We start from the raw sequence: 40,707 nt of genomic DNA on the forward strand, positions 1-40,707 counted from the left end.
CTTCAAACCCTGGGCAATGTGCTGGTGTTGGCCCTGCTGGTGGTTCCGGCGGCGAGCGCCCGCCTACTCTGCTCTACTCTGGGGCGCATGATGGTCTTTGCACCGGCCTTCGGGGCGGTGACATCCACGGTGGGGCTTTACCTTTCCTGGGCCTTTAACCTGCCCACCGGCGGCGTCATCGTGCTGACCATGATTGCCGGGTTCCTGCTCTGCTGGGCGGCCCGCGGGCGGTTCCCCCTGAAAAGTGCAACTTCCCGTTAAAAAGTGACAGGCATGTGCACTTTTCCGGGGGCATCTTTTGCAGGAGAGTTCGCCCTCTGCATAGCGAGTATGGTAAGTACTAGCCCCAAGCAGGAACCTGTTTAATCTTCACCTAGCTGAGCGTCGAGACGTTCGCGATCTCTCTGACGTTGATGAGCAGAAATTTTGTTTGCTAGGACTAAAGACACCACTATTCCAATAACGCCTCCAACTAGTAGCCCGCGAGAAAAGTCATGGTCCACGACGTCTAAGGTATTCCAGTAAATACCACCCACGACCATGACCGATACGATAACTGTCAGAAGCTTCCATAAAGAGTGCTGTGTCGGACGGGGGGATGGCACACGTTTACGCAACCATGAATCTCTCACCGCCATAGCGAAAATTAGTACCCCCATGGGCATTACTGCCCACATCGAATACATCTCAGGCAATACCCAAGCTAGGACAGCAGACGCTATAAACATCAGGTTCATAGTCCAGACGTAAGAAATCGCAGTTGCCCTGTACAACACCTCACGTTCATATTCATCATCCACTGACTCGTCGTAGTCGTTCAAAATTTTTTCGTTAAAACTCATGAATCCTCCATTTCAGGGTCAAAGACCTCTTCTACTGTCCTCCCCAAAACCCGGCAAATTGCCAAGGCAAGATGCACCGATGGGGAGTAGTTACCCTTCTCAATATTTGCGATTGTTTGCCTTGAAACACCGACACGGGTCGCAAGGTCCCCCTGCGAGATTTCTTGCCATCGCCTAAATTTCCGAACCATATTGGTTGCGGCTTCTGTTGTCATATGTGAACTCCAACGTGTCAACCTCCATTAAGTGTAAACTATTTTTTACATTAAGGAATGAAAAATTATCATTCGGCAAAGAAAATTTCACTTCTGCTTGTAGACATCGCTCATAACTTAATTGCTGACAAGGTACGCCTGCTCTGCCTAGGATGAAGTTGAGAAGTAAGTACACATTGGGAGAGAACATGATTTTCATTGTTGTGAAGTACCAGGTTAAGGACGGCGACCGCGAGGGCTTTTTGGCCGCTACCCGCGAGTTCACCGAGGCTACCCGCGCTGAGCCGGGCAATAAGTGGTTTGAGTGGTCGCTGAGCGTTGAGGACCCCAACGAGGTTGTTCTGGTTGAGGCTTTTGAGGACGACGCCGCGGCAGATCACGTGGAGTCAGACCACTTTGCCAAGGGGCTGGAGGCCATGAAGCCTTGGCTGACCGAAACTCCCAAGATTATTTCTCGCACGATCGACGGCAATGACTGGGATGAAATGGGAGAGCTGAAAATTTCGTAGCTTGCTCCGCACCCGGACGCCGGTGGGCAGTTCACTGCCTACTGGCGTCCTTGTTTTTGCCCCTGGTGTGTAGCCGGGGTAGGGTTATCTCTTGACCGATTGACTAGAATGGGTGTGGAGGTCGCCGTGGGGCGTCCTGATTTTTACTGCCTACGACCGGGGAGCCACATGACTTTGCCGAATGCCGCCCAGGCCCACCACGATGAGCATCTTGATGCTGACCATACGTCGGTTTCGCTTGCTGTTTCTACCGTGATTTTGGCTCTGCGGCGCAAGGAGGGCGAGTCTCATCATTCGCTGTGGCTGCCTCTGGTGCGCCGTCTGCGTGAACCCTATAAGGGTCAGTGGGCCCTGCCGGGTGGCCCCTTGCAGCCCGATATGTCTCTTGAAGAAGCGGCTGGTTACACCCTTCAGCGGGCGACCGGCCTGGTGCCGGGTTATCTTGAGCAGCTCTATGCTTTTGGCGACGTGCACCGCACTCCGGACTACAAGATTATGCGCGAGGGCGGTTCCTTGCCGGTTCCTGCTGAGGAAGATCGGCATGAGCGTGTGGTGTCGGTGATTTACTGGGCGTCTATCCCTCAGACCGAGGTCAACCGCACCCGGGTTCACGAGAATATCCGTTGGTTCCCCATCGACGAGCTGCCCATCCTGGCTTTCGACCATAACGAGATTGTTGAGTACGCCCTCTACCGCCTGCAGAATAAGGTGGAGTACTCCCGTATTGCCCATTCTTTCTTGGGCGAGGAGTTTACTCTGGCTCAGCTGCGTGAGGTTTATGAGGCGATTTTGGGTCGTGCTCTTGACCCTGCAAATTTCCGCCGCCAGATTGCGGCCTCTAAGTCTATTATTGATACGGGTAAGCGTGTTGAGGGTACCCGCCACCGCCCGCCGCGTCTTTACCGTTACAATCACTCGCGTGCCTTCGCGGATCAGGGCCCTCTGGGCATGTACCGTGAGGCCGCCTATAACGCCGAACAGGGGAAGTAAATTTATGAAGCGCCTAGTGCCCTTAGCAGTAGTCACCATTCTTGCTCTCAGCGCATGTGGCACCTCTGTAGAGACAGCCCCTGAAGCTGCACCCACTATCACTTATACCGATGGGATGACAGCTACGGTAGTGACAGTTGAATCAGCTAATACATTTACCGCGAGTATCGATGGAGTGGAAAAAGAAGTTCGTCTTCTTAATGTCGCAGCCCCTACTAGCAGTGGGATTGCTCTCTCAAGTACCTGTTTAGTGGATGAGTCCAAAGCTCTGCTTGCCGAGAAACTGCCTGAGGGTAGCCAGGTAACTCTAAATTTTGATGAGTCTCAGCGCGGGGCAACCGGCTACGTTGAGGCCGCCGTGTATGCAGGAGATGCCTTTATCAATCGTGATATGGCGCGGGCTGGCATGGTTGCTACCACCTTTACTAGCAATGCAGATGAGTTCTACGGAGAGATTTCTCAGGCTCAGCAGGATGCCGCCAATGAGGGTCTTGGTCTTTATTCCAAGGACATCGAATGTACCATTCCTGCTCAAATCCAGGCACAAAAGATAGCTGTAGAGGACGCTAAAAGCTGGGAAGTAGACACATCAGCCGAAGCTCCACTAGAGCAAAAGCAACGTGAAAACGAACGCCAGGCTATCTACCGTGACGCCTCTGCGGTGTACAAGGACTTAGAAGAACAGACTAAAGCTCCCGCTCAGTGGGTAGGGTCAATCGTGACCCTAGACGCCGTTACAGCACAGCTAAATGAACTCCGCTCACTTCTGGGCGATGACTTCTACCCTGAGAACGGCACCAGCGTGAACCAGCAGAAGAAGGCTGAGGCTGAGGCCACCCCGGTGCGCCCGGGTTCCTAAAAGGGCTGAGCTCAGCGGACGCCGCCCCTCGTTCCCCTGCCTCTGGGCAGGCGGGTGAGGGGCGGCGTCCTTTTAATCCACTGTGGTAGATGGGCTAGGGGGCTGAGGTAAGAGCTCTCTGTGGGGTTTGCGGGGTCTTCAGGGTGGGGTGTATCGCCCGGGTGGGTGGTATCTGGGTTAACGGAGGTAGGTTCGGGGGCAGGGGGCTGTTCTGGGGCTGGAACTTCTTCCGGAGCCGGAGCTTGATCTGAGGCAGGAGGTGCGTCAGGAGCCGGCAACTGGGCGACCTCACCTGTGGGGTGGTTCTTGCCGTCCTTCTCTGCTTTTTCGTTTTCTAGTCTTTCTCGTTCAGCTTCTTCGGCTAGGTTGTAGACGATGCGTTTGCTGTCGCGAGCCCGCAGGAAGGTGTCACGCAGGGTTTTGACGGATTGGGTTTGGGCAATGGCTGAGAGCAGGGGCAGGTCGCTGGCAGTTTCGTACTCTTCGAGGCGGCGGGTGAGAGAATCTGCGGCTTCTAGGGGCTCTTTGAGACCTATTCCTTGGGCGTTATTTACACTGGTGAGAGTAGAATTTAACTGGGACGGGAGTGCGCACTCAACGCTTCGACTGTAGATACCTGCCTGTTGCTGATCAGCCTCGTCTTGGGCTGCGCTGATAGTTTCATAGAGGGTGGAGCTACCCTCGGTAACGGCTACGCCGAAGCCTGCTCTGGCCATCTCAGCGTTAAGTAGTCGCCCATCGGGCAGGGTGACTCCCGCCGTAACCTTAACGGTGGGGCTGGCGGAGGGCTCTGGCTGGCTGGTTTCCCCCGCCCCTAGGGCCTCATCGTAAGTAAGGGTGACGGGTGAGCCGACAGGTAGAAGCTTGGTCAGGTACTCGGTGGCCTCTGTGGACAGGCAGCGCATATCCTCATTATCGTGCTTGGCCTGCGGGGTAACCAGGTTCAGCAGGTTAACGGTGATAGTAGTGCCGTCCCTTTCCAGGCTGAGGGTGTCGGCATCGATGACGTGTACAACACAAGCTACGGAGGTGCTGTCTGTAGCGCTGGGGGTGGCGGTGCTGGCAGGTTCAGCAGCATTGCCAAAGAGGCCGCAAGCGGTGAGAGTGAACATGCCGACCGTGAGAGTGGCGGGTGCAAAAATGCGAGCAGGGCGCATGGATCTACTCCTTTGTGTTGCTCACCATACTAGGTGTCCCAGTGGCTGACTTGCCAGTATTACAGCCCCAGGTTGTGCCCTTAAAAGCCGGGTGCCGGCGTCCGCTCTGCTGAGAAGGACGCCGGCACCCGGCTTTTCACCTGCACACGGGGTGCGAGGGTTTTAGGCCTCGGGAATGATGAGACCCTTGGTCTGGGAGACAGCGCGGTCAAAGCGGGCTGCGACGTCTTCCCAGTTGACGATGTTCCAGAAGGCCTTGACGTAGTCAGCCTTGACGTTCTGGTAGTCCAGGTAGAAGGCGTGCTCCCACATATCCAGCTGCAGCACGGGGATCAGGGCGACGGAGATGTTGCCCTGCTGGTCGTAGAGCTGCTCGATGACGAGGCGCTTACCGACGGTGTCCCAAGCCAGGATGGCCCAGCCGGAGCCCTGGATGGTGAGGGCTACGTTTTCGAAGTGGGCGCGGAAGCCGTCAAAGGAGCCGAAGTCGTTGTCGATTGCTGCTGCCAGCTCGCCGACGGGCTTGTCGCCACCCTCGGGTGAGAGGTTCTTCCAGAAGATGGAGTGGTTGGTGTGGCCGCCCAGGTTGAAGGCTAGGTCCTTGGAGAGCTTGCCGATGTTGGCGAAGTCGCCCTTTTCGCGGGCTTCTTCCATCTTTTCCAGGGCGGTGTTGGCGCCGCCAACGTAGGTGGCGTGGTGCTTGGAGTGGTGCAGCTCCATGATGCGGGCTGAAATGTGGGGCTCGAGGGCTGCGTAGTCGTAGTCGAGTTCAGGCAGAACGTACTTTTCTGACATGGTCATTCCTTTCGTTGAAGGCCCTTCTTTGGGTCTTTCTGGGTTTAACTCTACACACTGGGGAGCACGGGGTCACGAGAGGTTACTTGATAAGTCCCCTTGTTTAGCCCTGGGCAAAACGGCTGAAAGGGGGCAGGCGGACGCCCGGGGTAGGTTCTCCACAGTTTTCCACTTAAGAGCGGGGAAAGTTATCCACAGGTGGGGATAAAACTGGGGATATTCGAATTACACGGCTGGGAGTTTCGAAGATGTTCGAGAAAATAGTGCAGAGGATAGGGCAAGCAGGGGCGTAGCCTTTCGAAAATACACCGGTGTTGTTCGAAAATCACACCGGTGTCACTTATCCACGGGTGTGGATAAGCACTGTGGAAAACATACTTTTTAGGCACTTCAACTCGGTGATGAGCGCACTTTTGAGCGTTTTTACCCACAGGGCTGGCGGTTTTTCCACCTTTTAAGTGGATATTGTTCACAGACTTATCCACAGGTGGGGATAAAAGGTGCCCCGGCCGCCTAAACAGGCTGACCGGGGCACCTTTTTATAGATAATCCAGATTTAAAGCTGTGGATAAGAACTGTGCATAGACATAGCGGGAACCACCACCAGAGGTTTAAATCGCCTAGTCGAGAGAGGCTACATTCGAGACGTTAATGACCGTGCTGGGCTTGTCCCCCAGGACTGATTCACCGATTTTGGCGAGGGACTTCACCTGGCGGGCATTAAGCTGATCAAAGATAATGCGGCGAACAGCCTCGACGTGGCCGGGGGCAGCCTCCTGCACCTTAGCCAGACCACCGGGCAGCAGGTGGCAGATGGAGACACGGCGGTCTTTTTCCCAGGTGCTGCGCTCAACAAAGTTATCTTTCTCCAGGCGGGTTACCACCCGTGACAGTCGAGGCAGCAGGGTGTTGGTCTGCCGAGCCAGGTCGGTCATGGTGAGTTTGTGCTGGGGAGATTCTGAGAGCATAGCGAGCACCATGTACTCAACGAAGCTGAGGCCCGAATCCTTCTGCAACTGGCTTTCAAGTTGGCCGGGCAGGTTAAACATGATGGAGGAGATAAAGAGCCAGCCTTCGCGCTCTTCTTCGTTCAGCCATCGGGTGCTCTGGTTAGCAGCTGCAGGGGTTTCTTCGCTCATGGTTCCTCTGGTCGGTACTGTAGGCAAAAGTGGGGTTGTCTATACCTAGTCTAAGTTTCATTCAAAACAGTTTCTGCTCCTGGTGCACCCGTGTTGATGCCTTTTGCAAAAAATATCGGTTATTTAGGGCTAGTTTTTCCTTCCGCTCTTCAGCAAGGTCCCCTCAAGCCAGCCCCTTGCTAGTATGACTCGCGCCCAAAACCTACACCCACTCCCTTAATTCCTCACCAGGCCTTCATTTGATAAGCTAGATTACTAAGGTGTGCCGGGAAGACTGGTCGGCCCGCCCAACTCACCACCGCTCTACCGAAGATAGATGCCCCGGCGCCGCAACCGTCCGCCCCAACATCGCTTCAGGAGACTCCTGTGAGTAGGCGGTTTATCGTTACCCATCGACCCCAAAGAGCGTTTATGTCATCTGAAAATACCGTCCTGTCGCGCGGCTCCTATAAGGAATCCCAGCGCATTTCAGAGATCCTATCCAAGGAATCCACCGGCGGCATCATCCTGCTGGTTGCTACCGTCCTCGCCCTCATTTTTGCTAACTCAGCCGCCGCCGAGCACTACTTCGGCCTGCGCGATACCTACCTGGGCGCTGATTTCTGGGGCCTACACCTTAAACTTTCTATCGGTCACTGGGCTGCCGACGGTCTGCTGGCGGTTTTCTTCTTCCTGGTCGGCCTTGAACTCAAAAAGGAATTTGTCGAGGGCGACTTGCGCAACCCCGGCAAGGCCCTCGTTCCTATCGTGGCAGCAGCCGGTGGTGTTGCCCTGCCCGCCATCATCTACGTACTGGTTAACCTCAACAGCAGTTCTGAGGCGCTGGGGGGCTGGGCTATTCCCGCAGCAACCGACATCGCTTTCGCGGTGGCCGTCCTCGCTGTTATCGGCTCCCACCTACCGTCAGCCCTGCGCACCTTCCTGCTGACCCTGGCTGTGGTCGATGACCTGATCGCCATCACCATCATCGCCCTCTTCTACACCTCAGACCTGAAGATCGGTTTCCTTGCCCTCTCGATCATTCCCATTGCCCTCTACGCCCTGGTAGCGCGCAAGGGCGAGAAGCTCTTCCACCTCTCCCCCGCCGCGTCCTGGTTCATCCTGCTGCCCATCGGTTTTGTGGTCTGGGTACTCTTCCTCAATTCCGGTATTCACGCCACCATCGCGGGCGTCATTCTGGCCTTCATGATTCCCGTGCGCAAGAACAAGCGCACCGAAGCAGCGGACGCCCACCACGGCCTGGCCGAGGTCATGGAGCACCGCGTGCGCCCCTTCTCCGCAGGTTTCTGCGTCCCCGTCTTCGCCTTCTTCTCAGCGGGCGTCGCTATCGGCGGCTTCCAGGGCTTCATTGACGCGGTCACCGAGCCTATTGCTTACGGCATCATTCTGGCCCTGATTTTCGGCAAGATGATTGGTATTACTGCTTCCACCTGGCTGGTCACCCGCCTGCGCCGCGCCAACCTGGACCCCGATATCGCCTGGATTGACGTGATTGGTGTGGCCACCCTGGCCGGTATCGGCTTCACCGTCTCCCTGCTGATTGCCGAGCTCTCCTTCGGTCTGGGCTCCGACTACAACGACGCCGCTAAGGTCGCGATTCTGACCGCCTCGGTCACCGCCGCCCTGCTCGGTGCCATCATCCTGTCGATCCGCAACAAGCACTACAAGCAGGTTGCGCTCAAGGAGACTGTGGATGAAAACCAGGACGGCATCCCCGACGTCTTCACCGACAACACGGACGCACCCCGCCCCGGCGCCTAACGTCCACTTCCCCGCTACCTCAAGGGGACCTTATTTCCTCAAAGGGACCGCATAGTATGCGGCCCCTTTTGGGTTGTGCGGTCCCCTTGTGTGCGGGGCAGGTGCGCGGAGGCTTTTCAAACGGGGCGGACGCCGGGGTGCAGTTCTGCATCTCAGATTCCGGCATTAGCTGGGCTAAAGGAGCATAATGGAACCTGAAGCAAGCGAAGATACACCTGACCTAAGGAGAGGCATGACTGAAGCGCCTCACAAGGACCCGCTCTTTTCCCGCGGATCGTACGCCGAGACCAGCCGCGTCTCAGAGATTATGCGCAAGGAATCGGTGGGTGGTTTTATTCTGCTCGCCGCCACCGTGCTCGCCGTTATTCTGGCTAACTCCCAGGCAGCACATTTCTACGAGAGTGTGCGCGATACCGAGCTGGGCTTGAGCATTCCAGGCTTCAGCCACCTGATGATGAACGTGCACCTGTGGGCCGCTGACGGCCTGCTCACGGTCTTCTTCTTCCTCACCGGCCTAGAACTCAAAAAAGAGTTCGTGGTGGGCGACCTGCGCGACCCGGGTAAAGCCGTCGTCCCCATCGCGGCGGCCTTCGGCGGCGCCATGACGCCGGCTATCATCTATTTCGCCATCAACCACGGCAATGAGACCGCTGTGCACGGCTGGGCTATTCCCGCTGCCACCGATATCGCTTTCGCGGTGGCCGTCCTGGCCGGTGCGGGCACCTTCCTACCCGCGGCCCTGCGCACCTTCCTACTGACCCTGGCTGTGGTCGATGACCTGATTGCCATCGTCATTATCGCCCTCTTCTACACCAGCAACTTCCACGCCTGGTACCTGATTATCTCTATCATTCCCATCGGGCTATATTTCTGGCTGACCCACAAGCATGAGAAGTTCTTCCACGAGAAAAAGTGGGCGGCCTGGGTCATCTTGCTACCCCTGGGGCTCATCACCTGGGCTCTCTTCCTAGAGTCAGGCATTCACGCCACCATTGCAGGCGTCATTCTGGGCTTCTGCGTCCCCGTCCGCATGACCGCCCAGGCCAAGCAAGCCGATGCTCACGCCTCCCTGGCCGAGACCCTGGAGCACCGCCTGCGTCCGCTCTCCACCGGCATCTGCGTACCCCTCTTCGCCTTCTTCTCCGCCGGTGTAGCAGTCGGTGGCTGGGACGGCCTGCGCACCGCCCTTACCGACTCCGTTGCTATCGGCATCATGGTTGGCCTGGTACTGGGCAAGACCGTCGGCATTACCGGTACCACCTGGCTCATCACCCGATTCCGCGGCGTGAACCTAGACTCCGATATCAAGTGGATTGATGTGATCGGCCTAGCCGTCACCGGCGGTATCGGCTTCACCGTTTCTATGCTGGTCGCCGAGCTCTCCTTCGAGTCAGGCTCCCTGCACACCGAGGACGCCAAGATCGGCATTATGATCGGCTCGGTTATCGCAGCGGTCTTAGGCGCAACGATTCTGTCGATTCGCAACAAGCACTACAAGCAGATTGCACTCAAGGAAAGCATCGACGAGAACGAGGACGGCATCCCCGACGTCTTCACCGACAACACGGACGCGCCCCGCCCCGGCGCCTAGCGTCCGTCCGCCCTATCTCGCAGGGTAGGTACCATCTAACTCAGAAAAACCCACCAACCAGCTGGGTTTTTCCGAGTCAGATGGTACCTATCCGTTTAAAGCGGTGCACGAAACGGCAACATCACAGTGGGCATGTTTTGCACAAACGCAACCGAGCTGTGAGAATTACCCCTAGTGTTCACCGCCCTAGCGCCGGTGATTCTCCGCCCTTGCTGCCCACTGTGCCGCAGCTAAGGCGCCCCACCACGTGCCACCGCGCCCACCTATACCCCGGGCCGACCCGGCCTCTTACCGATTTGGAGTACACATGGATACTCTGCTCAACGCAGTGCACTGGATTAACGAATCCACCGCTGGAGCAACCGAGGTTATTACCGGCATCTCAGATAACCTCTGGGCCAACTTCCTCATGTACGCCCTGGTGGCCGTAGGCCTGGGCATCACCATCGCAACGCGAGGCGTTCAGTTCCGCCTCATCGGCGAAATGTTCCGCACCCTCAAGGACCCCGCCGGCACCGAGTACAACGGCAAGAAGAGCATCTCAGCCTTCCGCGCCTTCACCGTCTCTGCTGCCTCCCGTGTGGGCGTGGGCAACATCGTCGGTGTTGCCATGGCTATCACCATGGGCGGCCCCGGCGCTGTCTTCTGGATGTGGGTTATCGCCTCCGTCGGCGCCGCGTCTGCCTTCGCAGAGTCCCTGCTGGGCCAGCTCTACAAGCGCAAGGGCGAGGACTCCTACATCGGCGGCCCCGCCTACTACATGTCACGCGGTCTTAACGCCCGCTGGCTGGGCCTCATCTTCGTTGCCTTCATCGTCATCACCTACGCCTTCGTCTTCGTCGCCGTGCAGACCAACGCTATCGTTGGCGCAACCGCCACCTCATTCGGCATTGACGCCTCAGACCCCAGCGCTATGGGCTTCCGCATTGCCATTGGCGTGGTGATTGCAGTTATCTCGGCATTCATCATTTTCGGCGGTATCCGTACCATCTCATCGGTCACCGAGATCATGGTGCCCTTCATGGCTGTGCTCTACCTGATTCTGGGTCTGATTATCGTCGTCATGAACCTGGGTGCCGTCCCCGGCGTCCTGGCAGATATCTTCGCAGGTGCTTTCGGCCTGAAGGAATTTGTCACCGGCGCCCTGATCGGCGTCATCACCCAGGGTATGCGCCGTGGCCTACTCTCCAACGAGGCCGGTATGGGTACCGCCCCCAACGCCGGTGCAACCGCGTCCGTCTCCCACCCCGCCAAGCAGGGCTTCGTGCAGGCCCTGGGTGTCTACTTCGACACCATGCTGGTCTGCTCCGTCACCGCCTTTATCGTGCTGGTAGCCGGCGACATCCCCTACGGCGACAAGAACTCCGCAGGCACCCTCACCCAGGTTGCGCTCTCTAGCCAGCTGGGCCCCTGGGCGGTTCACTTCCTGACCGTAGCGATTGCCCTCTTCGCCTTCTCATCCATCATCGGTAACTACTACTACGGTGAGTCCAACATCCGCTTCGTCACCGAGAAGCACCTGCCTATGAACATCTTCCGCGTCATCGTGATTCTGTTCGTGTTCTTTGGTGCTATTGCCTCCATCGACCTGCTGTGGAACCTGGCTGACCTGCTCAACGGCGGCATGGTCATCGTCAACCTGACCGCGGTCTGCCTGCTGATGCCTAAGGTCATGAAGGTGCTCCGCAACTACGAGGCCCAGCGCAAGGCTGGCCTCGAGCCGATTTTCCAGGCATCTGATCTGCCCGAGATTAAGAACCTGGACGCCTGGGACGGCACCGACGAGCTCACCCAGCGCGAATACTGGGAGAATTTCGACCGCGAGCAGGCTGAAAAGCGCGCCGCCCGCGGCAAGTAGGCTCAAGCCCCCGGGTAGTTAACCCGCAAGGACGCCGCCGCCCACCACCCTGCCCCTTGGCAGGGATGGTGCGCGGCGGCGTCCTGGTTTTAAAACCCTATACTGAAAGCTGTTCTTAACCGCCACCGGGGTAGGCTTCTTACGCCCACCCCACCGCAGAGGATGATCTTTAGCGACAATGACCAACGACTTCCGCCACAAAGGCCTCGCCGCAGGGCGCCTGGGGCTAGCTTCTTCAACCGTCATTGGGGTAGCGTCAACCGCCCCCATGTACTCACTGGCTGCCTCTATTGGCTTCATCGTGATAGCCGTGGGCTATCAAGCCCCGATAGCCCTGATTTTGGGTTTTATCCCTATGCTCCTGACGGCGCTCTCCTATAAGGAGCTGAACGAGGCGGTGCCGGATTCAGGTACGGTCTTCACCTGGGGCGCTAAGGCTTTTGGGCCGAAGACCGGCTGGATTTCTGGCTGGGGCGTTATCGTGGCGGGCGTGATTGCTATGGCTAATCAGACCCAGATTGCGGCGATCTATTTTTGGCTGCTGCTGGGGCAGGACGATCTGGCCCACAACAAGCACGTCATTGTGGCAACCGGTGTTCTGGTGATTGCCCTGACCACCTGGATTTCCTACCGCAATATTGAGGCCGGCTCACTGACCCAGTGGCTGCTGGTTGGTATTCAGTATGTGGCGATTGTGCTGCTGGCACTGGGTGTTTTTAACTCCCTGGCATCGGGTGCGGTAGCGGGCTTTGAGTTTGAAGCTAACTGGTTTAACCCCTTTGAGGCTAGTTTTGACGGCATGATTCAGGCCGTGCTGATTGCTATCTTCATCTACTGGGGCTGGGACACCTGCCTGGCTATCGCCGAAGAAACCAAGGACCCTCACCGCACTCCCGGCCGCGCGGCCGTCCTCTCCAGCTCTATTCTGGTGGTCACCTACGTTTTCGTGACCGTGGTGGCCCTGATGTACGCGGGGGCAGGTTCAGGTGGCATTGGTCTGGCTAACCCCGATAATTCGGACGACGTCTTCACCCCCTTTAAGGACGCCGCCCTGGGCTCCTGGGGTTGGGTTATTATTCTGGCGGTGGCTGTTTCTGCCCTGGCGACCTGCCAGACCACGATTCTGCCCTCTTCCCGCGGTATTTTCGCCATGGCGGTTTACCGGTCAGTTCCGGCTAAGTTCGGCGATGTACACCCCAAGTTCAAGACCCCCAAGACTTCCACTGTTTATATGGGTGTTTGCTCGGCTCTCTTCTACGCGGGAATGACCTACATCAGCGAGAACATGCTGGCCGATACGATTGAGGCTGCCAGCGTGGCTGTGGCCCTGTACTATGCGGTGACGTCGTTTGCCTGTATCAAGTACTACCGGGGCGATATTTTCACCAGCGCCCGCAACGTGGTCTTCCGTTTAATCATTCCAGCAACCGGTGGCGTGATGATGACCGCGATTCTGGTGATTTCTCTGGTCAATATGGCTGACCCTGAGTACGGCTATACCCAGATGCTGGGGACCAGCGGTGTCTTTGTCACTGCGGTAGCTTCTTTTGTGATTGGTTTTGGCCTGATGGCCCTGTTGATGGGCCGGGATGAGTTCAAGCCCTTCTTCCGGGGCGAGACTCTGAATATGGACACCCGGGTCAAGGTACCCGAGTCCGCTGACCTGGACGAGGTGAAATAGAGCGACTGTACCACCATGCCCTCTCTAGCACCGGTCAAGCGTGTGACAGAGAGGGCAACACGCCCTGAAGGTCTAGAAATTTTTTACAGATAGATAAAATTTGCACTATTTAGGGGTGGTTTTGTTTCACCTTGCCAAACCCAAAACAGGGGGCAAGGCCCCTCACCTGCCTGGTTTTTATCCCCTTTTATGCCTACAGAATCTCAGGTTTTGCAGAGGTTGGGATGTCATACTTGGTGTAGTAGGTCTGGAAGAGTTTGGGCTGACAGACCTGCGATTCAGAGTATGAGTGTGTTTCAAATTTATCGTCTCTGATAGCTGCCCGCAGGGGTGTGGGCAGTAAACCGAAGTGGAGGCGGGCCCCCTGGGAAGGGCTCGCCTCCACTTCTCTTTATCCTCTTTCTTTGACTCGAAGTACAGTAGATACGAAACACCCGCCCCGGCAAGGAGAGTCAGTGGCTATTGACCCGCAGCATACCCAGATTAAAGAGACCGCTTTTGCGTTGGCCCGCAAGTTTGGCTGGGCCCTGGAATACAACGGCGGCCTGGAGCTAGACGGCGAGTTCCTTGACGATGCTGACCTGTCGGTAGAGCGCTCCGAGGACGGCGTGCAGGTGGAGTATGTGCTCAATATCAGCTATGCCGATTCGACCGCCTACGGGTACACCCTCACACGCGAGGCGGCGAGCGCCCCGGCGTCCGCCTTTGGGGTGGGCGCTTTTGGTCAGGACGCAGGCAGCCAGGCACCCGCACCCAGCAGCTTTGGTGCGGGGGCGGGTTTTGGCCTGGGGTCTTTTGCTACAGAGGGTCTACCGGGTGAGAATGCGGTGACGTTGGCTGAGAAGTATTACATCACCACTTTGGCTGAGCTGATTGAGGCGGTGGAGGAGAAGCTGACCACTCTGGCTCTCTAAAAAGGTTTTTACGCCTTGCGCGTGCCTTCTGCTATGCACCAACACCCAAAAGGTAAGGTTACTTAAAATTCCTTTAATCTCAGGAAGGTTGCCATGGCTGACTTTACCTACACCGCCGCTTACCCCTACGACGAAGACACCGTGCGCACCTGGTTTGTGCGCCCCGGCGCCCTGACTCGGGCAACCCCTCACTGGGCTGGCTCCGTCACCGAAGAGGGCAAACCGAACGAGCCTGGAAGTACCGCTCGCACCAGGGTGGCACTGCCGCTAACCTCGGGTCTGCTGACCCTCCCCTGGGCGGCCCGCCATACCCGGGCGTCCGCCGATTCCTTTACCGACGAAATGGTCCGCGGCCCCTTTTCTTCCTGGGAGCACACCCACGATTTTCTGTCGACGCCGGGCGATACGGTGGTGCGCGACAGCATTACCTTCACAGCTCTTCCCACGCCGCCCACACCCGCGGAAAAGGTAGGAGCTGCAGCTGAACGGCTTGCCCGGGCAGCGGCTCAAAAGCAGCTAGAGAAAGTCTTTGCCGCCCGCGAGCGCCGAATCGGTGCTGATCTTGATTTTCAGCAGCGTTATGAAAGTGACCCTCTGACGATAGTGGTTGCGGGCGCATCGGGCATGGTCGGCCGTCAGGTGGTTGCCCTGCTGACCGGTGGTGGGCATACGGTGCGCACGCTGGTGCGTCACGCCCCTGAGGCGGAGCATGAGTTCCGCTGGGACCCTTCTGCCGGTGAGATTGATACTGCCGCTTTTGAGGGTGCGGACGCCGTCATCCACCTGGGCGGGGCCAGCATCAACCAGCGGTTTACCGAGGAGAATAAGAAGAAGATTCTTACCTCCCGTGTTGAGTCCACGACCCTGCTGGCAACTACCCTGGCCGACCTGGTGCGACAGAGGGGTGCGGACGCCGCCCCGCACGTTTTTGTCTGCGCTTCTGCAGTGGGTTTTTACGGCCCTGACCGGGACCAAGAGATACTCACCGAGGACCAGGACGCTGGGAGCGGCTTCCTGGCGCAGGTATGCCAGGCGTGGGAGGCTGCCTGCCAACCTGCTCGTGAGGCTGGACTTCGAGTAGTTAACGTGCGCACCGGCCTGGTGCAGTCTGCCCTGGGTGGTATGTTGCGCCTGCAGCTTCCGGCTTTCTTGAGCGGGACCGGGGGTTGGATTGGTTCGGGTGAGCAGGTGCAGAGCTGGATCAGCCTGGACGATATTGCCGGTATCTATGTGCATGCGGTGCTGACCGAGAAGCTGGAGGGGCCGGTGAACGCGGTGGCTCCCACGCCGGTACCGGCGAAGGCCCTGGCCAAGACGGTGGGTAGGGTGCTGCGCCGCCCCGTCCTGCTCCCTATTCCGCCTGCTGTGCCTGCTCTGGCCCTGGGGCAGGAGGGAGTGAAGGAATTAGCGCTGGCGAGCCAGCGGGCCAGTGCCGATAAGCTCTTGGCTAGTGGCTACGTTTTCTTTGAGCCGGAATTGGAGCGGGCTCTGGCTCACGAGCTCACCCGGTAGAGCTCTTTGTTTACCGAAATGTCACTGTAAACACCGGCAAGACGGCGCGGAGCGGGCTATTCTGTTGAATGACACACATCATCATTCTCACCGAAAGATAAGCATGTCTTCTTCTCTCTCCCGCCGCCTTGCTGGCCTGGCAGCCAGCGGTGCGACCGTTGTTGCCCTGGTTGTTGCCCCCGTTCCGGGTGCAGGTGCAGCCGACACCACTACCCTGACCCTGCTGAATATCAACGACTTCCACGGTCGTATTTCTACCAGCATTGCTATGGGTCTGGCCAATACCATCCAGACCGAACGTGCCGCTGCCACCGACGGCTCCCTGCTGCTCTCTGCTGGCGATAACGTAGGTGCCTCCCTCTACGTTTCCAGCGTGCAGAAGGATCAGCCCACTCTGGACTACCTGAACGCCCTGGGCCTCTCTGCCAGCGCTGTAGGTAACCACGAGTTCGATGCCGGCATGGACGACCTGGTTAACCGCATCATCCCCGCGTCCTCTTTCACTTACCTGGGCGCCAACGTCCTGAACGCTGACGGCACCCCTGCCCTGAAGCCCTACTACACCACCGAGGTCAACGGCACCACCGTGGCCGTCATTGGTGCTGTCACCACCGAAACCCCGCAGCTGACCGACCCCTCAGCGCTGGCGTCCGTACAGTTCACCGACCCCATCGAGGCCGTGAACAAGTACGCCGCCCAGCTCTCTGACGGCGATGCAAGCAACGGCGAAGCCGACGTGATTATCGCTGAGTACCACGAGGGTGTAGACACCTCAGCTCCCGAAGCTGACGCGATGATCAACCAGACCAGCGCCGCCATAGACGCCATTTTCACCGGCCACACCCACGCCGAGTACGTCATTGACGGCGCCGTTCCCGGCCAGGCAGGCAAGACCCGCCCCGTTATTCAGACCGGCAACTACGGCGATAACCTGGGCAAGGTTGTGCTGACCCTGGATGCCGAGAAGAACGTCACCGCCTACTCCTCTGAGCTGGTCAAGCGCATGAGCGCCCCCACCGCCGAGCAGATCGCAGCTGATCCCGTCCTGGCTAACGTGAACACCATCATCACTAATGCCAACGCCTACGCCACCGAGCAGGGCTCTGTGGTAGCTGGCCAGGTCAGCGCCCCTATCACCACCGGTTTTGACTCCGCCAAAGACACCCAGGGTGGCTTTGACATGCGCAACTACGAGTCCACCATGGGTCACCTGGTAGCGGATATGTACCTGGCTGCCGCTAACTCCACCGGCCGCACCCCCGCCGATATCGGCATCGTCAACCCCGGCGGCCTGCGCGATGAGCTGCCCGGCGGCCTGCGCACCTCACTGGGGCTGGCCGTGAACAAGAACGTGCGCGTCATGGACGTCGTCAACGTGACCCCCTTCGCCAACAACCTCTGGACCACCGAGCTCACCGGCGCCCAGCTCAAGACCGTGCTTGAAGAGCAGTGGCAGCAGAACTCGGCAGGAGAGATAGCAACCCGCCCCTACCTGCAGCTGGGTTTCTCCTCAAACGTCACCTACACCTACACCGGCTCCCCCGACGCTGAGGGCTACGCAAGCCGCGGCTCCAACGTGCTCGATGTGTACGTCAACGGCACAAAGGTTGAGGACGCCGACACCTACACCGTCGCTATCCCCAGCTTCCTGCTGGGCGGCGGCGACAACTTCGGCACCCTCTCCCAGGGCGCTAACGCCAAGGACACCGCCCTGGTAGATTCGGACGCCTTCGTTGAATACTTCAAGAACGCTGGCACCGTTGACCCCAACTTCGCCAAGCAGGCTGTGCGCGTTGCTGATCTGGCTGAGAGCTACGACGTCAACGGCACCCTGGCCTTCTCCCTGTCTGACCTGAACGTCCGTAGCTACGGCGTACCCGCCCTGACCGAGCTGAAGGTGACCGTGGGTGGCATTGAGGTTGGCACCGTTGCTGTTGCTGAGGACGGCACCGCGACAGTTTCCCTGGATCTGGCAGGTAAGGGCATCACCAACGGCACCCACGAGGTTGTTCTGACTGATGCGACCGGCGTTGCTGGCACCACCGTCCGCCTCTCAGCCAACTTCACCGGTGCGGTTGCTGAACCCACCCCTGCCCCCTCTGAGGAACCCACTGCGGCACCTTCTGAGGAACCGACTGTAGCTCCCTCCGAGCAGCCCACCGCCGCTCCTAGCTCCGACAGCACCGTCGTAGCGCCTGCGCCTTCAGCTACCGCTTTTGAGTACGAGAACTGCGCCGCTGTGTGGGACGCTTTGGGCCGCCCCATCAAGTCCGACGAGGCTGGCTTCCACAAGGGCCTGGATGCCGATAAGGACGGCGTAGGGTGCGAGCAGGACCCCAACTACACCAACAAGGCTGAGGACGGCAGCGCCATCAAGTCCTCTACCTCTTCTTCGGGTAGCAGCTCCTCCGGCAACCTGGCTAACACCGGTTTCACCGCCTCTATGATTGCTGGCGCGGGCGCCCTGGCCCTGTTTGCCGGTGGCGCTGCCCTGGTAGCTAACCGCCGCCGCAAGGCCTAAGAGTTGGCTTTCATAGGCTAGATACCGCGTTTGCGCTAAAAATCTAGTCTGCCCCCGCAAAGGGACCAGATTACTCCGCATTGTATGTGTTGTGTACAAGGACTATCGGAGCGATCTGGTCCCTTCTCTTTCTTCTGCCCACTACCATGGACACTATGCCCCTCGATTACCTTTCCACCCCCGCTCTATCGCCTACACGCACACTTGCCGCAGGCGTCCTTACCGCCGAGCAAACGGGAACCCAGCTCAGCCTCTTCGGCTGGTTCTTCTACCCCCTGCTCTTTCTTGCCATGGGCCTGGCCATCTTCTGCGTGCTCACCGTGCACCGCCAGCCCCACCTGAGTGAAATCCAGAAGCTCAAGTGGCTGCTCTTCACCCTTTTTATCCCTATCGTTGGCCCCCTAGCCTACTGGCTGCGCATGCGCTCTGACCGGCGCGAACTGGCTGAAACCACCAGCTCTCACTCTGAGAGCGAACCGGCCGCGCAGTAGGTAGCGCAGCCTGCAGGCAGGCGTAAAGTGAGAGGTGACAAGACCACTTCACTCAAGGAGACCCCCGTGCCTATCACCGTCAAGGCCCTGCAAAAATTTGGCCCCGACCAGCCCTTCAAAGTCACCGAAATCGAGCGTCGCGACCCCCGCGAGGACGATGTCGTCATCAAGATTGAGGCAGCCGGTATCTGCCACTCCGACATTCACACCATCCACAATGAGTGGGGCCAAGCCCACTTCCCCCTGGCCGTAGGCCACGAGATCGCGGGTACTGTTGAGGCTGTTGGCTCTGCCGTCACCAAGTTCAAGGTGGGCGACCGCGTGGGCGTTGGCTGCCTGGTCAACTCCTGTGGCGAGTGCGAGCAGTGCGTTGCCGGCTTCGAGAATAACTGCCTGAACGGCTCTGTGGGCACCTACAATTCCAAGGACGTGGACGGCACCATCACCCAGGGCGGCTACGCCCAGAAGGTCACCGTCAATGAGCGCTTCGTTCTGCGCATTCCCGACGCCCTGGATTTCGACGTGGCAGCGCCCCTGCTCTGCGCCGGCATCACCACCTACTCACCCCTGGCCCGCTGGGGCGTTAAGCCCGGCATGAAGGTAGCCGTGATGGGCCTGGGCGGCCTGGGGCACATGGGCGTGCAGATTGCTGCCGCTATGGGCGCCGAGGTCACCGTGCTCTCCCGCAGCCTCAAGAAGGCGGACGCCGCAGCCAAGCTGGGTGCCGCTCGCACCCTGGCTACCACCGACGAGGGGTTCTTCACCGAGCACCGCGGTGAGTTCGACCTGATTCTCAACACCATCTCTGCCCCCATCGACCTGGATTCTTACCTGGGCCTGCTTAAGCCCCGCGGTATCCTCTCGGTGGTAGGCCTACCCCCGGAGGCCCTCGAGATTCACATGAACCGCCTGATTGGGGGCGGCAAGGTGCTCACCGGCAACAACATCGGTGGCATTCCCGAAACCCAGGAAATGCTGGACTTCTGCGCTGAGCACGGCATCGGCGCTGTGATTGAGAAGATTGGCGTGGACGAGGTTGATGCCGCCTATGAGCGTGTTGTGGATGGCAACGTCCAGTTCCGCGTGGTCATCGACACCGCAACCTTCGATAGCGCTGAGGTCAGCGCCTAGCCGACCACCGGCGTCCTCATCTTGAGGTAACGAGGGCCCCGCCCACCAAAGTGTGCGCGGGGTCTTAGCGCACCCGGAGCCGCCGGGCAGTATTCTTAGGAACAACACAAACCTATTTGTTCCCCGAGGAGATTTCTATGGCCGGTGGTTTAGCGGCTCTCTTAGATGACGTAGCGGCCCTCGCCAAGCTGGCAGCCGCAAGCGCGGACGACGTAGCAGCGGCAGCTGGCCGCGCCAGCGTGAAGGCAGCCGGTGTGGTGGTGGACGACGCCGCCGTCACCCCGCAGTACGTGCGCAATATCGAACCCAAGCGTGAGCTGCCCATCATCAAGAAAATTGCGGTAGGGTCCCTGCGCAACAAGCTGGTCTTCATTCTTCCTGCAGCCCTGCTGCTGAGCCAGTACCTGCCCTGGATGCTCACCCCCCTACTTATGCTGGGCGGCACCTACCTCTGCTTTGAGGGCGCCGAAAAGGTCATCGAGATGTTCTCGAAGAAGGAGCACGCCGCGGAAGAAACTCCCGCGGTGGTGCAGGGTGAGGACGCCGAGAAGAAAATCGTCTCGGGGGCTGTGCGCACCGACTTCATTTTGAGCGCAGAAATCATGGTGATTGCCCTGAACGAGGTTGCTTCTGAGGGCTTCTGGGCCCGCGCCGCTATTCTGGCTGTGGTCGGCATCGGCATTACCCTGCTGGTGTACGGTGCTGTGGGCCTGCTGGTCAAGATGGACGACATCGGCCTGGCGATGGCTCAGCGTGAATCTGCCGGGGCGCAGAAGTTTGGCCTAGGCCTGGTGAAGGCTATGCCCGTGGTCATGAACGTTATTTCTGTCGTGGGTACGTTCGCCATGCTCTGGGTCGGTGGCCACATTATTCTGCTGGGTCTTTACGATATGCACTGGTGGGAGGCTCCCTATCAGTTCGTGCACCACCTTGAGGAGTACGGCCACCACCTGCCCGCCCTGGGCGGAGTAGCAGCTTGGCTGATCAACACCTTCTGCTCTATGGTGATCGGCCTGATCTGGGGCAGCATTATTGCCGCTGTGGTTCACTTCCTGCCCGGCAAGAAGCACCACTAGGCTTTGTAGCTTCTTGTGTAGGGGGTCTGCAGGCTCACGCTCGCCCCTATGAACCCCTCCCCTAGTTTTTGTACCGTGCCCTGCCCACTTTTGACGCTAAAAGTGGGCAGGGCGCGGTACATTTCAAAAGCAGCTGTGGCACTGACCGCCAAATGTGGCGCTGGCACCACCACATTTGGCGGCTGTCGGCACATATACCTTCTGGCCAGTGCCGGGGAGGCGAGCAAGAGCACCCACACCCGCCGTGGCGCCCAACTGCCGGGCAAACGAGTATCACAGAAGCACCATGGCCATTTTCAGGCACGAAAAAACCCGTTTTCCCTAGCTCTCACTAGGAAAAACGGGTTTTTCTTCTCTGTGCGCAAGGGGGGACTTGAACCCCCACGATCTTGCGATCACTGGCACCTGAAGCCAGCGCGTCTGCCAATTCCGCCACTTGCGCATTATTCATTTTTTATCGTTGCTGAATGAGCAACGAAGATAACTATACACACCCCATTAAGAAGATGTCCAACCGGAATTAAGTGTCCTCAACCACACGCAAGCCAGAAAGACGCCCAAAACCGGCGCGCGGGCGTCCGCTCCCCACCCTAGAACCCGTGAGATAGCAGGGCTTTACCAGGTTTTCCCGGGGAGTTTTTACGGTTATCCACTAGACTAGAAGCTTAGGCTGTGCGCATACCCTGCGCAGCGAATCAGCTCGAGCACCCGCAGAACACGGCGCGGTGCGCCCGTAGTTTTGTGTTGAAGGAGGCAAGCATGGGGTTCATCGACAGACTTGAACAGGGCCTAGAAAAGGCCGTGCGTGGCACCTTCAGCAAGGGCGGCACTTTTGAGCCCGTAGACATCGCCAACCGGCTCCGCACCGAGATGGACAATAAGGCTTTCTCCGTCTCGTCCGGGCGCACTATCGCCCCCAATAACTTCACCGCCGAATTTTCTGCCAGTGACTTTTCCCGAGCCCAGCAGTGGGGTGTGCCCCTGGCTGAAGAGCTCTGCGACGTGGTCATCCGCCACGCCCGCGACCAGGGCTACTCCCTGCGCGGGGCGGTGCGCGTGACCTTCTCGCTCAACAACGAGCTTGAACCGGGCAGCTTCGACATCACCAGCGCGGTGAAGAAGATGCAGGCCCCTCAGGACGAACCCGCCCCGGCACCTGCCCCTCAGGCAGCGCCTGCCCACCCGGCGTCCGCCCAGCAGCAGCTCCCCACGCGCATCACCCGCCCGGCAGCGCCACCGCGCACCGAGCCGGTGCCCGCCCACCAGCTACCGCAGTCTCGCCGCCCTGCCCCCACCCCCCAGGTGGTGCTCGACATCAACGGCGAGCGCGTTGTGGTGCGCGATTTGCCGGTCACCCTGGGGCGTGGCTCCAGCGCAGATATCACCGTTGAAGATACGGGTGTCTCACGCCGCCACCTCGATATTGTGGAGCAAGATGGCACCTACCTGGCGGTTGATTTGGGGTCCACGAACGGTTCTTACCTCGACGGTAAGCGCCTGCACGGCCGGGCTGAGCTGCGTAACGGTTCTGTGATTGAGATGGGCCGGGCCCGTATTGTTTTCCGTCTGATGGTTCGTAAGGGGTAGCTTGTGGCATCTGAAATTACCGTGACGGTTTTGCGTTTTGCCTTTTTGGGCCTGCTGTGGCTGTTTATTTTTATGGTTCTTGCTGCGTCGCGCCGCGATCTGGGTGTGGGGCGTAATATCCGCACTGCGCGGGCTCAGTTTGACGAGGTGGCTGTTGATGCGCCGGTTGCTCCAGCGACTCCTGCCCACCCGGCACCGGCGGCTGCCCCGCCGGCCCGCCCGTCCCTGCTGACGATTGTTGAGGGTGCCCAGGCCGGGGCTACCATGCGCCTGGGCGATAGCCCGGTGACGATTGGCCGCGCCACCGATATTGAGGTGTCTTTGCAGGACGACTACGCTTCGGGCCGTCATGCCCGTCTTTTCCCGCAGGGGTCACGCTGGTTCCTTGAAGACATGGGCTCAACCAACGGAACTTTTGTGGGCGATACCCGCCTGACCCGTGCTACTCCGCTTGAGGCTGGTCAGCTCTTTAGGGTTGGCCGTACCACCATGCAGCTGAAAGCCTAGTGCATGAGTATCGCTTTCCGTTTTGCGGCCCGCTCCGATGTGGGGCGAGTGCGCTCTAAAAACGATGACTCGGGGTATGCGGGCCATTACCTGGCGGTTGTTGCCGACGGTATGGGCGGGCATGTGGGCGGCGACGTCGCGTCGGCGACCACGGTGCTTGATTTGACCCCTCTTGACCGGGCAGGTTTTGAGGGTAATGCCGGGGTGTACCTGGCTGATGAGATCGTGAATGCCAATATCATCATGAATGAGCTGGTGGCGCTGAACCCGCGTTTGGCGGGTATGGGTACCACCTGCACGGCTCTGCTGATTGATGGCGACCGTATTGAGATGGCCCATATTGGTGACTCGCGCGCCTACCGCCTGCGTGACGGCGTGTTTGAGCAGGTCACCACCGACCACACCTTTGTGCAGCGCCTGCTGCAAGAGGGGCGTATTAGCCCCGAGGAAGCTGAGGCCCACCCGCACAAGAACGTGATTATGCGCGTCTTGGGCGATGTTGATGCCTCCCCCGAGCTTGAACTTCGCACCCTGGACGCCGTGGTGGGCGAAAAGTGGGTGCTGAGCTCTGACGGCCTGGACGCCGTGGTGCAGGTAGCTGAGATTGAGGCGGTCATGCGCTCCACCGGCGACCTGCAGCAGATAGTCGATATTCTGACCGACATGACCCTGGAACGCGGCGCCCCCGATAACGTGACCGTGGTGGCCCTACAGGTCATTAGCGAGGATTCCCTATCTGCGGCGATTACCGCCCCGCAGCCGATTAGTCCGGTGCGTAAGTACGGTAAGGACGGCGAGCTGGTGGGGGTTTACCCCACCGTGGAGCAGGAGGCCGCTGAGCCCGCCTCCAGCGACAGTGAGGCAGAGGGGGCGGACGCCGCCGAGCCGGTAGACGAGGACGGCGAGCACCGCGCCCCCTGGCGCCGCCGCATGCCCCAGCACGCCAAGATGCGTAACGCCCTGCGCCACGGCAAGTGGCGCGGCGAGTCCTTCACCGACGGCGTGCTCAACACCATGACGGTTAAGGCCGGGGTGGACGCCGCCACCGCCACCACCGGTGACGGCGAGGACGAGCCGACCCCGGCGTCCGTCCTTCGCCAGGAGCTCTCGGAGCGCCCCCACGACCTGGTGGGAGCTGCCGTTAACGCAACCCAGACCGGCATGATTCCGGCGGTGACAGCCCGCACGGCCCAGAACATCAGCACTCTTTCGCAGCAGCAGGCCACCCAGACCCTGGAACCCGCTGAGCTGCCCGAGGAATACCGGGTTGCCCTGAGCAACGAGGTGGCACCGTCGCCCCACCGCTGGCCCATGCGGGTCTTCGTGGTGACCCTGACCCTGGCGGTTCTCGCAGCGAGCGCCTGGAGCTTCTTCTCGTGGACTAAAACCCAGTACTACGTGGGTGTTAAGGACGACCACGTGACGGTATTCAACGGCATCAACCAGTCCCTGGGGCCGGTGAGCCTGAACAGTGTGGTGGAAGAGACCGATATTGAGGTCAGCTCCCTACCGGAGTTCTCCCAGTCGCTTCTGCGCAGCACTATCACCGCTACGAGCCAGGACGAGGCTGAGCAGATCGTGCAGAACCTGCGCGACCAGCTACCGGCTACGGTCACACCGGGAACCGTCACCACGGCAGAGCCCACCCCGAGCGCCTCTGCCAGTGCCTCGGGTGAGCCGAGCCCGGCGTCCGAAACCAGCCCAACACCCGATACCAGCACAACTACCCAGGGAGGTAACTAGTGAGCGCTTCATCTGCCGCACCTGCGGTTGAGCTGCCCCGCTCCCGCCGACTGACCGAACTGGTTCTCACCGTGCTCGCGGTGTTGCTCTGCCCTGCTTCCATGTACCTGGTAGACCCCGAAGCGGCCCTGGAGAACCGCATGTGGGTACAGGCTCTTACCGTTCAGGGTGTGGGCGCCCTGGTGCTGCATGCCGTTATGTATATGCGGGCCCGCTACGCCGACCCCTTTATTCTGCCGATTGCGGTGGCTCTCAATGGGCTGGGTCTAGCCATGATCTACCGTATCGACCTGACCACCACCGCTAACGCGGGGGCGGCCCAGCTCATGTGGACCGGCGTAGCCATGATTGCTTCAGCCGTGGTGCTCTTCTTCCTGCGCGACCACCGGGTCCTGCGGAAAGTCACCTATATCTCTCTGGCTGCCTCGATTGTGCTGCTCCTGTTGCCGCTGCTACCGGTCATCGGTACCGAAATTAACGGTGCCCGCATCTGGATTTCACTCGGCGGCCGCACCTTCCAGCCCGGTGAAGTCGCCAAGATTACCCTGGCCATCTTCTTCGCCGGTTACCTCTCAACCCACCGCGACCTGATCATGCTGGCCGGTAAGCGTATCGGCCCGGTACGCCTGCCCCGCTTCAAAGACCTGGCCCCCATGTTTATCGCCTGGTTTGTCTCGCTGGCGGTGCTGGTTTTCCAGCGCGACTTGGGCTCGGCTATCCTCTTCTTTGGCATCTTCCTGGCCATGCTCTTCCTAGCGACCGGAAGCCTCACCTGGGTTGCCCTGGGCCTGCTCTTTGTAGCCGCCGGCGGCGTCCTAGCCTACAACTACATCTCCCACGTCTACTACCGCATCAACTCCTGGGTGCACGCTTTTGACCCCGAAATCTACAACCAGCCCCTGGGTGGCTCGGGTCAGATTGTGCAGGGCCTCTTCGGCTTGGCCTCTGGCGGCCTGTTCGGACGCGGCTGGGGCAACGGACGACCCGACCTCGTCTCGTATTCCAACTCAGACATGATTATCACCGCCCTCGGTGAAGAGCTGGGCCTGCTGGGCCTGGGAGCGATTCTTATGCTCTTCCTGCTGCTGGTCTCCCGCGGTTTCCGTGCGGCCCTGGGTACCCGTGATGCCTTCGGTAAGCTCCTAGCTGCCGGTTTCTCAGCCCTCATCGTGATTCAGCTCTTCGTGGTTATTGGCGGCGTCACCCGCCTGATTCCGCTGACGGGTCTCACCACCCCCTTCATGTCCGCCGGTGGCTCCTCCCTACTCTCGAACTGGGTCATCGTAGCCATCCTGCTTGCCATCTCCCACACCGCCCGTGCCCCGCACGTGGTAGAAGAGTTCGACGAGGCAGACAGCATCGACTACGAGGGCTACGAGCCCGAGGGCGCCACGTCCGTCATTTCTAGAATTACCGAAACCAACCGTTCAGGAGGTGCTCGCGGTGAATAAAGCTATCCGCCGGGCATGGATTGCTGCGGCCTGCGTCTTCGTGATGCTGCTGGGCACCCTGACCTATATCCAATTCTTTGACGCTAAAAACCTGCAGGCCAACGCCTGGAACTCCCGCACCCTCTACGAAAGCTACGGCTCCCAGCGCGGGTCCATTGTGGTTGACGGCGTAGAAATCGCCTCGTCCGTAGAGTCGAACGACGGCTACGCCTTCCAGCGCACCTACTCCCAGCCCGAGCTCTACGCGGGGCTCACCGGCTACTTCTCGTCCATCTACGGGGCAACCGGCCTGGAAGCTGCCATGAACGACCAGCTCTCGGGCAACTCCGACGCCCAGTTCTACGACCGCCTGGCCCAGATGTTCACCGGCAACACCGCCCAGGGGGCCAGCGTAGAGCTGACCATCGACAGCGAGCTCCAGCAGCTGGCCTACGACCTGCTGGACGGCCACAAGGGCTCTATCGTGGCCCTCAACCCCAAGACTGGCGAAATCCTGGCTATGGTGTCCACCCCCTCCTACGACCCCAACACCCTCTCGTCCCACAACGCCGAGTCGGTGCTGGCCCAGTACGCGGCCCTCAATGAGGACGCCAACCACCCGCTCTACAACCGCGCTATCGCGGGCGACACCTACGCCCCCGGCTCACCCTTCAAAATTATTGACGCCGTAGCCGCCCTCGAATCGGGTAAATACAATGCAGACTCGGTGATCCCCAACCCGCAGAACCTGACCCTGCCGAACACCACCGTCACCCTGCCCAACTACACCGGCAGCCAGTGCTCAACCCGCACGTCCGCCACCATCGAGTGGGCCCTGGCGCAGTCCTGCAACACCCCCTTTGCCCAAATTGCTATGGACCTGGGCGAAGAAACCATCGCCCAGACCGCAAGCAACTTTGGCTACGGGCAAGGCCTCCAGATTCCCCTGACCGTGTCACAGTCGGTCTTCCCGACCAACATGGAAGACAGCCAGCTAGCACAGGCGTCTATTGGTCAGTACGATGTGAAGACCACCCCTTTGCAGGTTGCCATGATGAGCGCAGCTATCGCGAACGACGGTGTGCAGATGAAACCCAACCTGATTAGGTCGGTTAAGTCTCACAACCTCAGCTCGCTGTATGAGTTCTCAGCTGAGGAGCTACGACGCTCCACCTCAGCCGATATCGCTAACCAGGTAACAGAGTGGATGGTAAACGGCGTGAGCAACGGTATCGCCTCGGGCGCCGCAGTGAGCGGGGTCCAGGTGGCCGGTAAGACCGGTACCGCTGAAATTGGGGACACGGGGTTGAATAACTCCTGGTTCACCGGTTTCGCTCCGGCTGACGACCCGCAGGTAGCTATCGCGGTAGTCTATGAAGGTGTAGACGTCACAACAGGGGCGCAGCTTGCTGCTCCCGCAGGTAAACAACTTTTTGAGGCGGTGTTGAACAAGTGAGGCCTTCGGTAGATGTGACTCTTGGTGGTCGCTACACCCTGACCGAGCGTATCGCGATTGGCGGTATGGGCGAGGTCTGGAAGGCGCGCGATAAGGTCTTGGGCCGTACCGTCGCCGTAAAGATTCTGAAAGAGGAATATACGGGCGACCCCGGCTTCCTTGAGCGTTTCCGCGCCGAGGCCCGCCACACCGCCCTGCTCAACCACCCCGGCGTCGCCAACGTCTTTGACTACGGTGAAGAGGACGGCTCTGCCTACCTGGTCATGGAGCTGGTTCCCGGGGAGCCGCTGTCTAACATCATTGAGCGCGACAAGCAGCTACCTGCTGACCGCATCCTCAATATCATGGCGCAGACCGCACGCGCCCTGGCAGCCGCCCACGCCCAGGGTCTCGTGCACCGCGACGTGAAGCCCGGCAACCTGATTATCACTCCGGACGAGCGGGTAAAGGTCACCGACTTCGGTATCGCCCGCCTGGCTGACCAGGTACCCCTGACCGCCACCGGCCAGGTCATGGGCACCGCCCAGTACCTGGCGCCTGAGCAGGCAACCGGCCAGCAGGCCACCCCCTCCTCAGACATGTATTCTCTGGGCATCATCGGCTACGAGTGCCTGGCAGGCAAGCGCCCCTTCACCGGCGAATCGCAGATCGCCATCGCCCTGGCGCAGGTCAACGACCCGCCGCCGCCCCTGCCCAAGGACGTCCCCGCCCCCGCAGCAGCGCTCATCATGTGCCTGCTCTCCAAGGACCCAGCGGACCGCCCCGAGACCGCCACTGCGCTGGCGTCCGCTATCGACGCTATCCGCCGCCGCGACATCCCGGCTGCCATCAAGGCTGTACCACCCCTGGGCAAGTTCCTGCCCCAGGGGGCAGATACCCAGGCCACCCAGGTCATGACGGCCCCCACCGCCGTGGCTCCCGCAGCGGCCCGGTTTGGCTCAGGAGCCCACTACGAACCCGAGCCCACCACCGCCCGTGTACCCAGCGCCCCGGCCGCTGCCGCCTACCCGGCAGCCGAGCCCCCGGCAAAGAAGAAGAGCCCCTGGGGCTGGGTGTCCCTGGTGCTTGCCCTGCTCCTCATTGCCGCCGTCGTCTGGTTTGTACTAGCTGGTAGCAACCGCTCCAGCACCACCGGCGACAGCACCCCCACCGCCTCGGGTACCGTCTCAACCGTCAGCGTCTCACCCACACCCAGTGCCAGCGAAACCAGCACCGAGAAAACCCGGGTAGAGATTGACTCAGCCTCCTTCGAGGGCCGCCCCCTCGATGAGGTCGTCAACGAACTCACCGCCATGGGCTTCTCAACCCGCACCACCGGCGTCACCTCAGACTCCACGGTAGACACCGTGCTCTCCGTTTCACCTACCGGTAGCGTAGAAGTGGGCGAAACCATTACCGTGCAGTACTCCACCGGCCCCAAATCAGTGACCCTACCCAGTAATCTGGAGGGTACAGACTCTGAAGAGGCCATCAACGCGATTACCGCCCTCGGCGTGAACGTGCAGATTCACTTTGAAGAAAGCAGCAGTGCCCGCGAAGGCACCGTGCTCCGCACCAGCCCCACCTCGGGGTCCCGCGTTGAGGTAGGGAGCAGCGTAGACGTCTACGTAGCCAAGGCCCCCGCAGCCAGTGCATCCGCATCGCCGAGCGCCTCAGCATCACAGTCAACCACCGGCTCCGAATCAGCCTCACCGAGTGCTGATTCAACCGGCAACTAAACTCCACCGGAAATGATGGGTGAATACATGGACCAGCAGGTTCCTGAAACTATCGATCAGCGCTACGAGGTAGGGGCCGTTATCGGCTCCGGCGCCATGGCGACCGTCTACGAGGCGGTTGATACACGCCTGGGGCGCAAGGTTGCGCTCAAGGTTCTACGGACTGAGCATGCTCAGGACGTCATCTTCCGCGCCCGTTTTCAGCGCGAGGCAGAGGCCGTCGCGGCCCTCAACCACCGCTCTATCGTGGGTGTCTACGACACCGGCTCCTTCGATATTCAGGTAGGTAGCTCCGAGGTCTCTGTGCCCTTCATGGTCATGGAGCTGGTTCAGGGCACCACCCTGCGCGACGCTATGTCTCGCGGCGAGGTCGACCAGGCCCAGGCCCTAGCCTACGGTGTGCAGATTCTTGAGGCTCTCGATTACAGCCACAGCGCAGGTATCGTGCACCGCGATATCAAGCCCGCCAACGTCATGATTCTGCCCCAGACAGCAGAGGACCGTGAGCTGGGCGAGCCCGGTCAGATTAAGGTCATGGACTTCGGCATTGCCCGCGCCGCCGAAGAAGCCGGTGATGCCCTGACCAAGGCCAACACCGTCATGGGCACCGCCCGCTACATCTCCCCCGAACAGGCCCGCGGCGAGACCGTCGATGCCCGCAGCGATGTTTACTCAGCTGCCTGCGTGGTGTACGAGATGCTGGCAGGACGCTCCCCCTTCGACGCCCCCACCAACGTGGAACTGGCCGGTAAGCACCTGAGCGAGACTCCTCAGCCTCCCAGCGCCTTCGCCTCAGAAGAGGTCTCCCCGGCTCTCGACGCCGCTGTGCTCAAGGGCCTGGCCAAGAACCCTGCCAGCCGTTACCAGAGCGCCGGCGAATTCGCGTCCGCCCTCAAAGATGCCCAAAGCGGCATACTTACCGGTAGCGACCAGGACCCCACCGAAGCAACCACCGCTTTCGGTGCGGCTACCTTGGGCGCAGGCGCCGCAGCAGGCGCTGTCGCCGCCACTCCTCGCGAAACCGAAGAAGCCGGCATTGGCAGCTTCTTCGACAACGCCCAGTCTGAATACACCGACGAAGAACTCTACGGTTACGGCTACGGTCAGGACCCTGCTAAGGCCCGCAAAAAGCGCCGCCGCAGCGCCTGGAGCAAGGCTCTCACCACTATGCTCATCCTCCTGCTGGCAGCTTTCGGTGTAGGCTCTGTGCTCTACTACCAGGCCAAGCTCAACGAGGTTCCCGTGCACGTGGTTCCTGCGGTTCAGGGGCTCACCAAGGAAGAGGCTGAAACCCAGCTGCGTAACCTGAACTTCGCGCTCAAGTTCGAAGAAGAGCACTCCGACACCATTCCCAAGGGTTCAGTTATCAAGACCTCCCCCGTGACCGGCCTCGAAGCTGAAGAGGGCAGTGAGATCGTTGTGACGGTATCGTCCGGCCCGGCTGTACTGACCGTACCTGCCAACCTTGAGGGCCAGAGTGAACAGTACGTGCGTGAGACTCTCACGAACGCTGGCTTCGTGCCCGGCCGCACCACCACCGTCAACAGCCCCACCATCCCCGCGGGCATGGTTGTTGGTGTAACCCCCGGCTCCGGTGAACAGGCCGATGCCGGTGCGACCATCGATATCATTCTCTCCAACGGTAAGGTTAAGGTCCCCAGCCTGGTCGGCCTGAGCCGCGATGCCGCTATCGCAGCACTGACCGCATCAGATACCCTGCTGAGCACCAATATCGAAACCGTCACCACCACCGCCCAGCCCGCTGGCACCGTTATCTCACAGAGTGCCACTGCCGGAACCCTGATTGAGCAGGGTTCAACCGTGACTATTCGCGTGGCGGTTGCCCCTGTGGCAACCAGCGCCCCCAGTGCGGCAGCTACTACCGCACCGAGTGCAGCGGCTACGGCCCAGGCCACCCAGCCTGCCGCTACGGCCACTGCCCAGGCAACCCCGAGCGCAGCAGCGAGCGCAAGCGGTAACAACAACGACTAGGTCGTGCTCAACCTATAAGAAAGCCGCCCTCCCCACGTGGGGAGGGCGGCTTTCTTATAGGGGTTTTTGGGCTATCAAGCTGGTGTTAGGCTGCCGGTTCGATGAGGGGAGAGAGGGTCGCACCCAGGGCTGCGGCCCCTTCTAGGCCTACTTCTTCGAGCCAGTTACCAAGCATGAGGTAGCCACCTTCTGTAAGTACCGATTCGGGGTGGAACTGTACACCGTGCAGGGGGGCGGTAACGTGGCGCAGACCCATGATGATGCCGTTATCGGTGCTGGAAGTAACCTCTAGCTCAGCAGGCAGGGTGGCAGGTTCAACGGCGAGGGAGTGGTAGCGGGTGGCGGTGAAGGGGCTGGGCAGGCCTTTGAATACGGACTGGCCTGTGTGCACCAGCTGGGATGTCTTACCGTGCATGAGCTCGGGGGCGTGACCCACTACCCCGCCGAAGGCTTCGGCGAGGGCCTGGTGGCCCAGGCAGACGCCGAGCAGGGGCTTGTTAGCAGTCTTGGCCCATTTGATGACGTCGATGATGACGCCCGCTTCGGCAGGGTTGCCGGGGCCGGGTGAGACGAGCACGCCGTCGTGCTCTTGGGCGAGGGCGATGGTCTCGTCAAGAGTCAGTTCATCGTTACGGATGACGGTGGTTTCAGCGCCGAGCTGCTGGATATAACCGACCAGAGTAAAGACGAAGCTGTCGTAGTTATCGATGACGAGGATTTTGGTCATGGCACCTGCCCTTTCGTGATGGTGTCTTGATTCTATCGCACGGAGCGGGGCGGGCGTCCGGTGCTTATTGCTCTATGGTCACGTCGGTGTTGAAGGGGCTGTATTCGGCGAAGTGGGGGAAGACGTATTCCATGAGCAGGTAGACGGCGGCAGCTATGAGAGCAATGGCGATGATGATGCGCAGCCACAGGGGGCCGGGTAGGTGGCGGAAAATCCAGGCGTACATGGGGTTCCTTGGGGTGGACGGCGGTGGTTGGCTTTAGCCGGCGATAGCGGCGATTTCTTCGGGGGCGCCTGCTTCAGCTGGCTGCCAGCTGACGAATTCGGCGTGAACGATGTAGCGTTCGGTATCGCCGTAGCGGGGGTGGCAGCTGGTGAGGGTGAGTAGGCGGCGGTCTGCCTCGGCAAGGGGCGCTTCGGGCTGGTCGGGGTTAGGGGCGATGACCTCTATCTGGGTGGGGAGCACAATCTTGTGCTCGTAGACCCGGTAGGTGTAGTAGCCCTCGGCGGTGCGCACGTAGATGTTGTCGCCGTTTTGGAGCAGGTCGATATTATCGAGCACTGCACCGTTGGTTTGGCGGTGACCTGCTAGGGCGAAGTTGCCGTATTCGCCGGGCATCTGGCTGCTGGGGTAGCGCCCCAGGCCCAGGGTGTCGAGCACATCGGTACCTACGCCTTCGGCGAGGGGCCGGGCGTAATTTTGGCCCAGGCGGGGAATATAGACCACGCCGTAGGCCTGCCCGTAGGCGGGCGGGGCGGTAACCGGCGGATTAGCGGGGTCATAGTCGGGTACGACGTTTTCGGACGCCGCCCCCTCGGTGTTCTCTCCCTGGCCGGTGGTAGCGGGGCCGGGGCGTCCGCTGCCGCTGTTGAATTCTTGGATGAGACTGTCGACGGTCTGCTGCTGGGTGCGGTTGGCGTCGATATTGGTCCACCAGAGCTGCCAGGCAACGAACAGGAGCAAGATAAGACCCGCCGTGATCAGAAGTTCGCCGACGATTTGAATAACCCATTGCAGGGGGGTGCGGCTAGCAGGGGGACGCGCGCGGCGGCTAGCGGTGGGGGCTGCTGTGGTCACATCTCACCTCGGCGTGGGACGGTTGCGGGGGACTGTTTAATGTTAGAACTTTTTCAGGTAGTACGGTTAAAATCGTCTCTGACCGTATATTTTGTAAACTGCCGGGAGCGTGCTCCCCTACTGGAGGAAAAGTGGCTGAGTCGAAGTCTATTCGTGACGAGGATTTTGAAGAGGCGGAGCTACGCCGCGTTGCTGAGTCGATGTACAGCGACGATGACTTCCCGTCGCCGACCCCCCTCTGGTATCGCGTGATTATGTTCGCCATGATTGTGATTGGCGTGCTGTGGATTATTACCTTCTACATTTCCCAGTCGGTGTACCCGATTCCGGGTATCGGTAACTGGAATATCGGTATCGGCATTGGCTTCATGATGGTGGGTCTGGTTATGACCACCCGCTGGCGCTAGGGTGCCGCTGTGGCTGAGAAGAAACCTGAGACAACCAACCCCTCGAACTTAGCGCCGGTTGATCCGAACGAGACGCTGGAGCAGCGCGCCGATATTCGTGCCGCCCGGTTTGAGACCAAGCTGCGCCGGTGGGCGCTGTTTGGTGTGGTTGCCGCTGTGGCTATTTATTTTGTGTGGCAGGCGGTGGCGGGCTAAGGTGCCTGCGCTTCTGTCGTTTCCCCGTTACCGGCTTCCGGTAGCGGGGATTTTTGTGTGCGGTAGAGGGCAACCAGCACGGTAAGGGCTAGGAGCTCTACCAGGGTTTGGGTGAGTACCGCCAGGGGCATGAGGGCGGACGCCGGTTCGTCGGCTAGGGCGGTCGATAGGCCGAGGACCAGGGGCAGTATCACGAGGGCATTCCGTGTGACGGCTGAAAAGGTGAGGGCGACCCGCTCGGGTGCGGGTAGGGCCCTGCCCCAGCGTCGCAGGAGGGAGCTAGAAAGTAACCCCATACATATAGCGTATAGGGCATATAAGCAGGCCAGGGGCATAAGATACGAGGCGATCTGGGTGACGTGAACGGCATGAGCGGCCGGGGTGAGGGCAAGCACCAGCACCATCAGCGGCACCATTAAAACACTTGCTGCATCTTCAGAATATCCCTGCAGGTGCCCACCTACTCCCTGGATAAGGGCCGCGCCCAGCAGGGGGACTACCACCACCGCCAGGGCGGCTGCCAACTGCGGCAGGGCCTGCCAGAGGGTGCCGTCAGCCAGAAAATCCCCCCGCCAGATACCGGCGGAACGGAAGAGCAGAAGCCACAGGGGAATAAGGCACATCTGCGCCAGGAGCAGGAGCGGGGTGCACGACAGGAGGCGCACATGGGCGCCTCCCGCAAGACCGGTAAAGGTCACCACATAATCTACACAGGGTGCCAGGAGCACAAGTGCTGCGGTAAACACCAGAAGATCAGGCACCTGAGGCACAAACCGGTGAAGCCCCAGCAGAAGTAGCGCCACCACCAGGGGTGCCAGAAGAAAGTTGAGAGCCAGCAGGGTTTTAGTAAAACCGGTGAGCGCCCCGGGTTCCAAAAGGCCGCGGAGCGGAATCGTTAGGAAGGTGGCCAGGAGCAGCACACCAAGGGCCGGGGTAACCAGCGGCTGAGCAAGACCCGCAACCCCCGGCACAAAGGACGCCGCAAGCCCCACTGCCAGGGCAAGCAGGTAGAGCACCACCTGGTGTCTCTCCATGAAGCTGACCACGAGCGTCCTTTCCCTTAAAGCAACCTGCCCTCCCCTACTGTAAGGCAGGGAAGGGCAGGGCTACACAACACCTATCAGCTCGAGTTCAGCTGATTTTGCACCTTGGCTTGGGTATATGCCTCAAGCAGTGTGCTTTATCTCGTCAGCGTTCTCACGCTGGGAGTCTGATTACGCTTCGGGAGCGGTGAAGGCTACATCGAGGTTGATGACGACCTTATCTGAGACCAGCACGCCACCGGCTTCAACTGCGGCGTTCCAGGTGATGCCGAAGTCCTTGCGGGAGATGGTTGCTGAGACAGATGCGCCGGCGCGGGTAACACCGAAGGCGTCAACGACTGCACCGGTGAATTCGCCGGTGAAGGTGACGGGGCGGGTTTCGCCCTTGATGGTGAGGTTGCCTGCGATGGTCAGGTCTTCGCCGTCGAGGTCGAAGGAGGTTGATTCGAAGGTCATGGTGGCGTGGGCGTCTGCATCGAAGAAGTCTGCGCTGCGCAGGTGGCCGTCGCGATCAGCATTGTTGGTGTTAACAGATGCGATCTGTGCGGTTGCCTTGATGGTGGAGTCTGCGATGTTGTCAGCGATGACGAGCTGGGCCTCGACCTGTTCGAAGGTGCCGCGCACCTTGGTGATGCCTGCGTGGCGGACGGTGAAGCCTACCTCTGAGTGTGCTGAGTCGTAGTTCCAGGTGCCTGCGGTGAGTTCTGCCATGATTATGCCTTTCGAGCGGTACGGTTTGTTTTCAACAGTTATTACTTTACAAGTAAAGTTTTACTCGTGCAAGCTGTGCGGTAAAAAATTTTACAAAGAAAATTTTAGCCGGCGGGGCTATCGCAGCACCCCTTCGCCCGCGGCCGCAGCGTACACCCGTTCGCTCAGCCGGGCGAGCACGGGGGAGCTGATGTTCCAGTGCTGCCAGTAAAGTGGCACATCAACCGGCTGGGGGGCGAGCTCCACCAGGTCGCCGGAGGCAAGGGCGTCAAGGGCCTGTACCTCCGGCAGAATACCCCAGGCAATTCCTCCCAGGACAGCCCGCGCATAGTCGGGCGAGCTGGGCAGGTAGATGGTGGGCGAACTCTGCCAGGAGTCAGGCTCCACCGCGAAGCGGTCGAGCAGCAGACCCCGGGCGGACGCTAGCCCGAAGTCCTTTCGGTCAAACTCCACCACCGGCGCAAGTGCCAGCTGCTCGGCGGTGACCTGCGGGTAGGCGGGAAAGTAGCGCGCCAGGTAGTCGCGGGAGGCAACCACGCGGTAGCGGATATCGCCCAGCTTCTCAACGGAACAACCGGCGATAGGTTCGGGGCGCGATGTCAGGGCAGCCATCACTTCCCCAGATCGCAGCAGGGCGGACGAGTGGTACTCGGCTTCTCGGCGCACGTCGCAGAAGATACGGTCGCGGGCGGCCAGCTCTGCAACGGCCGAGAGAAACCAGGTGGCCAGGGAGTCGGCGTTGACGGCCACAGCTACACTCTGCCCCTCTTCGCTCCCGCCGAGTTCACGCTCCATTTCTGCGTGCAGGAATTCGCTTTGCCGGGCAATACGCAGGACGCTTTGCCCCGACTCTGTGGGGGCCACCGGATTGGTGCGCTTGAGGAGTACCCGCCCGGCCAGCTGTTCCATTGCCTTGACGCGTTGTGAGATGGCAGAGGCGCTGACGCCCAAAATATCGGCGGCTGCGTCGAAGGTGCCGTATTCAATGACGGTGACGAAGGTTTGGAGCTGGTCGGTCGTAAAGCGCATCATAAGAACATCTTATGCTATTGAAGTTTCATTAGATAGCTTTATGAATGCTGGTCACCTACGATAGATTCTCGTGACTATCGCAGAAATCCTCCCCCACGTACTCTTTGGCATCGGCACCTCGCTCTCACTCATTGTGGCTATCGGTGCCCAGAACGCCTATGTGCTCAAGCAGGGCATCATCGGCAAGTTTATCTGGCCCATTGCCATCTTCTGCATTCTTTCTGATGCCCTGCTCATCGGCTTGGGAGTGCTGGGAATCGGCTCCCTGGTGGACTCAGCCGCCTGGGTACTAGAGATTCTGCGCTGGGGCGGCGGGGCCTTCCTCGTCATCTACGGTGCCATGGCTGCGAAACGTGCCCTGCGGCCGTCCGCCATGAAGGTCACCAGCGAAGACTCCGGGCCGCAAACCCTGGGCAAGGCCCTGCTCATCGCTGCTGCCATGACCTACCTCAACCCCCATACCTACCTCGATACCTTTGTTCTCATTGGTGGCATTGCGGCACAGCAAGGCGACTACCGCTGGCTTTTCTACGCGGGCACGGTCACAGGTAGCGCTATCTGGTTTACCCTCCTGGCCTCGTGCAGCCGCTTCCTGCGTCCTGTTTTTGCCAACCCCCGTGCCTGGCGCGTGCTGGACGCCGGCATCGCCGCCCTCATGTTCTTCCTGGCCTACAAGGTCATGTTCGGGCACTAAGGCACCTGCCCGACCTGTAGGTAGGTATCTGAGGACTCGGTAGGGGCATCAGCGTCGTGGGTAACCACGACAACCAGATTATATTCAGCTATCTGCCGTATCTGCTGCCAGACCGCAGCACGGTGTCCGGAACCGATACCCGTGGTCGGCTCATCGAGCACGACAAGAGAATCTTGGGGCCCACGCAGGGTACGGACGAGCGCCACCCGCCTTGCTTCTCCGCCAGAAAGGGCGTTTCCCTCTCCAGCTATAGCATCACCAAATCTCCTACCACCCCGGGTGAAGTCTGGTAGTCCCAGCTCTCTGAGCATACGGTCTATATCTTCACCAGGTAGGGCACGATTTGCCTGAATCACCTGATAGGCAGTATCAAAAATCAGATTAGTACTCTGGGGCAAATACCGCACAGTCGAAAAGGTATCCAGTGACACTACTTCAGCATCAGCAACTGCGCGGAACCCTAGCAAGGCTTCAAGCAAACTGGTCTTGCCGGACCCGCTTTCTCCACATAGCCAGATAATTCCCCGCCTACGAGTAGCTATCAACTGACGAAGCTGACCTATCTCGATAGCTTCTTGCCCTAATTGAACCCCATTCCCTTGCACCGCTCGCAAGGCCTCTTCCTGCTTAGCCATAGCCACACCCAGCGAAGATAGGCCAAACCCTATATCCTGCACAGTTTGAATAGAATAAAGAGCCACTCCAATGAGAGCCACAAGACCGGAAATCACCATGTCCATTTCCTGGCCTTTATTAAGAGCTGCGTAGACACCCATAAGAACGGCTAGGAGTAAGGCTAGGAACAGGGTCTGCCCCAAATATAGGTTGCGCGTAGCTCGGTAGGACTGCACCCCGGCTTTTTCTACCACAATACGGCTTTTCTGATAGTTGCGACGTGTCTGACCATGTAGCCCAAAAATAGCGACTTCCCGCCAATAGGCCACATAGTTGCTGAGCACTCCAAAGTTTTTGAGAGCAGATGCGTAGAAAGCCCCCTGTACCTGCTGATGACGTTTAATAAGGGGCATACTCAGGACTATAAAGAGCACGAGGCTCAGGACATAAAGGATGCCTACCGGCCAGCCGCCGACAAAACTCAGGGCTATAGCTCCACTAGCAAGGACGCTCACTGCTGGCAGAAAAGCGAGAAGAAGGGTTCCTAATACCTCACGGAATGCACTCATATGACCGTCAATAGCGTAGGCCAGTTCTCCATCATCCTGCCGCGCACGAGCCGGACGTGAAGAACAATAGGTATGATTCAATGCCTCCAGAGCTATCTCAGTTTGAGCAGCCTGTTCGAGAGCTCCGTAGAGCGGATAAACCAAGTAGGTAAGCCCTCGGGATAAAAGCCAGAGCAGGCTGTAGCCCACAATCAGCAAAACCAAAGAGACAGGTTCGAAACCATCGAGAACCCAGATAAGGGCCACTCCGGGCATGGCAGAAACTACTACCCCTAGTGCTGGAGATAGCACTAAAGAGATTATTACTATCCAGGCATGCAAAGGGTTTACAGTATAAAACCGAGAAAAAGTAACAACGGAAAAACGCGAAAGAGAAATTAAAGTTTTCATTTTTACCTTCAAGACAACAAGCCGCCGCATATGGCGGCTTTAAAGAATCATGCTGTGTCTCTTTAGAAAGGCCTGCGCCATGGCGCACTTACCTTCCCGCTTATCTCTACAAGCGAGTTGATAGGATGGCGTCGAGCCTGAAGGCAAAAAATTATACGGTCATCGTTGACTTTCTGTATCTAGGAGAAAGCTAATCGACAAGCCTCCTCGTAGAGTCCATTCTGACAAACCTCTAGAGAAAAGGTCAACACCTTCTACTGCCGTGACGAGCCCGGTAGATATTTCGCACCATGACCGTGCGCCGCACCTGGCCGATGGCAGGCTCCAAGAACTCCTCCGCGTAGCGGGAATCCGTGCTAGTCTGCGCAGCAAAGTTAAGGGCAGCAAAAGCCCCCAGCACCATCGCAACCTTCACCAGAACGTCCGTAAACGGGAACTGCACACCCAACAGGGTCACCTTAGAGGCCTCAAAACCCAGCCAGCTCGTAATGGTGGCATCGGGGATAGCGATCGTGCCAAACCAAACAAAAAACAGAAAAACGACCCCGGCAAAAAGTACAGCCTGAATCATCTGCACCACAATCGGAAGAAGTACCAGGTTATTCCACTCGCCCCACCTAAAATCAGCCGGGCGGCCCAAGCCCGCAGCGGGCAAATTTTCAAGCTCCTGACGCCACCTGTCCCCAGCCTGCAGAGCAGCACCCGCGTACTCGGCGTCCGTAAACTCCTCCACCTTATCCCCTTTACGGGCACCCAGCAGTCGGCGGGTCTTCTCGGTTACTGTCGACGAAACAACCAGAAAGCTCAGCACCGTCAGGATAGCCACCACCTGCAGAGTACGCTGCATACTCAAAGCCGCCGCCACACGCCAGATATCGCCGTTCACAAAAAAGAAGAGCACGGCAATCATAAGCACCGGCAGCACCTTGACCACCATGCTTGAAAGAGCAGCCAACTCCTTCACAACCTGCCGAAGCGCCCAGTAGCACAGGGAATCCAAGCCCAGGTAAACAGCTAGGAGCGTAGCTCCCAGAATCCAGAGCACATCACCGGCAGCAAAGGCGTCAGCAACATCTGCCAGCCCTATCCAGCGGGCAGTCTGCGGCAGCATGGAGAAAGCCGCTAGAGGCAGAAGCAGCGCACCAATTAGGGTTTGGCGCCAGAAGGGCAGGGGCGCTAGTACACGCGATACCGCCCAGGGTACAACCAGAAGCAGAAGGGGCGGCACGAGGGCTAGGGCAATGAAGATGGGCGTCAGGACGCTGTCTGGCACGTCTACCGGCACACCTCCGTCCTGCGCCTCCACATCAAGTTGGGCTAGGCCCCACAGCAAAGCAAGGTAGGTGAAGGAAGAAACTATAAGCCAGGCAGAAAGCGGGGCAGAACGGGCGAGAGTCCATCGTGCACGCTCTCGCGCAGGGATAACCAGCGGGGCCCCGGCAGCTCTGAACCAGGTGTGTGCTTCTTGCTCGGTGAGTGTCATACTCTGATTCTACGGGCTAAGCTGGAGGGGTATTTTTAACCGCACAGTATATAAAATATTTGTTCTATTTTTATAAAAAGCAGTTTTTGGGCACAAAAAAGCGAGGGGTTCTAGAGCGTTAGCTCTAGAACCCCTCGCTGATTCAACCCAAGGGTTGTTATCTCAAAACCATACAGTGGACGCAAACAACAACAAACTCAGTCATAAAAGTGTAAGCCTTCGGACTATTAGTACCAGTCAACTCCACGGGCATTCCCCGCGTCCATACCTGGCCTATCAACCCCATCA

At 59.4% G+C, this 40,707-nt stretch carries 37 protein-coding genes and 1 tRNA gene (1 of these 38 cut by a window edge); 24 read left to right on the forward strand and 14 right to left on the reverse strand.

Annotation, left to right across the window (positions count from 1 at the left end):
• Nucleotides 1-261: the final stretch of an anchored repeat-type ABC transporter permease subunit gene (locus L6762_RS07450; protein ID WP_237186400.1), read on the forward strand. 591 nt of this gene lie to the left of the window's left edge; 261 of the gene's 852 nt are visible here — the last part of the coding sequence; its start codon lies beyond the left edge, outside the window; the stop codon is at nucleotides 259-261.
• A 101-nt stretch (nucleotides 262-362) separates the two neighbouring features.
• Here L6762_RS07450 and L6762_RS07455 read toward each other — a convergent pair whose 3' ends face one another.
• Nucleotides 363-842: a hypothetical protein gene (locus tag L6762_RS07455; protein ID WP_237186401.1), complete on the reverse strand. Its 480-nt coding sequence runs from the start codon at nucleotides 840-842 to the stop codon at nucleotides 363-365.
• On the reverse strand, nucleotides 839-1,057 hold the full coding sequence (locus L6762_RS07460; protein ID WP_237186402.1) for a helix-turn-helix transcriptional regulator: 219 nt from the start codon (nucleotides 1,055-1,057) through the stop codon (nucleotides 839-841). Before L6762_RS07460 ends, L6762_RS07455 begins: the two co-directional genes overlap by 4 nt.
• 188 nt (nucleotides 1,058-1,245) lie before the next feature.
• On the opposite strand from L6762_RS07460, the gene L6762_RS07465 reads away from it, so the two are divergent.
• The 3 genes from L6762_RS07465 (at nucleotide 1,246) to L6762_RS07475 (ending at nucleotide 3,415) form a co-directional block, all read left to right on the forward strand.
• Nucleotides 1,246-1,566, forward strand: coding sequence for a putative quinol monooxygenase (locus L6762_RS07465; RefSeq protein WP_237186404.1), 321 nt, complete (start codon nucleotides 1,246-1,248; stop codon nucleotides 1,564-1,566).
• A gap of 168 nt (nucleotides 1,567-1,734) precedes the next feature.
• Complete coding sequence (locus L6762_RS07470) at nucleotides 1,735-2,556, forward strand: NUDIX hydrolase (protein ID WP_237186405.1); 822 nt, start codon at nucleotides 1,735-1,737, stop codon at nucleotides 2,554-2,556.
• Between the two features lie 115 nt (nucleotides 2,557-2,671).
• Nucleotides 2,672-3,415, forward strand: a complete 744-nt coding sequence (locus L6762_RS07475; protein ID WP_237186486.1) for a thermonuclease family protein — start codon at nucleotides 2,672-2,674, stop codon at nucleotides 3,413-3,415.
• A gap of 11 nt (nucleotides 3,416-3,426) precedes the next feature.
• Here L6762_RS07475 and L6762_RS07480 read toward each other — a convergent pair whose 3' ends face one another.
• The 3 genes from L6762_RS07480 to L6762_RS07490 form a co-directional block, all read right to left on the reverse strand.
• Nucleotides 3,427-4,572: a thermonuclease family protein gene (locus L6762_RS07480; protein WP_237186407.1), complete on the reverse strand. Its 1,146-nt coding sequence runs from the start codon at nucleotides 4,570-4,572 to the stop codon at nucleotides 3,427-3,429.
• Between the two features lie 162 nt (nucleotides 4,573-4,734).
• Entirely contained in the window at nucleotides 4,735-5,367 is a 633-nt protein-coding gene (locus L6762_RS07485) for a superoxide dismutase (protein WP_237186488.1), read from the reverse strand.
• A 620-nt stretch (nucleotides 5,368-5,987) separates the two neighbouring features.
• Nucleotides 5,988-6,506 carry a MarR family winged helix-turn-helix transcriptional regulator gene (locus L6762_RS07490; protein ID WP_237186409.1) on the reverse strand — a complete coding sequence of 173 codons (519 nt, stop codon included), beginning with the start codon at nucleotides 6,504-6,506 and terminating at the stop codon, nucleotides 5,988-5,990.
• Nucleotides 6,507-6,917: 411 nt separating this feature from the next.
• On the opposite strand from L6762_RS07490, the gene nhaA (L6762_RS07495) reads away from it, so the two are divergent.
• From nhaA (L6762_RS07495) to L6762_RS07540, 10 genes are all read left to right on the forward strand, one after another.
• Nucleotides 6,918-8,267, forward strand: coding sequence for a Na+/H+ antiporter NhaA (gene nhaA, locus L6762_RS07495; protein WP_237186410.1), 1,350 nt, complete (start codon nucleotides 6,918-6,920; stop codon nucleotides 8,265-8,267).
• A 232-nt stretch (nucleotides 8,268-8,499) separates the two neighbouring features.
• The gene (nhaA, locus tag L6762_RS07500) at nucleotides 8,500-9,858 is read left to right on the forward strand and encodes a Na+/H+ antiporter NhaA (protein ID WP_237186412.1); all 1,359 of its coding nucleotides are present in this window, start codon (nucleotides 8,500-8,502) and stop codon (nucleotides 9,856-9,858) included.
• Nucleotides 9,859-10,165: 307 nt separating this feature from the next.
• Nucleotides 10,166-11,716 carry an alanine/glycine:cation symporter family protein gene (locus tag L6762_RS07505; protein WP_237186413.1) on the forward strand — a complete coding sequence of 517 codons (1,551 nt, stop codon included), beginning with the start codon at nucleotides 10,166-10,168 and terminating at the stop codon, nucleotides 11,714-11,716.
• A gap of 178 nt (nucleotides 11,717-11,894) precedes the next feature.
• Nucleotides 11,895-13,397: an APC family permease gene (locus L6762_RS07510; RefSeq protein WP_237186414.1), complete on the forward strand. Its 1,503-nt coding sequence runs from the start codon at nucleotides 11,895-11,897 to the stop codon at nucleotides 13,395-13,397.
• 455 nt (nucleotides 13,398-13,852) lie between these two features.
• Nucleotides 13,853-14,311, forward strand: coding sequence for a hypothetical protein (locus tag L6762_RS07515; RefSeq protein WP_237186415.1), 459 nt, complete (start codon nucleotides 13,853-13,855; stop codon nucleotides 14,309-14,311).
• Nucleotides 14,312-14,404: 93 nt separating this feature from the next.
• A complete protein-coding gene (locus L6762_RS07520) occupies nucleotides 14,405-15,823 on the forward strand; it encodes a TIGR01777 family oxidoreductase (RefSeq protein ID WP_237186416.1) in 1,419 nt (472 codons plus the stop codon).
• Between the two features lie 103 nt (nucleotides 15,824-15,926).
• Nucleotides 15,927-18,344 carry a 5'-nucleotidase C-terminal domain-containing protein gene (locus L6762_RS07525; protein ID WP_237186419.1) on the forward strand — a complete coding sequence of 806 codons (2,418 nt, stop codon included), beginning with the start codon at nucleotides 15,927-15,929 and terminating at the stop codon, nucleotides 18,342-18,344.
• Between the two features lie 155 nt (nucleotides 18,345-18,499).
• Nucleotides 18,500-18,835, forward strand: a complete 336-nt coding sequence (locus L6762_RS07530; protein WP_237186420.1) for a PLD nuclease N-terminal domain-containing protein — start codon at nucleotides 18,500-18,502, stop codon at nucleotides 18,833-18,835.
• Nucleotides 18,836-18,901: 66 nt separating this feature from the next.
• Complete coding sequence (locus L6762_RS07535) at nucleotides 18,902-19,966, forward strand: NAD(P)-dependent alcohol dehydrogenase (protein ID WP_237186421.1); 1,065 nt, start codon at nucleotides 18,902-18,904, stop codon at nucleotides 19,964-19,966.
• A gap of 137 nt (nucleotides 19,967-20,103) precedes the next feature.
• Entirely contained in the window at nucleotides 20,104-21,042 is a 939-nt protein-coding gene (locus L6762_RS07540; protein ID WP_237186424.1) for a DUF808 domain-containing protein, read from the forward strand.
• A gap of 358 nt (nucleotides 21,043-21,400) precedes the next feature.
• Here the strand turns inward: L6762_RS07540 and L6762_RS07545 are convergent.
• Nucleotides 21,401-21,484 (reverse strand) — tRNA-Leu (locus L6762_RS07545).
• Nucleotides 21,485-21,801: 317 nt separating this feature from the next.
• On the opposite strand from L6762_RS07545, the gene L6762_RS07550 reads away from it, so the two are divergent.
• From L6762_RS07550 to pknB, 7 genes are read left to right on the forward strand one after another with little or no spacing between them, the layout of a single operon-like run.
• On the forward strand, nucleotides 21,802-22,629 hold the full coding sequence (locus L6762_RS07550) for an FhaA domain-containing protein (protein ID WP_237186426.1): 828 nt from the start codon (nucleotides 21,802-21,804) through the stop codon (nucleotides 22,627-22,629).
• A 3-nt stretch (nucleotides 22,630-22,632) separates the two neighbouring features.
• Entirely contained in the window at nucleotides 22,633-23,136 is a 504-nt protein-coding gene (locus L6762_RS07555; protein WP_237186428.1) for an FHA domain-containing protein FhaB/FipA, read from the forward strand.
• A gap of 3 nt (nucleotides 23,137-23,139) precedes the next feature.
• The gene (locus tag L6762_RS07560) at nucleotides 23,140-24,879 is read left to right on the forward strand and encodes a PP2C family protein-serine/threonine phosphatase (RefSeq protein WP_237186429.1); all 1,740 of its coding nucleotides are present in this window, start codon (nucleotides 23,140-23,142) and stop codon (nucleotides 24,877-24,879) included.
• Complete coding sequence (locus L6762_RS07565; RefSeq protein ID WP_237186431.1) at nucleotides 24,879-26,330, forward strand: FtsW/RodA/SpoVE family cell cycle protein; 1,452 nt, start codon at nucleotides 24,879-24,881, stop codon at nucleotides 26,328-26,330. The genes L6762_RS07560 and L6762_RS07565 overlap by 1 nt, the downstream gene beginning before the upstream one ends.
• Nucleotides 26,323-27,765 (forward strand): peptidoglycan D,D-transpeptidase FtsI family protein, encoded by a 1,443-nt coding sequence (locus L6762_RS07570; RefSeq protein WP_237186438.1) that lies wholly within the window; start codon nucleotides 26,323-26,325, stop codon nucleotides 27,763-27,765. The genes L6762_RS07565 and L6762_RS07570 overlap by 8 nt, the downstream gene beginning before the upstream one ends.
• Nucleotides 27,762-29,483, forward strand: a complete 1,722-nt coding sequence (locus L6762_RS07575; protein ID WP_237186446.1) for a protein kinase domain-containing protein — start codon at nucleotides 27,762-27,764, stop codon at nucleotides 29,481-29,483. Before L6762_RS07570 ends, L6762_RS07575 begins: the two co-directional genes overlap by 4 nt.
• A gap of 27 nt (nucleotides 29,484-29,510) precedes the next feature.
• Nucleotides 29,511-31,475 carry a Stk1 family PASTA domain-containing Ser/Thr kinase gene (gene pknB, locus L6762_RS07580; protein ID WP_237186448.1) on the forward strand — a complete coding sequence of 655 codons (1,965 nt, stop codon included), beginning with the start codon at nucleotides 29,511-29,513 and terminating at the stop codon, nucleotides 31,473-31,475.
• 85 nt (nucleotides 31,476-31,560) lie between these two features.
• Here the strand turns inward: pknB and L6762_RS07585 are convergent, their stop codons facing one another.
• The 3 genes from L6762_RS07585 to L6762_RS07595 all read right to left on the reverse strand — a co-directional run bounded on the left by L6762_RS07585 (nucleotide 31,561) and on the right by L6762_RS07595 (nucleotide 33,280).
• Entirely contained in the window at nucleotides 31,561-32,202 is a 642-nt protein-coding gene (locus tag L6762_RS07585; protein WP_237186450.1) for an aminodeoxychorismate/anthranilate synthase component II, read from the reverse strand.
• A 64-nt stretch (nucleotides 32,203-32,266) separates the two neighbouring features.
• On the reverse strand, nucleotides 32,267-32,428 hold the full coding sequence (locus L6762_RS07590; RefSeq protein WP_185173726.1) for a hypothetical protein: 162 nt from the start codon (nucleotides 32,426-32,428) through the stop codon (nucleotides 32,267-32,269).
• Between the two features lie 33 nt (nucleotides 32,429-32,461).
• Nucleotides 32,462-33,280, reverse strand: a complete 819-nt coding sequence (locus tag L6762_RS07595; protein WP_237186452.1) for a class E sortase — start codon at nucleotides 33,278-33,280, stop codon at nucleotides 32,462-32,464.
• A gap of 131 nt (nucleotides 33,281-33,411) precedes the next feature.
• Between L6762_RS07595 and L6762_RS07600 the strand changes: the two genes are divergently transcribed.
• Nucleotides 33,412-33,687 (forward strand): cell division protein CrgA, encoded by a 276-nt coding sequence (locus L6762_RS07600; protein WP_237186461.1) that lies wholly within the window; start codon nucleotides 33,412-33,414, stop codon nucleotides 33,685-33,687.
• A 9-nt stretch (nucleotides 33,688-33,696) separates the two neighbouring features.
• Nucleotides 33,697-33,882 carry a long-chain fatty acid--CoA ligase gene (locus tag L6762_RS07605; RefSeq protein ID WP_135012635.1) on the forward strand — a complete coding sequence of 62 codons (186 nt, stop codon included), beginning with the start codon at nucleotides 33,697-33,699 and terminating at the stop codon, nucleotides 33,880-33,882.
• On the opposite strand, the gene L6762_RS07610 is transcribed toward L6762_RS07605, so the two are convergent.
• The 3 genes from L6762_RS07610 to L6762_RS07620 all read right to left on the reverse strand — a co-directional run bounded on the left by L6762_RS07610 (nucleotide 33,879) and on the right by L6762_RS07620 (nucleotide 36,668).
• Nucleotides 33,879-34,916 carry an arsenic resistance protein gene (locus L6762_RS07610; RefSeq protein ID WP_237186462.1) on the reverse strand — a complete coding sequence of 346 codons (1,038 nt, stop codon included), beginning with the start codon at nucleotides 34,914-34,916 and terminating at the stop codon, nucleotides 33,879-33,881. The genes L6762_RS07605 and L6762_RS07610 overlap by 4 nt on opposite strands.
• Nucleotides 34,917-35,096: 180 nt before the next feature.
• Nucleotides 35,097-35,636: a YceI family protein gene (locus L6762_RS07615; RefSeq protein ID WP_237186464.1), complete on the reverse strand. Its 540-nt coding sequence runs from the start codon at nucleotides 35,634-35,636 to the stop codon at nucleotides 35,097-35,099.
• A 117-nt stretch (nucleotides 35,637-35,753) separates the two neighbouring features.
• Nucleotides 35,754-36,668, reverse strand: coding sequence for a LysR family transcriptional regulator ArgP (locus tag L6762_RS07620; RefSeq protein ID WP_237186466.1), 915 nt, complete (start codon nucleotides 36,666-36,668; stop codon nucleotides 35,754-35,756).
• 70 nt (nucleotides 36,669-36,738) lie between these two features.
• Here L6762_RS07620 and L6762_RS07625 point away from each other — a divergent pair, with 70 nt between their 5' ends.
• On the forward strand, nucleotides 36,739-37,362 hold the full coding sequence (locus L6762_RS07625) for a LysE/ArgO family amino acid transporter (protein ID WP_237186468.1): 624 nt from the start codon (nucleotides 36,739-36,741) through the stop codon (nucleotides 37,360-37,362).
• Here L6762_RS07625 and L6762_RS07630 read toward each other — a convergent pair.
• Both L6762_RS07630 and L6762_RS07635 read right to left on the reverse strand, forming a co-directional pair.
• Nucleotides 37,359-38,936, reverse strand: coding sequence for an ABC transporter ATP-binding protein (locus tag L6762_RS07630; RefSeq protein WP_237186470.1), 1,578 nt, complete (start codon nucleotides 38,934-38,936; stop codon nucleotides 37,359-37,361). The genes L6762_RS07625 and L6762_RS07630 overlap by 4 nt on opposite strands.
• A 244-nt stretch (nucleotides 38,937-39,180) precedes the next feature.
• Nucleotides 39,181-40,419 (reverse strand): hypothetical protein, encoded by a 1,239-nt coding sequence (locus tag L6762_RS07635; RefSeq protein WP_237186472.1) that lies wholly within the window; start codon nucleotides 40,417-40,419, stop codon nucleotides 39,181-39,183.
• Nucleotides 40,420-40,707: the final 288 nt, after the last annotated feature.

The organism is Rothia nasimurium, from assembly GCF_928381705.1.
Taxonomy (GTDB): Bacteria; Actinomycetota; Actinomycetes; order Actinomycetales; family Micrococcaceae; genus Rothia; species Rothia nasimurium_G.

Bases quoted from the DNA above. Each gene is read 5' to 3' on its own strand.
- L6762_RS07455 (WP_237186401.1), bottom strand. From the start codon at position 842: ATGAGTTTTAACGAAAAAATTTTGAACGACTACGACGAGTCAGTGGAT.
- L6762_RS07460 (WP_237186402.1), bottom strand. From the start codon at position 1,057: ATGACAACAGAAGCCGCAACCAATATGGTTCGGAAATTTAGGCGATGG.
- L6762_RS07465 (WP_237186404.1), top strand. From the start codon at position 1,246: ATGATTTTCATTGTTGTGAAGTACCAGGTTAAGGACGGCGACCGCGAG.
- L6762_RS07470 (WP_237186405.1), top strand. From the start codon at position 1,735: ATGACTTTGCCGAATGCCGCCCAGGCCCACCACGATGAGCATCTTGAT.
- L6762_RS07475 (WP_237186486.1), top strand. From the start codon at position 2,672: ATGACAGCTACGGTAGTGACAGTTGAATCAGCTAATACATTTACCGCG.
- L6762_RS07480 (WP_237186407.1), bottom strand. From the start codon at position 4,572: ATGCGCCCTGCTCGCATTTTTGCACCCGCCACTCTCACGGTCGGCATG.
- L6762_RS07485 (WP_237186488.1), bottom strand. From the start codon at position 5,367: ATGTCAGAAAAGTACGTTCTGCCTGAACTCGACTACGACTACGCAGCC.
- L6762_RS07490 (WP_237186409.1), bottom strand. From the start codon at position 6,506: ATGAGCGAAGAAACCCCTGCAGCTGCTAACCAGAGCACCCGATGGCTG.
- nhaA (WP_237186410.1), top strand. From the start codon at position 6,918: ATGTCATCTGAAAATACCGTCCTGTCGCGCGGCTCCTATAAGGAATCC.
- nhaA (WP_237186412.1), top strand. From the start codon at position 8,500: ATGACTGAAGCGCCTCACAAGGACCCGCTCTTTTCCCGCGGATCGTAC.
- L6762_RS07505 (WP_237186413.1), top strand. From the start codon at position 10,166: ATGGATACTCTGCTCAACGCAGTGCACTGGATTAACGAATCCACCGCT.
- L6762_RS07510 (WP_237186414.1), top strand. From the start codon at position 11,895: ATGACCAACGACTTCCGCCACAAAGGCCTCGCCGCAGGGCGCCTGGGG.
- L6762_RS07520 (WP_237186416.1), top strand. From the start codon at position 14,405: ATGGCTGACTTTACCTACACCGCCGCTTACCCCTACGACGAAGACACC.
- L6762_RS07525 (WP_237186419.1), top strand. From the start codon at position 15,927: ATGTCTTCTTCTCTCTCCCGCCGCCTTGCTGGCCTGGCAGCCAGCGGT.
- L6762_RS07530 (WP_237186420.1), top strand. From the start codon at position 18,500: ATGCCCCTCGATTACCTTTCCACCCCCGCTCTATCGCCTACACGCACA.
- L6762_RS07540 (WP_237186424.1), top strand. From the start codon at position 20,104: ATGGCCGGTGGTTTAGCGGCTCTCTTAGATGACGTAGCGGCCCTCGCC.
- L6762_RS07550 (WP_237186426.1), top strand. From the start codon at position 21,802: ATGGGGTTCATCGACAGACTTGAACAGGGCCTAGAAAAGGCCGTGCGT.
- L6762_RS07560 (WP_237186429.1), top strand. From the start codon at position 23,140: ATGAGTATCGCTTTCCGTTTTGCGGCCCGCTCCGATGTGGGGCGAGTG.
- pknB (WP_237186448.1), top strand. From the start codon at position 29,511: ATGGACCAGCAGGTTCCTGAAACTATCGATCAGCGCTACGAGGTAGGG.
- L6762_RS07585 (WP_237186450.1), bottom strand. From the start codon at position 32,202: ATGACCAAAATCCTCGTCATCGATAACTACGACAGCTTCGTCTTTACT.
- L6762_RS07590 (WP_185173726.1), bottom strand. From the start codon at position 32,428: ATGTACGCCTGGATTTTCCGCCACCTACCCGGCCCCCTGTGGCTGCGC.
- L6762_RS07610 (WP_237186462.1), bottom strand. From the start codon at position 34,916: ATGGAGAGACACCAGGTGGTGCTCTACCTGCTTGCCCTGGCAGTGGGG.
- L6762_RS07615 (WP_237186464.1), bottom strand. From the start codon at position 35,636: ATGGCAGAACTCACCGCAGGCACCTGGAACTACGACTCAGCACACTCA.
- L6762_RS07620 (WP_237186466.1), bottom strand. From the start codon at position 36,668: ATGATGCGCTTTACGACCGACCAGCTCCAAACCTTCGTCACCGTCATT.
- L6762_RS07630 (WP_237186470.1), bottom strand. From the start codon at position 38,936: ATGAAAACTTTAATTTCTCTTTCGCGTTTTTCCGTTGTTACTTTTTCT.
- L6762_RS07635 (WP_237186472.1), bottom strand. From the start codon at position 40,419: ATGACACTCACCGAGCAAGAAGCACACACCTGGTTCAGAGCTGCCGGG.